A 52,052-nucleotide genomic window follows, 5' to 3' on the forward strand; every position below is an offset into this window, starting at 1 on the left:
GCACGGCTGGGACGGAAGTCGCTGTCGTTCTCAAAATCGGTGGAGCTGCATGACAAAGTCATCGGGCATTATCTGAACATAAAACACTATCAATAAGTTGGAGTCATTACCTGCTTTTTCGGTTGAAAAGAAATTGATTGAATTACTGGAAAAACAATCTGGTCTCCATACGTCTGTGGATTGCAGTACTCCCCTTACAGAGCAGAGTCTGTCGAGAAATGACGGTGAAGACCAGACCAGAAGAAACGCTGAAAATATGTTCGGAGATGACTGAACTAACCCAGCCTGGCCAGGGGAATATCTCGCCATTTAGTTGTATAACACTGACTCAACATTTCCCGTTTCATTTGCCATTCAGGGGCGGTTCCTCGCCCCGCAAACCACACTTTCCCTTTTCCCGACTGGTTCAGTTCATCGAGTGTTTTCATTAACTTTTCACTGTTTTTACGGGGCTGGATTTCATCAAATAATCCCGGCTGCGCTATACCCGATGGTGTGAAATCAGCCAGCATGACTCCTGCCTTCATATAGCGGTACCCTTCACGCCAGACATGGTTTAAGGCTCTGCATGCGGCGGCAATAATGTCCCGGCTGTCCTGTGTGGGCAATGAAAGCTTTTCCACAGCGGCATTGCTGTAACAGGGTTCAGGGGGATGTCCGTACAAATGTCGTCACCTGCCGGCAATACTGACGCTCCCCACGTAGTTTCTCTGCGGCCCGCTCTGCATACTGAACAACAGCCTGGTGCATGGCATCTTTGTCTGTGATTCGTTCACCAAAACTGCGACTATGTCAACGCCACGATGTTTGACCGTTATTTGCCATTTTCATGCCCGCTAAATACTTTCGTTACTGATGCTGTCCGCTTTGCACCATTTCATCATCACTGATTGGCGTTGTGTTTTTGGTCAGCACTCCAGCTTTACGTTTCTCTTTTAACCGGTAACTCTCTCCTTGTTCTTTTTGACGGACGCATTTTACGTTTGGGCTGGATGTAGTAACGCAGCATGGAACGTCCGCCCGTATAACCCATTGCCTTAATCTCCGCGAAGATAACCTCGCTATTCCAGACATTCTCTGCCAGGCGCATGTCGATGTAATCCATAAACGGTTTCAGCTTAACCATTTTGTGGCGGGTCTTTCTGGCTGGCGGTTCAGGGTATTTGAGGTAGCGTCTGACCGTCCGTTCAGAGCAACCAATCTGAGCCGCAATATCGACAATGTACGCGCCCTGCTGGCGCATTTGCTTTATCATGTAAAAGTCCTCTCTGCTCAGCATGTTGATGTCCTTTCTGGTGTGAGAACCTTAAGGAAACAACATGTTGGGTGGAGCGGACAATCCAAATGGTGAATTACCGTCTTATATCACTGGCGCTGACACCTGTAGTTTGTATACACAATCCCTGGCATTGAAACACACATATGAAGTGTACTTCGGATATGACCGTACGCTCAGGAAGTACGGCAGATTCCGTCAAAAATTACCTGTAAAGACAGACATCAGAAAAAACAGTGCTCGCCGCAGACCGGTGACCGGGCGAAGCCCGCGAACCGGCGAGGAAGCGCAATGTATCTGTAGTTACAGGGAGCAGGTACGCCCTGAAGCCCTTTCATAAAACGGTTGTGTGCGCTGTCCTTCTGGAATGATTTATCCACATATCCGGAGGCCCGATCCAGTAAACAGATCCATGAATGATCAACAAAGGATCCATTAAAGATCCCCATATCGCTGCAAACCTTGTCACTCATGGGCCGGGAGCACGATCACATAAGCTGTGGCATGTTACTGATAAACTGTAACATGCTAATGATAAGCTGTATTCAGTAATCCATATACTGAAGTAAGTTAATGACATAAACTATGGTCAGTATGCCAGACTCAGTTGTTAAATACAGGCTGCAGGTTTTTCTTCAGTCAGTTAGCGGAGTTCTGACACACGATTTTCTGTTTATTCTTTTACTGTCCACAGGCTGGAGGCTTTCTGGAAAACGAAAATTCAGACATCAAAAAACTGTTCGGCGAGGTGGATAAGTCCTCCGGTGAGCTGGTGACACTGACACCAAACAATAACAACACCGTACAACCTGTGGCGCTGATGCGTCTGGGCGTTTTTGTACCGACCCTTAAATCACTGAAGAACAGTAAAAAAAATACACTGTCACGTACTGATGCCACGGAAGAGCTGACACGTCTTTCCCTGGCCCGTGCTGAGGGATTCGATAAGGTTGAGATCACCGGCCCCCGCCTGGATATGGATAATGATTTCAAGACCTGGGTGGGGATCATTCATTCCTTTGCCCGCCATAACGTGATTGGTGACAAAGTTGAACTGCCTTTTGTTGAGTTTGCAAAACTGTGTGGTATACCTTCAAGCCAGTCATCCCGCAGGCTGCGTGAGCGCATCAGCCCTTCCCTGAAGCGCATTGCCGGTACCGTGATTTCGTTTTCCCGTACCGATGAGAAGCACACCCGGGAATATATCACCCATCTGGTACAGTCAGCTTACTACGATACTGAGCGGGATATTGTGCAGTTACAGGCCGATCCCCGCCTGTTTGAACTGTACCAGTTTGACAGAAAAGTCCTTCTCCAGCTTAAGGCGATTAATGCCCTGAAGCGACGGGAGTCCGCCCAGGCACTCTACACCTTTATAGAGAGCCTGCCCCGGGATCCGGCACCGATATCGCTGGCGCGGCTGCGTGCACGCCTCAATCTGAAGTCTCCTGTATTTTCCCAGAACCAGACGGTCAGACGGGCAATGGAGCAGTTGCGCGAGATTGGATATCTTGATTACACGGAGATCCAGCGGGGGCGGACAAAATTCTTCTGTATTCACTACCGGCGTCCCCGGTTAAAAGCGCCGAATGACGAGAGTAAGGAAAATCCGTTGCAACCTTCACCTGCGGAAAAAGTCAGTCCGGAGATGGCGGAGAAGCTTGCCCTGCTTGAGAAACTGGGCATCACGCTGGATGACCTGGAAAAACTCTTCAAATCCCGCTGAACATAAACTGTAGTCAGTGAAGAGCGCTCCTTTACTGACTACAGCTTATATTAACCGGCGCAGTGAGTGGTCTGCTCACTGCAGTTTATATTCTGTTTCCTGCAGTGCTGTCTGTAGCTGAGCTGCCATCTGCCTGTCCCTTACGTAAGTGATCCCGTAACCTGATCCTGAGGCATTGCTCCCTTCATAAAACATGACTTACTCACTACAGCTTATATACATGCTCCAGCTTATGTTATGTCTGTTCTGCTGACCACAGCTTATATAAGGAAGCGCGTATGCCGTCACCTCAGGGGAGGCAGTGTACGCAGGATCTCCGCAGCATCCCGCCCGTCACCTGTGAAAGGCACTGCCAGCGTGGCAGCCATATCCAGTGCAAACACTCTGGTATAAACCTCCATCGAACGTGGATCCCTGTGACCAACCAGTGCCTGGATGACTTTCCGGGGCTGGCGGTGATAGAGCATGTGCATGATATAGCTGTGCCGGAAGGTGTGTGGTGTGACCGGAATCGAAAAGTGTACTCCGTCAGCTTCGGCCCGTCTGACAGCCTGCTTCAGCCAGTTGCGCATGGTTTCGTCGGTCACGGCCCATAATGGTTCACGACGACGGGGCCGGGTGGTGATCATCCAGCTTTCCATCTGCCTGACATAGCTTATATCTGTCAGCGGAACCAGGCGCACTTCATCTTTTGGCGGGCGTCCGCGTCGCGCACGCACTTTTTCGGACAGGATCCGCACAAACGGTCTTACTCCATTCAGGTCAAATGATTCCGGCGTCAGCATCCGGGCTTCGCCAATACGCATTCCGGTATTCCAGAGGGTGGCGAACAGCATATGGTGACGCTGATCCGGCATATAGAAGAGAAGGGCACTCACTTCCGGGGCCAGCAGGTAGGCCGGTGTGGCCCCCGTGGAAGTGGCCATTCTTCTCAGGGAGAGCGCTGTTGCAAAATCCACCCCCGGCGCAATGGGTAACAGGGAGACGCGTTCAGGTGAATTCTGCAGGGGAATGACATTGTTCATGAGTTATTTTTCACGTAGCACACGCACTGTTTATGGATACAGGTATTCTGACCTGAACGCCCGGATCCTTCCACGACAATAAATCGCAGCGCGCGGATCCTTTTGTTTGATTATCACGCATTATTGCGGGTAAAACCAAATACATAAAGGCGCATTTTGCCGCTGGGATCCCGTCTTAAGCCAGTCATGGTGCGGGCTGAGGGCTGGTTTACCGTTTTTGGGAGAATTGGGGTAATGCCAGGACAGGCAGAAACGGAAAAAAAATCCTGCAGACGCCCTTAAAAGACAACTGAAAATTTCTGACTCCATATTCCTCTGGTTTCAGACTGCTTAATCACATCATCAACCTGATACATAATAAACAGATTCTGTTCACAGAATGAACAATTAAGTAAATAGTTAGATTATGCGAAAAAGTACAGATATTTCTCACCATCGTTATTGAATAATATGTCTTCACACAAACAATATTAATATTTTGAGTGTAAGCCCTGACTCAAAGAAAGAAATGTCTGTTTTCGGAATCAAAAATATATAGTTATCAAAATACATTAATTTCAAATTTGAAATTAATGTAAAACGATTTAGTAAATGTTATGACATTATAAATCTACTCCTCCATGTTTAGAGGAGTATTTGCAGACTGGACGCTCTTATATAGTTACTTACCTTTATACATATTCTAACATAAGCATTTACCAACCTTACAGGGAACAGACCATAGTAGTTTATATTTCCATTCAGGTCTGAATGCACCGATAGAATATATCATCTTTTTATTATTATCCTGACAATACCTTCGTGCTTTATCTATATTCAGCCACATAAGGACACTTCCCGGACTTAGTTTCATACAATTCTCATCATTCAGAACTGCACCATTTGGAACGTCATAATAAACATTACATGAGCTTTCAGATTTCAGTACTATATCAATAGCACACGGTTTATTATCCCAGAATAGCACATGGCCAAACATAAGTTCTCGTAAGTGAGAAATAAACATTAACAGATTATCATATTCGTAGCAAGGTAGGGTACCTCCAAACCGGGAATGAAAAAGTGATATATAAGAGCTGGATATTTCTTTATCGGATAACTGGCTTATACACTTAATCTCTCCGCCATTCCTGATAAATCTCTGGATTTCATTTCGGCGAGTTTTTTCAAATTTAGGTGAAAAAGATTCCTTTATAATACAATTTTGTTTTTTTCTGGCTATTTTCCATGTTGCATTGATAATATTTTGTTTATTTATAATTGATAATTTATTAGTTTTATCCGGAAAAAAACATCTTGCATGTGGGGAAAAAGGAATTAATACCTCATCAGATGAAAGAGGATAAGACCTTCTTGCCATTATCCCAATTTGTTTTCCATTGCACAGAAAATATGAGCCTTTGATATCACCATCTTTTTCATAGTGAAAAAAATCAAACTTCCAGTCATGATGTATCATAAAGTATGAAACAACATCCGGATGCATGTTTACACTACCACCGTATTTTTCAAAAGTTTTTTTGTACGTTTCGAATGTAGATGGTTTCCAGGCCGTAATAATGCGCTTTATATTTTTAATTGACAAAGTCATATCCTCGGCGTTTTTATATGTTATGAGTGCAACACCAACAATAATTCTGATTATGATAAATATTATTTAAAATCAACTTCCATTTGTTGTTGAATTGAAAGGTGTTTTGTCGTTTCTATACAGTATTTAATATAATCAGTAAACTTTGGCGGTTTAGGCATTCCGATACTCAGTAGCTTGTCGTTACTGAAACAAACATTGAGCATACTGAACGCTCCATATAAACGAATGGCTTTTAACATAAGGCGTTCGTTACAGGGACCAAAAATATTTTTAAAATCATGACGGCTCATTGCCAGTATGTCATAACTGACTTTAGTATATCTGTCTCCAACAGGATCACAGTTCAAAGCACGGGCTACAGCTTCGTCAATAGCAGAGAACGTCACACTACTTTCTTTACCTGCTGATATATGAACAATCTCACCATTAATTAACGAACTTTCAAGCAACATTAGCAATGCATCAGCACAATAATCTACAGGGATAACATCTATTTTATCATCCAGAGAGCACATAAATTTTTGCAACATTAACCCCATTCTGAATACCCAGAAAATACTGGTTGAAGGTAAGCACCCTAAACGACTGTGGCCAACAATAATTGATGGTCGGGCAACCAACAAAGGTAAATCAGGACACTGCTTACGCATCAGATATTCTATTGTTGCTTTTGAATGCGTATACTCCACTAAATGTTCACCTGTTTCTGATGAAGCAGACTCTTCCTTAACTAGCGACCCCGTATGAGGTGTACAAGACATAGCAGTACCAACATGAAGGAAGCGTTTCAGTCCTGCCACTTTTGCCATTCTTCTTGCAAAAGCAAGTGTACCTGTAACATTCACATTCCATATAAAAGGATTATTACCAAAAGAAGCTATAGCCGCACAGTTTATAACATGAGTGACTTCATCAAGACGAGGATCCATGAGAAAGGCTTCCGGATTATTTAGATCCCCAGGCAAGATGTTATCATTAGTTAATGCATGCAACCTTTCCTCACAAACATTAAATTTACGCATATTTTCTTTAATTCTTTCCAGTCCCACTTGTGGAGTAGGTGCTCGTACTAAAAGTAGCAAATTTATATTATTACAGTTATCCAGCAGCTTATCCAGGACCGCGCCACCAAGAAATCCTGTTGCACCTGTAAGTAATAACAATTTCATATCTAACCTCTTTTGTTTTCATGTAATCATTATAAAAATAAATTATCTTACATAAACTATGATTAAACAAAATCAAGAGAGATTAAATGTAAAAACAATGTTTATTTTTATACGACAGGATCCTTCAGGTTATTGCGAGTGTTTTTATTGGATGGTCTTCTTATTATTGACGAGTAATAGAATTATAATAAAATTCATATTATTAACATCGCTTATCAATTATTTTTATGTCGATAACACTGTGTCGTTATGCATGAAGAGTGGCAGAGCAGCATCTTTAAAAATACAAGAGTTAACAGAAACACTTTTATCGTTGAGCACATATACCCTCCACATATTATAAAAAATCAAAAGACCACCATCAGAAGTGCTGGCCTTTTGTTTATCATATTTAAAGTGTCATGAAAAAGTTAAAAACAGGCATGCTTCAGGTTAAAAATAATACTTCAGACCAGCTGTGGTCATAAAGTTATAGCTTTCAATGCCTGCACCATTTTTGGTGTGATCAGATATATTCAAATTTCTGGAGTACAGAGAAGTATCACCTTTCTTATTAGTAATACGGTTCCATGTTCCTTCGACATAAACTTTAGCTGCAGGTGTAATATAATAACCAGCATGTAGTGAGACAGAGTAATAGTTCTGATTATTTACATCGCTACGATAGGTGATCCTTTTCTCAGGGTTGTAATGCTCATCATTATCCGATGCCTTCACCCATCCGCTATATTTGAAACTCCCCCCGAACTCAAAGCTATCATACCGATAATTACCGGTTAACCCTATATAGGGCATTTTAAAGTGTTGTTTGTAGCCTATAGCTCTTTCACCATCTGGAAATGATCCCGTTTCATCCCGGAAGCCTCCCTCACTACTATAGATATAAGAGCCTCCTTTTGCTGTAAAGCTATAACGATTTTCCTGGTAACCAGCCATAAGACCTAACTGATAGTCTGGTTGATTCAGGAGCCATCCCTTAATATTCAGGTCGAATTCATTAGCAAAATTTAGACGGGTATTCGGATGTTTACTCTCATCAGTCCAGGTTCCGGGATTGCTCGTATCCAGCCAGTCCCTGTCCACCATATTGCCTCCACGACCAGCTAATGTTGTCCACCCTGAGGCACCGACAGATACTCTGGGTAACAGATCCCAGTTAAATGCCCCCTTGACAATTGGCGCATTACTGTATTTCCAGTCCAGCTGGCTGGCTTTGCGCCCTTTTTCTTCAGGCAGATAAACCCGTTCTTTGGCCTTGCCACTTAAAGTGCCAAAATCAATCTCCGTACTGATTTTCTCCGGTGTAAAAGAAAGCCCAGTATCAGAAGCCAGTGCAGCAAACGCTACAGGAGCTGAGAGTGCAGTAGCAAGAATCTTTAAGTACATAGACAAGTTAACTCCATTCCACTCGTTTGTTTTTGATAAATATTTTTTTATTTACTCGTAGTAGTCAACTGAAAAATGCTGTTTTGTTTAACGTTTGTTTACAATGTGGCCGCATGTCGCTTTATTTATTCCCTTTTATGTCAGAATATCAGGGGAGTCAGTCAAACCCGGTATGATTACTGCCCCGGTCATCCATGTTCCAGGAAATATCAGGGCATACAGGGTGCTGGTAACTGCGAATAAGGCCCTGGTCGGACACTTTATGCCGGGAACGTCTGTAACATGGAAACCGGTACCTTCTTCCTGGGTTTATTTTGTTAACTCTTATCTAAAGGGAGACAAAATGGCCAAATCCTGCGATTATGAAGCAATCAGGGTTTTTATTAGCGTTAATGTCGGCAAATATACCAATAACGCCATTACAGTTAATTATTCAGATAGCGTTTGTGCGACAAGGCATTACCATTCGACGAAAATAAACTCAGGTGGTTGATATCAGAAATCAACCGTGGCTCCACCTACAAAAAAAGTTGCTGGTTTATAAATCCCTCCTTTCTGATTAATAAGAAAACTAATAACATATGAGTATAATTACTTGTTCAGATAGGTTAATTATCTTCGTGATTGATATTTATTTGGTTTCAGTAAAAATGATGTTTTTATTATAAAGTTTATAAATACCAAGTCGGTGGTGTTTATTAGTGTAATGGAGGGGAGTGCGTAAATCGTTACATGTAACACTTCCTTCCAATAATACTTTATAAATCAATAAATGTATGATTACTTATTTCCTGAAATATCACATATATTGCTATATTTCTTAACGAGATATTCTTATTTTATTGATGATTGCATCTCTTTTATTTAATGTAAAGCTTTCTTATTAATCTTCTAATGTATTGCAAAATGGTAGATGCTGAGTAATCAACAGACTTGTATGTAAAGTCAAGATTAACGTTGCTAAAGCACGCATCAATTTTCTGATAAAAGGATGTGGTTGTTTTTTTCGATAAAAAAAATTCTTGTCTAACCGCTGGTGAAATAAGATTATTATTACCCCGGATTAATACTGAGCCTAACAATAGAATACAAAAAAAACAAAATGCTTTAAATAAGGGGAGCACTATAAGTTATCCTCTTTACTTTATGCTTACCAACTCATTTTGTTACTTTATAACATAACTCATCTTGCGTTGTAAACAGACTCGTTTTAGTTCCATGCACCTTTTGAGATCGTGACCAAATAATGGCGTTAGTGATGTTCTTCCAGTGTCATATGGTTAAGTGGTTGATATGGCGTTCACTGTTATATTCTGACAACCAGTTTGCCGCCAGTTCCCGCTTTTCATCCAGCGTTCTGAACAGACAAAAACCGAGTATTTTTGTTCGGTATGTCCGGTTAAAACTCTCGATAAAAGCGTTCTGCGCCAACTTACCTGATTGGGTAATCTCCAGTTTTACTACATGTTTTTCTGCGCATTACGTCCGTGTTGGATAAAAAAAATCCTGGCCATAATCTATGCGAATCATAGCTGGATAGACATGGTTTTCCGCAATCCTTGAACCGCCCCGGGAATCCTGGAGACTAAACTCCCTGAGAAAGAGGTAAACAGGATGACTAAAAATACTCGTTTTTCCCCCGAAGTCCGTCAGAGGGCGATTCGTATGGTTCTGGAAAGTCAGGGCGAATATGACTCACAGTGGGCGGCAATTTGTTCCATTGCCCCAAAGATTGGCTGTACACCGGAGACTCTGCGTGTCTGGGTACGCCAGCATGAGCGGGATACCGGAGGCGGTGATGGCGGGCTCACCACCGCTGAACGTCAGCGTCTGAAAGAGCTGGAACGTGAAAATCGTGAACTGCGCCGCAGTAACGATATCCTTCGCCAGGCTTCCGCTTATTTTGCGAAGGCGGAGTTCGACCGCCTCTGGAAAAAATGATGCCACTGCTGGATAAGCTGCGTGAGCAGTACGGGGTCGGACCGCTATGCAGCGAACTGCATATTGCCCCGTCAACGTATTACCACTGTCAGCAACAGCGACATCATCCGGATAAACGCAGTGCCCGTGCGCAGCGCGATGACTGGCTGAAGAGAGAGATACAGCGCGTATACGATGTACGGTGTGCGTAAAGTCTGGCGTCAGTTGTTACGGGAAGGAATCAGGGTGGCCAGATGTACAGTGGCGCGCCTCATGGCGGTTATGGGACTTTCCGGTGTTCTCCGGGGTAAAAAGGTCCGCACTACCGTCAGCCGGAAAGCCGTTGTCGCAGGCGACCGCGTAAACCGTCAGTTCGTGGCAGAACGTCCTGACCAGTTGTGGGTGGCTGATTCTACTTACGTCAGCACATGGCAGGGGGTCGTCTATGTGGCGTTCATCATTGATGTGTTTGCCGGATACATCGTGGGGTGGCGGGTCTCATCGTCTATGGAAACGACATTTGTGCTGGATGCTCTGGAGCAGGCGTTATGGGCCCGTCGACCGTCCGGCACAGTCCATCACAGTGATAAAGGTTCTCAGTATGTATCGCTGGCCTACACACAGCGGCTTAAGGAAGCCGGATTACTGGCATCAACAGGAAGTACAGGCGACTCGTATGACAACGCGATGGCGGAGAGCATCAATGGCCTTTACAAAGCGGAGGTAATACACCGTAAGAGCTGGAAAAACCGTGCAGAAGTGGAACTGGCCACACTCACGTGGGTGGACTGGTATAACAATCGACGATTGCTGGAAAGGCTGGGCCATACTCCTCCGGCAGAAGCAGAAAAAGCTTATTATGCTTCCATCGGAAACGATGATCTGGCAGCCTGAGTTCACAGATAAAACACTCTCCAGGAAACCCGGGGCGGTTCACCTACAGAGTACCGCTACCACTTGTGAAGCTGGCAGATTCAGATTGTTTTCAATCGACAACGCCTCATAGTTAAAGTCATCAACGACATTGAACGTGTGAAGTGGTCAACAAAAACTGGCCACCGAGTTAGAGTTTTTCCAGTATCGATTTTCCGATTCGTTTGGGGATAACCCACCGTTATATTCGTGCGGTCTTAGTGCGCTGTAATATCCAACGATATAGACCGTTATGGCGTGAGCGGCCTCGCAGAAGCTTCGTAACCCACCACCGGCATCCATTCGTTCTTCAGACTCCTGAAGAAGCGTTCCATTGGGCTGTTATCCCAGCAGTTTCCGCGCCGGCTCATACTCTGCCTGATCTGGTATCGCCACAATAACTGCCGGAACTGCCTGCTCGTATCGCTGTGGAACATCACCCCGCCGGGCTTACCCGTCCAGATATAGGTCACATCACCGCACCACACCTGTATAGCGGCGTAATCCCCAAAAACGATGCTGGTTGTCAGTAAACAAGCCATGAATGACAGTCGTTCCTGAAATCATAAGACCTGGAGGAGTGTATGCTCCGTCGCAGTAATTACCACGATACGCTTGCAGAATTTTTTCCAGTTACTGAAGCGTGAACGGATAAAGAAAAAGCTCTTCGGAACGCGGGAAGACGCCTCCAACGATATTTTTGAACATCGAAATGTTTTATAACAATAAGCGTCGGCATGGTTCCTGCGAACAGATGTCAACAATAGAATATAAAAACAATTATTATCAACAACTTGGAAGGAGTAAGACTACTCGTGGCGATTCAATATTAGATCATTGATGGAGATATAAATGGCTCACTTTTTATCGGTTGTTGACGATACGTTTATCAAGTATACATGAAAATTTCTTCATACCAGCTATATGAGACGTTAAGACTAATAATCTTACTCCCAAAATGACTATGTTGTTGCAGTTTGGTTTATTGACTCTTGTCTATAGTTCACCGAATGCCAAGATGAGGGAGCGAGGAACTTTACTGTCTACGCCTCTCTTCCTGGTTACAAAGACAAGCGTAAAACTCACCATCCATTAGAACTAAAGGCACTTTCCTGAGCAGAGTTTTCATCTGCAAGATAAAAGCTATTTTACAGCCGTAAAGTCCAGTGAAACGAAAGAGAGGTTAGTGAATTAATTACTTGATGTATTAAAGTATAATGGGCGTAGATAACACCTTAATACGAAATCTTGTCAGGCTTTCCCGGTAATTAGTAATACTGTTGAAACAAAGCGAGAGGGGGTTAGCCCAATTTACGCAAATAAATAATAATCTTGATTATGATTAATTCCAAATAAGTATATTTTTCCAGTAGATGCTGGGCATTAACTAAGAAAACCCAGAATACCACTTTCATTGTTATGGAAAACATGGACAATGTTAATGAAATATATTTCTCACCGCGCCATCATTTGTACCTTGACACTGTTGATCATTATTATCACCGTTTTGTTCACCTTTCTGAGAAGCTCTGATGTGCCAGAATATATTACTGCCCCGGTGCGCAAAGGCGATATAGAAAATTCTGTTCTGGCGACAGGCCGTATTGATGCAATTGAACGGGTAAACGTAGGGGCACAGGTATCAGGGCAATTAAAATCACTGAAAGTGAAACAGGGCGACCATGTGACTAAAGGGCAGTTGATTGCCGAAATTGACGACCTACCTCAGTGTAACGATTTGCGTAATGCCGAAGCTGCACTCAACGAAGTGAAAGCAGAACTTCAATCCAAGCAGGCGCTCCTGAAACAGGCTGAACTGCGTTTTAAACGCCAGCTCCGGATGCTAAGAGAAAATGCCAGCTCACACGAAGATTTTGAGTCTGCGGAGGCAATGCTTGCGACCACTCGCGCTGAATTACATTCTCTGAATGCCAAACTGGTCCAGGCACAGATAGAAGTAGATAAGAAAAAGCTTGCCCTTGAATATACGCGAGTCGTAGCGCCAATGGATGGAATTGTTATTGCCATTGTCACTCAGCAAGGGCAAACCGTTAACTCAAACCAGAGTGCCCCAACAATTATTAAACTCGCTCGTCTGGATGTCATGACCATTAAAGCACAGATCTCCGAGGCTGATATAACCCGTATTTCTGTGGGGCAAAAAGCCCGCTTCTCTATCTTCTCCGAACCGGACAAGCACTACAGCGCAACACTGCGTGCCGTTGAACTGGCACCAGAATCGGTAATGAAAGATGACTCTCTCGCCAGCAACACTTCAGCATCAGGCTCCGGAACTTCAAATGCGTCCGTTTATTACAATGCTCTATTCGATGTGCCTAACCCAGAAAATCGACTTCGTATTGCCATGACTGCTCAGGTTACCCTGATTACTGATGAAGCCCAAAATACACTGCTGGTACCCATTCAGGCAGTGCACAGAAATGAGGGGAAGAAGCAACAGGTCCTGGTGCTGGCAGCAGATGGCAGGCTGGAACCCCGGAATGTGAAAACTGGTATCACGAACAGCGTGGATATTCAGATCCTCGAAGGTTTAAATGTCGGAGAAAATGTCGTGCTGTCGCTGCCGGATAAGAAAGAGCCCGAAGAAAGGATTATGCTGTGAAAAAACTTATTGAGTTAAAAGGGGTTAGCCGAACTTATGGCAACGGAGATCAAACGCGGACCGTCCTGAAAAATGTCGATTTGACAATCGTTGCTGGAGAAATGGTGGCAATCATTGGAGCCTCTGGCTCAGGCAAATCAACCTTAATGAACATAATGGGTTGCCTTGACGTACCCAATAGAGGTGATTACTACATCGACGGACAAAATGCCGCCTGTCTTTCACCCGATGAGCTGGCTAGAGTGCGCCGGGAACACATTGGCTTTATATTCCAGCGCTACCATTTGATACCTGATCTTAGCGCACTTGGTAACGTGGAGATCCCGGCCATTTACGCCAACAGCGAACGCGACAGCCGTCGGCAACGTGCAACGGCGTTGCTGGGCAGACTGGGACTGGAAGGACGTGAGCATCATAAACCTTGCGAACTTTCAGGCGGTCAGCAGCAACGCGTCAGTATTGCCCGAGCACTGATCAACGGTGGAAAGATAATTTTGGCGGATGAGCCAACTGGTGCTCTGGATTCGCAATCCGGGCAAGAAGTGTTAGCCATTCTGAATGAACTTAATCGACGTGGTCATACTGTAGTAATGGTGACCCACGATATGAAGGTCGCCCGGCACGCAAAGCGAATCATTGAGCTGTGTGATGGCGAAATCATCGCTGATAGTGGAGGTTGCGTATCTGCGACGGAAACACTACCAAAAACCAACAGAATCCGGCAAAGCTATTGGAAAACACTGCTCGATCGAACGCGTGAATCGATGCAAATGGCGCTAAAAGCGATGAAGACGCATCGCTTACGCACCACGCTTACCATGATCGGGATTGTTTTTGGTATCGCCTCCGTTGTCACTGTTGTGGCATTGGGTGAAGGAGCCAGGCAAGAAACACTGGAAGAGATTAAAAGTCTGGGGACAAACGTGGTCAGCATTTATCCCGGGCAGGATTTGTTCGATGACAGCATTGAGAGTATTAGAACATTGGTACCTGCTGACGCAAATGCACTGGCGAAGCAAGGGTTTATCGATAGCGTCAGCCCGGAAGTTAGCGCTTCAGACAACATTCGTTTTCTGGGTAAATCTGCGATAGCGTCCATTAACGGCGTTGGGCGGGAACATTTCCGGGTAAAAGGTATTGAGTTGTTGCAAGGGACTACTTTTAGAGACGATCGCAACGCTCTACAGGAAGTTATTATCGATGAGAATACTCGTAAGGCCATTTTCGACAACACAGGGTTACAGGCTCTGGGGCAAATAGTCTTTCTTGGTTCTGTACCAGCACGAGTGGTTGGCATCGCTAAAAGTAACAACCGTAGTGATGCATCAAATCGCATTACTGTGTGGATGCCTTACAGCACGGTGATGTACCGTATTGTGGGTAAACCAGTTCTGACCGGTATTAGCGTCAGGCTAAAAGACAATGTGGATAACGAGGCTGCAATCAGCGCTATCTCCCAACTATTAACCCGGCGTCACGGCATAAAAGACTTCCAGCTTTATAACTTTGAACAAATAAGAAAGTCTATCGAACACACCTCAATGACCTTCAGTATTTTAATTCTTATGGTCGCATGTATCTCACTAATGATCGGCAGTATCGGGGTGATGAACATCATGTTGATTTCTGTAACGGAACGAACTCATGAAATTGGCGTACGAATGGCGGTTGGCGCGAGACGCAGCGACATTATGCAACAGTTTATTATTGAGGCCGTATTGGTTTGCCTGATTGGTGGCGCACTCGGTATTGCACTGTCGTATATCACAGGTGCGCTCTTTAACGCTCTGGCGGACGGGATATTCGCAGCTATATATTCGTGGCAGGCTGCTGTTGCTGCATTTTTTTGCTCAACCTTAATTGGCATAATCTTCGGGTATCTCCCAGCCCGCAAGGCAGCAAGGATGGACCCGGTTATTTCACTGGCCAGCGAATAATATATGAAAATTTTATCATCGTTGACTTTATGCCTTATCACCGCACTCTGTTCAGGTTGCACAAACGTGCTGAAAAGTGACTATCGCGCTCCCGAAGTGAACTATCCCATCAACTGGACCAAGGGCGATGTGGACGGAAATACATCCCCGTTTGACTGGGAAGAATTTAACGATCCTAATCTCGATAACTGGCTTCACCTGGTGATGACAAGTAATAACGACATAGCTATAGCTGCACTGCGGATACATCGGGCGCAGCTGGATGCGGAAAGAACAGGTATCACCAATACTCCTGCACTAAAGGCGGCACTGAGTATGGACGGAAAAAAACAGCTGAATAACTCGTCCGGCTGGGCAAAAAGCGGTTCTGCCAGCCTTGGCACCAGCTATGAGCTGGATCTCTGGGGAAAAATTGCCCGTCAGCGTGATGTTGCTGAGTGGGCAGTCCATGCCAGTGAAGAAGATTTTCGCTCCGCGCGCCTGATGCTGCTTTCAGAGGCCAGCAATAATTACTGGCGTATCGGTTTTGTAAATCAACAAATTACCACCCTCCAGCAGAGTATTGACTATGCAAAAGAGACGCTGCGTCTGGCCGAGGTTCGCTATCGTGCAGGAAATATCTCGTCGCTGGATGTGATTGACGCGCAGCAAAACCTGCTCACGCAAGAGAACCAGCTTACAGGGCTACAACGAGAACATTCACAGCTACTCAATCAGCAGGCCGTTTTGCTCGGCACCGTGCCCGGTTGCCAGATAGTCGAGCCCACAACGCTGCCAAAAGGAAGCCTGCCTAAGGTCAATGCGAATATTCCTGCCAGCATACTGATGCGCCGGCCTGACATAAGTGCTAAAGAGTGGCAGTTGCGTGAGGCGCTAGCTACGGTTGATATCAAGCGTAGCGAATATTACCCCACCTTCAACCTGACAGGCGCTTTGGGTACCAGCAGCGCTTCGCTACTGGCATTACTGCATAATCCGGTCGGTTCCGTAGGCGCTAACCTGACGCTACCGTTCCTGGAGTGGCGACAGCGGGACATAGAGGTAAAAATTGCCCGTAACGATTACGAACAGCGAGTGCTGGAGTTTAAACAGCTACTTTATAAGGCAATGAGCAGTATAGAGGACGCGCTTTCATTTCGTAACCAGTTGCTGCTTCAGGAGACAAGACTCAGGGAAGAACTGGAACTTGCACGTAAGTCAGAGTGGTTAAACGAAGTTCGTTACCGGCATGGTGCAGTACGTATTTCATTCTGGCTTGATGCTCAGGAAAAACGTCGTCAGGCGGAGCTGCGACTGGATGAAAACCGCTTCAATCAGTTGCAGAATCTAGCAAAAATTTATCTTGAGTTTGGCGGGGCATCAACCTTTCCTTAAGTCTAATTGGGGACAACCAGGAGCAATAAGGAGTGAAAAATAGCCACAGCTGAAAACACCATAGCCATTGACATTTGAGCTTTACCTGCTCTTGAAAACAAAAAATCACTGTTAAGCGCAATGCTATTCACTTCAGCAGAGCAGTATTGCGTGTCACGAGCATGTTTACCATTCTGTGTAAATATCTTTTCTTAAAAGTGATCATCAAAGCAGTCATCAAACTCGATAAATATCCACCGGCATAGCGTAATGCCGAGCAATTAAGGATCAATTGACCGCTCCTTAAACTGCGGCACTATAACGGCTTCTACAACAGGGAGCCGTTTTCTTGTGCATAGAAACCCCCCAGCTAGGCTGGGGGTTCCGGAAAGCTTTCAGCTTTGAGCCAGTTATTAAAACCCCTTTTGATTTATTAAAACACCTTGCGGTCTGGCAACTGCAAGTGTCAAACAAGAAATCAAAAGGGGGTCCCAATGGGGAACGAAAAGAGCTTAGCGCACACCCGATGGAACTGTAAATATCACATAGTATTTGCGCCAAAATACCGAAGACAGGTGTTCTACAGAGAGAAGCGTAGAGCAATAGGCTGTATTTTGAGAAAGCTGTGTGAGTGGAAAAGTGTACGGATTCTGGAAGCTGAATGCTGTGCAGATCATATCCATATGCTACAATGTTTGTCAAAGCTCAGTGAAAATGTCTAATCACTGGCTCATTATAAATGTCCATATATTGAAAAGGCCGCTGCGAAAATCCCTCCCGCAGCGGCCTCTTTAGCATAACGTCATTATGCGAACCATCACTTAATGTTCTTCTCGCATTTTAAGAGAAATAGTAAATTTGTAGCAGTAAGATGAAGCATATAGCTTACCAATTCTTCCGGAACCTCTTTAATATCAGCTCCTTGCCCATGACCTGCATTTTTGTTTCTGATGGTTGGAATTCCTGTTTCCAGCATTGTTTTCAGACTTGTGAACTGGCTTTGTAAATATGCCGGAATTAAATTTTGACTTAAACAGCTATTTATTAGTTTTGATGCTGTATCATTAGGACTATATTTCCAGTTATTCTTATCATGTATTGCTTTCATTATACTTTCAAATGATTTCAGACAATCATTTAGACATTCTTTATAACGCTTATGCCTGTAATGCTCATGCGCAGCAAGGAATTCATCATTGGCGCCTTCAAACAAGGGTTCTCCACTTAAAAGAATCAGGGTTGGCTTTACGACATCAGCATGAATCAATTGAGAGTCTATCCTTATTATCTCTTCAGATTCAAACTGATAACCAACCCCATGTTCTCTAAACCTTTCATTTAGTTCAATAACTGCATCTCCAGGACTTTGACTTGTTATGTCTTTGAATTCATAATGGTTTTTCGCAACGTGGCTCACTAGTATCTGGAAGCATATTTCTATGAAATCTAGGCATTTCTCTGTATTTCTCTCTTTAAGGAAAAAGTCGACAAGAGCGTCAAAGTCATTCTTTGCAAATTCCTTCAAAGAAAAAACACCATATTCCTTAGAAAGTATCTCATGGATATATGCATATACTTTGTCAGCTTCATTTCTATACGATGTGTAGCGTTCATTAGAAGAGGGGAAGCCGATAGAATCAGTTATTATTTTAATAATTTGCACCCTGAGTGCATGTGGAATATTGTTATATTGATATACGTCATTTACTTCGCCACGAATTTTTCTTTGTCTCTTAGAATAAATATTAATAATTGCCATGAAATAGCCTCAAGATTTTTTTACATGCTGTTCTGTGATACTTGCTGTTTGGCTCTTTGCACCGCGAAGCGGTTCGGGGTTCTGTGACACCCGAATTTTACCTCGGTTTCCTTTGTATATAATATCATTGAAGTTATTTGCATTTCTCAGAAATCTTCTCTGGCTTTGATTGCAATAGCCGAAAGATAGCGCACACATCGCCGTTGGTCAGTTAGTACGAGGTTTCCGCCAAGTTCACCTTTTACCAAAGATGGCCTCAGAGCTTCCCTGAAGCTTTATCATGGCTTCAAGTAGGTCATCTTCGTTCAGTGAGCGCTGAGATTTGTTGATGCTAGGGGCGTGCCGTCTGCGGGAAGGCTCATCACCAGAACAAGGTAACGATTGTGAGCGATTATTGTCCCGTTTTCTCTGGACCTGACGGGCAACATCCAACACATGGCCAAGTCTCTTGTTATCTACAATGGCGACGGGATCAACCTCAGAAAGCCGGTCATAGGTGGAGTAGGGCAGCAGCACGCCATTTAGTCGCAGCTCCTTATGTCCGTCAGGATAATGCCAGACATCAATATACTTGCCGATGGCTCTTCGACTGTACTCGTTGTCCTCAATCAGATAGAGCATTTTATCGTATTGTACAGTCAGATTTTTTGATACCCGGCGAGGCTCTCGCTAGGTAAATTCTGCATCAAGGTCATCGTCTAATGCCAGCGGCCGGTGCGCGTTAAAATCATGCAAGGGTTCTTTGGCAAAGCGCCGGTTATAATCCTTCTGCAAATGCATTGGCCGCTTCTATTGTACAGATCCCCTTAAGCCTGAGCTCCTTAACGAGTCGGTCCTGAAGTGTCAAATGAGCACGTTCAACGCGGCCTTTTGCCTGGCTGGTTTCAGCACACAAAGGAGTAATATTAAGGCAGCGCATGGCCCTGGCAAACTGGGTTTCGCCGGGGCCGGTGGTGGCGTGCTTATTATTGACTCTGAATACGCTGGCTTTATCGCTGTAGAGGATCATCGGTTTACCGTATTTCTCGATATAGCCACGTGTAGCTTCAAAATAGGTAAATGTGGACTCAGATTTCACAAACAGCAGGTGCATCAGGCGACTGGTGGCATCGTCAACATAGACCAGGGCAGAACAGGGTCGCCCCCGGTTTTCAAACCAGTGGTGGTCGCAGCCATCAATTTGTATCAGCTCGCCAGTACAAGGACGCCGGTAACGAGGCTGATGAATTTTCGGTGCGCGTTGTCTGCGGGGAATCCAGAGTCCGGCCTTTATCATGAGACGTCGGATGGTTTCCTTTCCAAGGACCAGACCGTGAACTTCCTCCAGCTTTTCCCGCGCTAGCGTGGGGCCAAAATCACGGTAGTGCTCCCGGATTATACTGAGTGCCTGATCTGTCAGTGACGCTGGCAACAGACGGTTACCAGTGCGGCCACGACTCTGGTTGTTCATGCCAAGCGGCCCATACTGGCGATAACGTTTGAGCAGACGGCTGCAATGACGTGGCGTGATGCCCAGCATTTCGGCAGCCTGTCCAGGACGGATATTGCGATCGATGACATCCTGAAGGATTTTGAGGCGATTGATTTCTTTCACGGTGAACATTCCGGCGTCATTTATAGCCATAGAAAACTCCTCATCAGGAAAAAGTGAGTCGTTGTCTAGACATAGGGATCTGAGAAACTATAGCCTGGACATTCCTAATGAGCCACAAATAGACATTAGCATTGAGCCTCTACAATGTTTGTGCGCACAATCTATCTTATGTTAAATAACATTGAATATTAACTTACTTCATGAAGCTTACTGCTTCTATTTCCACTTCTTTTTCTTATTAATCGCTCCCCTAATCCACGCATTCATCTGCTCTACAGGCTCTAAAATATTTTTTCTGAGTACTGAGCACAAACTGCTCCATAAAAAACAGACCACAAGTTTGGGCATGATACTGATGTAGTCACGTTTTATTGTTTTCATGAAGCTCTCTGCTATTCCATTACTCACCGGACTCCGCACCGCCGTGTTCTTCGATTTAAGTCCCAACATCCGAGCGAACTGGCGTGTTTCATTAACCCGGTAGTCAGAGTCAGCGGTCGAAAGACCTCCCAGGTAGCTACTCTGCATACCCACTATAATGCAACTATTCTCGTGACGTGTGTTTCAGCTCTCCCCCGGCTATGATACGAGATGGTATGGAGAGCCCTTCTGGGGCCACTGCCTGCACCAGATGCAACAGGACGCCTGATATGAATGCAATTTCTGTCAGGACAGGCGGGTAACTTTCTGTGGCCATGGATCAGGGAATACTCCACCCGACATCCACCACTGAATTTCTTCTTCAGTCAACAAGCAAAGGGATAAGGCATGTGTAAAATCATTAACTTCAGTGGCATTGCCAATGATAGTCAACTGACAGCAGCGATCGCCAAATCGCCCAGAGGCTGTGTCGATGTGTCGCTGTAGCGCTGAACGTTCTTCACGAGTTAAATTATTGTCAGTATGTTCCAGTACTCCAGCTTTCCAGTAGCCAATGAGCGCCAGACTGATGCTTCCTGCTGACTGATTCCAGAGCAGGGCAAGATCATCTCTCCCGGGGAGCCAAAAAAAACCTTTACTGCGATAAACGCCCATGCCCATAAAGCGGTGACAGGTATCCCATAATCTTTGCGGATGGAATGGCCTGTCGTCCCTGATGACGCGCCATATAAGTTCCTCATTGTTGCACGGAGTATCCATGTTTCCTACAAGTGCTTCCAGTTCACTGATGAGTAACTCAACACGGTCAAAATTGTAGTCCGGGATCGCCAGTAATGTGCTCAGTTCAATATTTCCCCATGATACCGCGAGCACATCCACGGAGGGGTTAAGTGGGTGTATGGCTTTTGCCACAGCGGAGATAATGTCAAAGGGCAGGCGGTCATTTCTGGTCAGCAGCAGCCTGTTGCAGAACATGATTTGCTCGGCCAGCAAATTCTCCAGGCCGCGTTTGTTATGCCGGAGATTTTCCTGAAGAGTGGGGATCAGTTTTTTCCCATCATTGTAATCTTCATGGAGCATGACAGTATCAACGAGTGTTAAAAACGCCTTCAGGCGTACACGTGAATGGCGACGCAGGTATTTGACCAGAGGAAGCGGATGACTGCTTCCGGAGGTTTCAATCAGCATCACATCCGGCTTGTTGTGATCAAGCAGGTGGTTAATTGCGAGATCCATCTTTTTGAGGCCTGCGGGGCTGCTGATGCTGTCTGCGGTGATACTTACGAAATTATTGTCTTTTGCATCTACAATATCTGTGTTGGCGATCAGCACGCCGTCCACATCCAGTTCGCTCATGTCATTGACTATGACAGAGACTGAAAGCTGTTTTTCGTGTGCCTGTATGAGCAGGTTTTTCAGCAGAGTGGTTTTCCCTGCGCCGAGGAAGCCATTGAGAATGATGACAGATGTTGTTTCCATATCAGCAGTACACCAGTTAGTTAGCGAGGAAGGCGCTTGGTGGTACAAAGAGCATCCGGATTGAATCGCATAACGTCGACGGGAGTTGTTGTCGTTTTTCCTGTGAGGTCTCAACCTGCCACAGAACGCACCGGACTTATTGGTATTTAGTCTCCATCAGCATAATTATCACCATTTTTATCTCCGGGGGAAGATTTGTTCTGAACAGGAGTGGGAGGTGTGACCTCCTGAAAGTAATTACAGATTGCTAGTTGTTGTATTTTTATTCGAATATGTCTCTTCGTATCAGTGATAGCACCTAGATAAAGTATATTCCGGGAGCGTTATCTGTTCTAGATATCAGAGAGTCAGTCATTTGTAAAAAAGAGAGCTGCATCATTCTATTTTTCCTGTCTATTCACCCTGTTGTCGTATCTAAAAGACATCCGTTCCGAGGATGTCGGGCACCCGTTCTGTACTAAGATACATAGCTTTTGGGTCTGCACTATTTGGAACCGACAGAAGTCTGTCTGTGATATCCGCATTTTTCTGTGTGCGATATATTCCGAAAAACTTCAAACCACTTAAAAGAGGTGTTTCCGGAGGATAAGTTCGACCAGGGAATAGTGTTTCCTGGTAAGTGTGGCGGAGCCAGTTCACCAGGAGTATCTTTCTTATCCAGTTATACTGGATTTTATTAGATGATCACCCTACCCTGCAGCAGTACGCTGACGGTGTTTTTTTGGAGAACCATTATGAATAACGTCATCTTTGATTGGTATTTATCTAGGCAAAAATTCATTCAACGTCCACTGCCAAGATGCAACAGGCAGAGTCCTTAACTGTCAGAATCCAAGTGCTCGAAATTATTCGAATTCCTTACTAATTCCTCCTACACAACTATTGTTATGGAAGCTTGCGAAGATGCTCACTATATGGCACGGAAATTTTCGGAAATGCGTCATAAAACAAAGCTAATACCTCCTCATTTTGTCCAACCCTTCGTTAAAATTAATAAAAATGATTTCTTTGAGGCTGAAACCATATGTGAAGTTACATCAAGCCATCAATGAGATTTGTAGCATTAGGAGCTGAATCCCAGCAGAGGATTCCACTTTTCATCCGTCGTTGACAATGGCCTTGAAAAACGCCGTTACTCACCGTTCTCCTTCACGGTAATACGCAGTTATAGTTGCAGAGCAATGTAATGGATCTTTTATATTAAGAAATTGTGGATTTGCCCCTATATTTCCAGACATCTGTTATCACTTAACCCATTACAAGCCCGCTGCCGCAGATATTCCCGTGGCGAGCGATAACCCAGCGCACTATGCGGATGCCATTCGTTATAATGCTCGAACGCCTCTGCAAGGTTCTTTGCTGCCGTTAACCCGTCTGGTTTGGGCATGATACTGATGTAGTCACGCTTTATCGTTTTCACGAAGCTCTCTGCTATGCCGTTACTCTCCGGACTCCGCATCGCCGTGTTCTTCGGTTCAAGCCCCAACATCCGGGCAAACTGCCGTGTTTCATTAGCCCGGTAGCATGAACCATTATCCGTCAGCCACTCTACTGGAGACGCCGGAAGCTCGTTGCCGAAGCGGCGTTCCACCGCTCCCAGCATGACGTCCTGTACTGTTTCACTGTTGAAGCCGCCCGTAGTAACCGCCCAGTGCAGTGCCTCACGGTCACAGCAGTCCAGCGCGAACGTGACTCGCAGTTTTTCTCCGTTATCACAGCGGAACTCGAACCCGTCAGAGCACCATCGCTGATTACTTTCTTTCACAGCCACTCTGCCTGTATGTGCCCGTTTCGATGGCGGTACAGCAGGTTTTCGCTCAAGCAACAGCGCATTCTGGCGCATGATCCGGTAAACACGTTTGGCATTGATCGCAGGCATACCATCAAGTTCTGCCTGTCTGCGAAGCAGCGCCCATACCCGACGATAACCATACGTGGGCAGCTCTCCGATAACATGGTGTATACGGAGAAGCACATCCGTATCATCAGTGTGACGACTGCGGCGGCCATCCATCCAGTCATCGGTTCGTCTGAGAATGACGTGCAACTGCGCACGCGACACCCGGAGACAACGGCTGACTAAGCTTACTCCCCATCCCCGGGCAATAAGGGCGCGTGCGCTATCCACTTTTTTGCCCGTCCATATTCAACGGCTTCTTTGATTCTTTGAGGAGTTCATTTTCCATCGTTTTCTTGCCGAGCAGGCGCTGGAGTTCTTTAATCTGCTTCATGGCGGCAGCAAGTTCAGAGGCAGGAACAACCTGTTCTCCGGCGGCGACAGCAGTAAGACTTCCTTCCTGGTATTGCTTACACCAGAGAAATAACTGGCTGGCTGCTACACCATGTTGCCGGGCAACGAGGGAGACCGTCATCCCCGGTTCAAAGCTCTGCTGAACAATTGCGATCTTTTCCTGTGTGGTACGCCGTCTGCGTTTCTCCGGCCCTAAGACATCAATCATCTGTTCTCCAATGACTAGTCTAAAAACTAGTATTAAGACTATCACTTATTTAAGTGATACTGGTTGTCTGGAGATTCAGGGGGCCAGTCTAAGGTGCACGAATCCTAGAGGCAGAATGTTTCTCCACATGCTTGTGGAGAAACCGCCGCATTTTGCCCGTTCTGTACGATACACCGTAGCCAGAGATAAGATATTCTGTTGCTGTATGCTACATACATTACACTATACGAAATCAGGTCTGTTCAATCAGTAAGGAAATAAACGGACAAACGTTATGTAACCCAGACAGAGATATATTGTCTGGGAAAATAGTGGCTTTTGTGGCGAAAACTAGTAAAACAGCAACCCGAACCACTTGATGTGCATCGTTTTTGATTATTCCCGTATACTCTTGCAGAAGGAGTTCTCCGTCGGGCTACTGTCATGGTTAATGCGGGGAATATGGCGACAATACAACATACCTAAAAGAGTAATGGACAGATGAAGCGGTTTATTCATTTCCCATGATTCTGAGTACCTACCAAGTCTGAGTAACCACTTTTATACTTTTAATTTTCGTTCATTTAGCTATCGTTTAATTATTATCACATAGGATTCTGCCGTTTTTAACAATGCAGGATAATAAGATGAAAAAAATGTTATTTTCTGCCGCTCTGGCAATGCTTATTACAGGATGTGCTCAACAAACGTTTACTGTTGGAAACAAACCGACAGCAGTAACACCAAAGGAAACCATCACTCATCATTTCTTCGTTTCGGGAATTGGACAAGAGAAAACTGTTGATGCAGCCAAAATTTGTGGCGGTGCAGAAAATGTTGTTAAAACAGAAACTCAGCAAACATTCGTAAATGGATTGCTCGGTTTTATCACTTTTGGCATCTATACTCCGCTGGAAGCCCGGGTATATTGCTCACAATAGTTGCCCATCGATATGGGGAGCTCATCTGCACTGTTCATTAATATACTTCTGGGCTCCCTACAGTTGTTTTTGCATAGTGATAAGCCTCTCTCTGAGGGAGGAAATAATCCTGTTCAGCGATGTCTGCCAGTCGGGGGGGCTGCATTATCCACGCCCGAGGCGGTGGTGGCTTCACGCGGGGATGGGCAGATTGATCTGATATGCAACCGACGACGACCAGCGGCAACATCATCACGCAGAGCTTCATTTTCAGATTTGGGCCACCTTTTGATTTCTCGTTTAACTTTTGCAGTCACCAGACTGTGATTTATTTTAACAAATCAATAGCTTTCATAAAATTCTCGAAGCTGAAAGCTTAACTGAACCAACCAGCCTGGCTGGTGTTTTCTAAAGACAAAAAGGCCATCAGCAAAACACTGATAGTCTGAATCACCTTTATCAATCATGTATGAAGAAAATATGCGCAATTAGTTGACAGTGATTATCATTTTCATTAAAAAGAGCGCGTAGCATTCTTATTTCATGAGGAAATTTACCCGCCAACAACCTGAGTAGCGAAAGCTGTTCATCCCCAATATTTTTGCTGGCGGGTTCTTTTTTCTACTGTCCTCCTCCCCAGAGGAAGCATTCCCATTAATCATTACTGGCGAGGAGGCAAGAGAAAAAGTCGGTTCTTTGTCCCTAAATAACAGCATCATTTCAGTCCATGCAAAATCTGATTTACCAGCTCACATAATAACCTGATGATACACAGTGTAAGTTCACAGAGATATTGCAATTGCCTCCGGATAAGTAAGGGGAGATTGCACTATGCAAATGCAGCACCTGAGGTTGGCTATCCTAAGCAGCCGATTATGCGTTGAGGCTTTCAGTGATGGCTGATATAGCAACAATGAGAATGAAGGCTCTGCACTTCTGGGATAAACACGGTATTTCTGCAGCTTCTGAAGCCTTTGGCGTATCCTGCCGCACGCTTTACTGGTGGCGTCAGTTACTGATCAAGGGAGGACCTGAGGGGCTAATCCCGCACAGTAAGGCACCTCTGGTGCGACGAAAAAAGCACTGGCATCCCGATGTGCTGAAAGAGATTCGACGCCTCAGGACAGAGCTGCCGAACCTCGGTAAAGAGCAGATTTTTGTTCGCCTGAAGCCCTGGTGCGCATAACGCCATCAGACCTGCCCGAGTGTTTCCACCATCGGCAGAATGATCGCCACCGCACACGATAAAATGCGGATGATACCAGTACGTCTGAGCTCGCGGGGTAAGGCTCTGCTTGTCAAAAAGCGAACCACCCCCCCCCCCGCAGGCCAAAGCACTACCGTCCGGTAAAGACAGGAGAGCTCATTGGGATGGACGCCATTGAGCTCAGAATGGGTGAAATGCGTCGCTATATCATTACCATGATCGACGAACACAGCGATTATGTACTGGCGCTGGCTGTGCCGTCGCTCAACAGTGATATCGTCAATCACTTTTTCAGCCGTGCAGCCCGGCTGTTCCCTGTCGGTATCAGCCAGATCATCACAGATAACGGGAAAGAGTTCCTGGGAAGCTTTGACAAAACGCTGCAGGAAGCCGCCATCAAACACCTCTGGACCTATCCCTACACGCCAAAAATGAACGCTATCTGTGAACGTTTTAACCGGGCATTAAGAGAGCAATTCATTGAATTTAATGAAATTTTACTCTTTGAGGATCTGGCGTTGTTTAACCTGAAACTGGCGGAATATCTGGCGCTGTATAACAGCAAAAGACTCCACAAGGCGCTCGCACTAACGACGCCCGTGGAATATATTTTAAAAGAGAACAAAAATTGCAATATGTGGTGGACCCATACACAGCAAACGCACAGGCCGCCCCGGTTGGGTAGATATGTGGGATGGCTGGTTCAGACTTCAGGATATGGTTGAGGCTGGTGATGAAGTCTCTTTATCAGGAGATCTGATCAAGAGACAGCCGCGCAGGGGGATTCACTATGCTGGATTCTTTTAACAAATTCTCCGCTAACCAAAAAATAGACTTTTTGCATTCGTAAATGCGTTAAGAGATAATTTTTAAAGTTCCATCAATCTCCCGGCCAGTTCGTCTCGCGGCATTACTCACTATCCGCACAACTTCAGTAAGATCATGACTTTTTCAATCGTTATCTGTTGACCAAGCTTTGAAACCACTAGCGTCCCGTCAACCTGACCTGGAATCGTCGAGAACCGCCCATAGTTGTGAATTGGCTAGAGTGTGATGGAAAGCAACGCTAAACGACCTAGTCACACATTCTCTTTTCCCTAACAATGACCATTTAGTGAAATAACGTATCCAAAATGATGACGTGAAAGCCTGATACTGGCAGCGAAAAGCCGAAAAAACTCACCTGGTCAGGAGCAAAAATCGGATTATTCGCCAACAGCGTAATATCAGCAGTAGTTCTCGACACGCTTGCGCTATAGACAGAGGATGAAACGCTGCTGGTCGGAGTTCTCTATACATTTTTGGCGACGGCAGAACCGCTCACCAATGCCTTAACGTCTATCAGCCTTCCGGTGAGTTGGAACAGCATGCTCAGCGTTTGCAAGATATTCTCCACGGTCTGTAGCAGCGTAGGTTTCAATTTAAATATCCCCAGATAGCCCTCTGGGAGCTTCCCTTTTTATTAAGTTTTAATTACCGTTGCAATAGTTAAATGATATTGGTAATTATTATCATTAGCATTTGTGTCTGTGTTGTTTCTGGTAAGGCTGAAAGGGAACAAACATCGCCTGTACAACGGCGTTTTTACTTACAGACCAGCGAAGGCGAGACTATCAGGATGATGCATCGTGTGTCTAAGAAATCACGGTTCTTTCCAGATTCGTTGTTCGGTCTAACACTGCACAAATGCGTCAGAACATCCCGGCGTAGCTGTCCGACGCCATTTGGGCTGTTCAACAGGACAATGGCGCGTAAGCGTTAATGGAAGTGGGGATACGGAGTTCCCTGTTCACCTGTGTATGTCACGGAAAAGTCTCTGACTGAGCTGTCCATAACGCTGGTGAAGCACAAATGGCGCAGCATCTGGTAAAGCAGGTTTAACGAAAAGTCGTGTCCTGCTGCTGGCATATGAGTGCGTCGACTGCCTGATTTAGATCGTCAAGCGGAGAGGGATTTTCTCATGCGTATTTTGTTTGTAGGCCCGCCTCTCTATGGGCTGTTGTATCCTGTGCTGTCTCTGGCGCAGGCATTTCGCGTTAACGGTCATGAAGTGCTGATCGCCAGTGGAGGACAATTCGCACAAAAAGCGGCAGAGGCCGGGTTGGTGGTGTTTGACGCCGCACCCGGTCTGGATTCCGAAGCTGGTTACCGCCACCATGAGGCACAGCGGAAAAAAAGTAATATCGGAACCCAAATGGGCAACTTCTCATTCTTCAGCGAAGAAATGGCCGACCATCTGGTGGAGTTTGCCGGACACTGGCGGCCTGACCTCATCATCTACCCTCCGCTCGGAGTCATCGGGCCGCTGATTGCCGCCAAATATGATATACCGGTCGTGATGCAAACCGTAGGCTTCGGCCATACCCCCTGGCATATCAAGGGTGTAACGCGTTCGCTCACGGACGCCTATCGTCGCCACAATGTGGGGGCCACACCACGTGATATGGCCTGGATCGACGTAACACCGCCGAGTATGAGCATTCTGGAAAACGACGGTGAACCCATTATTCCGATGCAGTACGTCCCGTATAACGGTGGCGCGGTGTGGGAACCATGGTGGGAGAGAAGGCCCGAGCGTAAACGTCTGCTGGTGAGTCTCGGCACTGTCAAACCGATGGTTGACGGCCTTGATCTAATCGCCTGGGTTATGGATTCTGCCAGTGAGGTCGATGCCGAGATCATCCTGCATATTTCAGCCAATGCGCGGTCCGATTTGCGCTCGCTGCCGTCAAATGTTCGCCTGGTTGACTGGATACCCATGGGTGTCTTCCTCAACGGCGCAGATGGTTTCATTCATCATGGCGGAGCAGGCAATACCCTGACAGCGCTACACGCTGGTATTCCACAAATCGTCTTCGGCCAGGGAGCCGATCGCCCGGTAAATGCCCGCGTTGTTGCCGAACGCGGCTGCGGGATTATCCCTGGCGACGTCGGCCTGTCGAGTAACATGATCAATGCTTTCCTCAACAATCGCTCACTTCGCAAAGCCTCTGAAGAGGTAGCAGCGGAAATGGCGGCGCAACCCTGCCCAGGTGAAGTGGCGAAAAGCCTGATCACAATGGTACAGAAAGGGTAACCACTACACCTTCATGATAATCATATGCCAGCACCCATCCAGGAGTCATGCATCCATAACAATGCGGGACCGGAGCGTGCTGGCTTTTTTGCGGAACGATCCGGCCAGTGGATCGTATTTTACAGACGGAGGAGGCTTAATGCCTGCGAATCACACTCCCACACCGGCTCAGTCATGGATAGTTCGCCTAGCGCGCGTGTGCTGGGAACGTAAGAAACTTAGTGTCATCGTGGTGGTAGCGTCAGTATCGACTATTTTGCTGGCTGCGCTGACGCCACTGCTGACAAGACAGGCTGTGAATGACGCACTGGCGGGCAATCCGGCCCGCCTGCCGTGGCTGGCCTGCGGGTTACTGTTGATCGCTTTTTTTGATTTCATCGGTAACTATGTGCGCCGTGGTTATGCCGGGATGCTCTCACTCTGGGTGCAGCATACCCTCAGAGGACGGGTATTCGACAGTATTCAGAAACTTGACGGCGCAGGCCAGGATGCGCTGCGCACCGGGCAGGTGATTTCACGGACCAACAGCGATCTGCAGCAGGTGCATACCCTGCTGCAGATGTGCCCGGTGCCGCTGGCAGTGTTCACTTATTACATTGCCGGCATTGCCGTGATGCTGTGGATGTCCCCTGCCATGACGCTTATCGTCGTGTGCGTACTGGTATGCCTGGCGATCACCGCGCTTCGTGCGCGTCGTAGGGTCTTCGCGCAAACCGGGCTGGCCTCGGACCAACTGGCGAATCTCACCGAACATATACGCGAGGTGCTGGCACAGATCTCAGTGGTAAAATCCTGTGTGGCAGAGATGCGTGAAACGCACTGGCTCGATAGGCAGTCGCGGCAGATTGTGCGTGTACGCATCGGTGCGGTTATCTCGCAGGCGATGCCTGGGGCCACCATGCTGGCGCTACCGGTGCTCGGGCAAATCGTCCTGCTGTGCTACGGCGGGTGGTCGGTCATGCACGGGCGGATCGATCTCGGTACCTTCGTTGCATTCGCCAGCTTCCTCGCGATGCTGACCGGGCCAACCCGCGTACTGGCATCGTTTCTGGTTATCGCACAGCGCACTCAGGCGTCCGTGGAGCGGGTGTTTGCACTGATCGACACCCGTTCACAGATGGAGGACGGGACGGAGTCGATTAACAGTCAGGTTGTCGGACTGGAACTGGAGAATATGAGCTTTGACTACCACCATGGCGACAGACATATCCTCAGCAATATCTCCTTTTCCCTGCGCGCCGGTGAAACCGTGGCGGTGGTGGGCGCATCGGGTTCAGGAAAATCGACCCTGTTGATGCTGCTGGCGCGTTTTTATGATCCCTGCTCCGGAAAGATATGGCTCAACACCAGCGAAGGCCGACAAAATCTTCGCGATATCAGACTGGAGGCGCTTCGTCGCCGGGTAGGCATCGTATTTGAAGATGCTTTTCTGTTTGCCGGTACGGTGGCGGAAAATATCGCCTATGGCCACCCTCAGGCAACGGCGGACGACATTCGCCGTGCGGCAGCTGCTGCAGGAGCCAGCGATTTTATCAACGCCCTGCCGAAAGGCTTCGATAGCCTGTTAACCGAACGGGGTACGAATCTTTCCGGCGGGCAGAGGCAGCGAATAGCGCTGGCGCGGGCGCTCATTACTGCACCGGACGTGTTAATCCTGGATGATACCACCTCAGCGGTTGATGCTGTTACGGAAGCGGAGATTAATACCGCGCTGGGTCGCTATGCTGACGAAGGGCATATGCTGCTGGTGATTGCCCGACGGCGTTCAACACTTCAGCTAGCCAGCCGGGTTGTGGTGCTGGATAAGGGCCGTATGGTGGATACCGGAACCCCGGCAGAACTTGAAGCGCGCTGTCCGGCGTTCCGCGCACTGATGACCGGCGACAGCGATTTTCTGGCCACGTCCCACAATAGCCACAACGAATTGTGGCCGGCTGAACCAGCGACACAAGACGATGTAACGGATACGGGGGATAAAGGTTTTGTCGCCCGTATGACCCGCGTACCGGAAAATGCAGTACAGCAGGCGCTGGCCGGTAAAGGTCGCAAAGTCACGTCACTACTGAAGCCTGTGGCGTGGATGTTCGTCATCGCCGCTCTGCTGATCGCACTCGATTCTGCGGCAGGCGTAGGGGTACTGATACTGTTGCAGCACGGCATTGACTCCGGTGTCGCCACAGGCGATATGTCGATCATCGGCCTCTGTGCCCTGCTCGCCCTGTGCCTAGTCATTGTGGGCTGGTGCAGTTATTCTCTGCAGACGGTCTTCGCCGCCAGAGCGGCGGAATCAGTTCAGCATTCGGTGCGCTTGCGCAGCTTCGGCCATATGCTGCGTCTTGGACTCCCCTGGCATGAAAAGCATGCCGATTCGCGTCTTACCCGCATGACCGTTGATGTGGACTCTCTCGCCCGCTTTCTGCAAAACGGCCTTGCCGGTGCGGCCACCAGTCTGGTGACGATGTTCGCAATCGCCGCCACCATGTTCTGGCTCGACCCGTTCCTGGCGCTGACGGCATTAAGCGCAGTGCCAGTGGCCGCACTGGCAACCATGATTTATCGCCGCCTCAGTACCCCTGCTTATGCACAGGCACGGCTGGAAATAGGCAAAGTCAACAGCACCCTGCAGGAAAAAGTCTCTGGCCTGCGTGTCGTGCAATCGCATGGTCAGCAGGAACTGGAGGGCGCCCGGCTGCGCGCGTTATCGGAGCGTTTCCGCGCAACCCGTGTGCGAGCACAAAAATACCTTGCAGTCTATTTTCCGTTCCTGACATTCTGCACCGAGGCCTCCTATGCCGCTGTTCTGTTAGTGGGAGCTTCGCAGGTCGCCGCTGGAGAAATGACTGCCGGGGTACTGGCGGCTTTCTTCCTGTTGCTGGGGCAATTCTATGGGCCAGTGCAGCAGTTATCAGGGATTGTCGACGCCTGGCAGCAGGCGACAGCCAGCGGCAAACATATTGATGAACTACTGGCGACAGAAGGCACTGAGCACCTCGGGTCCTCTTCGGTCCTCCCTGTCACCGGTACACTGCATCTTGATGAGGTCACGTTCAGTTATCCCGACAGTCACGAGCCAGCTCTGAACAAACTTACCCTGACGATCCCAGAGGGAATGGTTGTCGCGGTCGTCGGTCGCAGCGGTGCGGGTAAGTCGACGCTGATTAAGCTGATTGCCGGGTTGTATTTCCCCACGCACGGCAACATCAGAATCGGTGTGCAAATGCTCGATGATGCCTCGCTCACTGAGTATCGTCGCCAGATTGGGCTTGTCGATCAGGATGTAGCACTGTTTAGTAGTGATATTGCAGAAAACATTCGTTATTCACGGCCATCCGCCACCAATGAAGACGTTGAAATTGCCTCACAGCGGGCAGGGCTGTATGAGATGGTGTGCAATCTGCCGCAGGGATTCCGGACACCGGTGAATAACGGCGGAGCCGATCTGCCCGCAGGTCAGCGCCAGTTGATTGCGCTGGCCCGCGCGCAACTGGCGAATGCCCACATCCTGCTGCTCGACGAAGCCACGTCATGTCTGGATCGCACATCCGAAGAACGACTGATGTCATCGTTAACAGATGTCGTGCATGCCGGGAAGCACTCGGCGCTGATTGTTGCACATCGTCTGACCACCGCGCAACGCTGCGATCTGATTGCCGTTATTGATAAGGGGTTACTTGCGGAATACGGAACCCACGAACAGCTGTTATCTGCGGGCGGCCTCTATACCCGCTTATGGCATGACAGCGTCAGCAGTACTGCGCTCCATCGCCAGCACAACATGAAGGAGGAAACCCCGGGATAGTTACTGGACACGTAATGTATTAAAAACACAGTCAGAAGCGGCGGTACCGTGAATAGCCGCTTTAATTATTTATACTGACATCCTTAATTTTTAAAGAGTATGAATGCTGAACATGCAACAACATCCCTCTGCTATCGCCAGCCTGCGCAACCAACTGGCAGCGGGCCACATTGCTAACCTTACTGACTTCTGGCGCGAAGCTGAGTCGCTGAATGTTCCTCTTGTGACGCCAGTCGAAGGAGCGGAAGATGAGCGAGAAGTGACCTTTCTGTGGCGCGCCCGACATCCTCTGCAGGGCGTTTATCTGCGTCTGAACCGGGTGACGGATAAAGAGCACGTAGAAAAAGGAATGATGAGCGCCCTTCCCGAAACGGATATCTGGACACTGACACTGCGTTTACCCGCAAGTTACTGCGGCTCCTATTCGCTGCTGGAAATCCCCCCCGGCACTACGGCTGAGACGATTGCACTGTCCGGAGGCCGTTTTGCCACCCTTGCCGGAAAGGCCGATCCGCTAAACAAAATGCCGGAGATCAACGTTCGGGGAAACGCAAAGGAATCAGTGCTGACACTTGATAAAGCTCCCGCCCTGTCGGAATGGAACGGCGGCTTCCACACCGGACAACTGCTTACCTCCATGCGCATTATCGCCGGGAAATCTCGCCAGGTTCGGCTCTATATTCCGGATGTTGATATTTCTCAGCCCCTCGGGCTGGTCGTGCTGCCCGATGGTGAAACCTGGTTTGATCACCTTGGCGTATGCGCGGCAATTGACGCCGCCATAAATAATGGGCGCATCGTGCCCGTGGCTGTACTGGGCATTGACAACATTAATGAACATGAACGCACTGAGATACTCGGCGGGCGCAGCAAACTGATAAAGGATATCGCCGGACATCTGCTGCCGATGATTCGCGCTGAACAACCGCAGCGTCAGTGGGCAGACCGTTCGCGCACAGTGCTGGCCGGGCAGAGCCTCGGCGGGATCAGTGCGCTAATGGGGGCTCGTTACGCACCGGAAACGTTCGGTCTGGTGCTCAGCCACTCTCCTTCAATGTGGTGGACGCCAGAAAGAACCAGTCGACCAGGCTTGTTCAGCGAAACCGATACCTCATGGGTGAGTGAGCATCTGCTTTCTGCCCCACCGCAGGGCGTACGTATCAGCCTGTGCGTGGGATCGCTGGAAGGTTCGACAGTGCCTCACGTTCAGCAGCTTCACCAGCGGCTGATTACCGCTGGCGTCGAAAGCCATTGCGCAATCTACACCGGTGGTCACGATTACGCATGGTGGCGCGGTGCACTGATTGACGGGATTGGTTTACTACAGGGTTGAGTTGACCCACAAACACTTTCAGGAAACGGTACAGACTTCCTGAATAAATCAAATAGTCACCTGCGGAAAAGGAATAATCATCAGATGTATGCCCGCGAGTATCGCTCAACACGCCCGCATAAAGCGATTTTCTTTCATCTTTCTTGCCTCACCCTTATCTGTAGTGCGCAAGTTTATGCGAAGCCGGATATGCGGCCACTGGGGCCGAATATAGCCGATAAAGGCTCCGTGTTTTACCATTTCAGCGTCACCTCTTTCGACTCTGTCGATGGCACACGCCATTATCGGGTATGGACGGCCGTGCCGAATACAACCGCACCGGCATCGGGTTACCCGATTTTATATATGCTTGACGGTAACGCAGTTATGGATCGCCTGGATGACGAACTGCTCAAACAATTGTCAGAAAAAACACCGCCAGTGATCGTGGCTGTCGGGTATCAGACCAACCTCCCTTTCGATCTCAACAGCAGGGCTTACGACTATACGCCAGCAGCAAAAAGCAGAAAAACAGATCTCCACTCAGGGCATTTTAGCCGTAAGAGTGGTGGCAGCAACAACTTCCGCCAGTTACTGGAAACGCGTATTGCCCCAAAAGTGGAACAGGGACTGAATATCGATCGGCAACGCCGCGGCTTATGGGGGCACTCCTACGGCGGCCTCTTCGTGCTGGATTCCTGGCTGTCCTCCTCTTACTTCCGGTCGTACTACAGCGCCAGCCCGTCGTTGGGCAGAGGTTATGATGCTTTGCTAAGCCGCGTTACGGCGGTTGAGCCTCTGCAATTCTGCGCCAAACACCTGGCGATAATGGAAGGCTCGGCGACACAGGGTGATAACCGGGAAACGCATGCTGTCGGGGTGCTGTCGAAAATTCATACCACCCTCACTATACTGAAAGATAAAGGCGTCAATGCCGTATTTTGGGATTTCCCCAACCTAGGACACGGGCCGATGTTCAATGCCTCCTTTCGCCAGGCACTGTTAGATATCAGTGGTGAAAACGCAAATTACACAGCAGGTTGTCATGAGTTAAGCCACTAAACACTGCCCGCTTTTACGCGGGCAGTACGCCTGAAACACTACGATCAGAATGATGCGGTAACTCCGGCATAGTAAGCCCGGCCTGGCTCGTTATAGGTATTCGCCCCTTCAGAAGATCGGAAGATCTGTTTATTGAGGATATTACTGACGCCGACATTAAGACGCAGATTTTTATTAATATCGTAATTGAAGTTCGTCCCCACCAGTGAATAAGCGCCCAGCTCTTTACCTGACAGACCGCCAGTATCTTCACTGCGGGTTTCCGCATGAGTACGCGGTTTTTGTCTGCCATATAACGTCCAGTTGACGCTGGCAGAAAACGCCTGGGTGATGGTCCAGTTAAGCGAGTTATTGATAGTATATTTCGGGATGACCGACAGAGGATTACCGGTGTCTTTTTGCTCCGAAGTGATCATCCATGTGGCATTGGTATTCCAGTTCAGACGATCTTTCACCAGTGGGAAAGACATACTGGCTTCGATACCGTCCACCAGAGCTTTCCCGCCATTCTGCCACTTGAGGATATATGCGCCTGAAGCGGTTTGCCCGATAACGTTATCCCCGGCCACGATCTTATTCTGGTAATCATTGCGGAAGTAGGTCACACTTGCGTGGTAATCTTCCCAGGTGAACTCCAGCCCAATTTCTTTATTGACGCTGATTTCCGGATCGAGATCTTTATTACCGATCAGGTAGCACCCGCCTGATGTAATATCTTTTGGACAGCCATTGCCTTTCGAGTAGAGCAGATAGCCTTCACTGGATTGATACAGGTTTGGGGCTTTAAAGGTTCGGGCAACCCCTGCTTTGACTTTGAAATAATCGCCCAATTCCTGCGAAAGATTCAGACTGGGGCTGAAGTTCCCGCCGGAGTCGCTGAGATAATCAAAGCGCAGGCCGGGAATGATATTCGTGCCAGGAACCGGCTCAATGTTATCTTCAATATACAGCGCACTGATTTGAGAATGATTTTTACTGCTGCGATCCGCAGCAGAGCCAGAAATACCGCTGATATCACTGTCATTCACCGTCAGGCTGGTAGAGGAAGGATCATCGAGCTTATCGCGGTTCCACTCTGCACCAACGGTCAGCGTTTGATCAACCATCACATTCAAAGGAATATTAAGCTCGCCGCTGGTTCGCCAGGAACTCAGGCGATTGGTCGTAAACTTTTCACCCGCTAAAATACGCCCTTCACCACCGCCGGATAATCCTTCATTCATGCGGGTATTATTGGTTTTCTCGTAATAAACACCAAAGCGACTTTGTCCCCAGTCCCAGATACCATTATGCGTAATGCCATAATTCTGTCGGTACAGGCGGTTCGTCTCTTTGCCGGATTTTGCCAGGCTTTCGGTAACTGCACTGGAAGAACTGTTTTGCGTATCGCCCGCATAGATATTCCCCTGGCGGCTATATCCGGCTTCGAAATCGAGAATCTGCTGCGGATTTAATTTCCACGAGACAACGCCGTTAATATCTTTGTTACGTACCCCTTCATGCCCGGCTGCGTTTTTCGTACCGACCGGAGAATTAATATCCCAACTGTCAGCATCCGTTTTATTCAGGTTACCATACAAACGCGTGGTAAGAGCATTACCAGCCAGAGGCCCACTAAGGCTGAAATTGGCGCGACGCGTAGCGCCCTCATCGCTACTTTCCGGCTGATTGGTGTATAACGACAGCGAACCGTGCCAGTCGTTGGTGGGACGTTTGGTAATGATGTTCACCACCCCCCCGGCTGCCCCCGAACCGTAGCGCGCCGCCGCAGGGCCGCGGATCACTTCAATACGCTCAACCTGTTCCGGTGGCACCCAGTTGGTGTCACCGCGGGTATCACGCTCTCCACGCCAGCTATAACGCACGGAGTTACGTGACGTCACCGGTACACCATCAATTAAAATTAAGGTGTTTTCCGGCCCCATACCACGAATATCGATCTGGCGGTTGTTACCGCGTGTGCCCGAGGCGCTATTGCCGGTAAGATTGACGCCAGGCATTTTACGAATAATATCTGAAAGGTCGTTTACCGGAGGGGTCTTTTTAATATCCTCGCTGGTAATAACCGACACGCCCGGCTGCTGTTTTAATACCTGCTCAGCGGTGGCTTCCACCACCAGAGTCTCGTCATTATCATCGTCGGAGGATTTGGCTACTGATACCTGGCTATTCAACCCAACCAGGAGCACAGTTAGCGACCAGAGGATTTTGTTAATTCTCATACCTATTCCCTAATAAATGCCTAACTTAAAATGTTTGATCGTTAAGCTCACATCCTTGCCAGATATTTTTTACTGCCATTATTGTTTTTATATAAGAATGATAATTAATATCATTTAGCAAAAAAAAAGCAATCCCTCACAAGATAAATATATTGATTTTTCATAAATATCAAATTGATGGTGATGCTGCCAACTTACTGATTTAGTGTATGATGGTGTTTTTGAGGTGCTCCAGTGGCTTCTGTTTCTATCAGCTGTCCCTCCTGTTCAGCTACTGACGGAGTGGTGCGTAACGGCAAAAGCACCGCCGGACATCAGCGCTATCTCTGCTCTCATTGCCGTAAAACATGGCAACTGCAGTTCACTTACACCGCTTCTCAACCCGGTACGCACCAGAAAATCATTGATATGGCCATGAATGGCGTTGGATGCCGGGCAACCGCCCGCATTATGGGCGTTGGCCTCAACACGATTTTCCGCCATTTAAAAAACTCAGGCCGCAGTCGGTAACCTCGCGCATACAGCCGGGCAGTGACGTCATCGTCTGCGCGGAAATGGACGAACAGTGGGGATACGTCGGGGCTAAATCGCGCCAGCGCTGGCTGTTTTACGCGTATGACAGGCTCCGGAAGACGGTTGTTGCGCACGTATTCGGTGAACGCACTATGGCGACGCTGGGGCGTCTTATGAGCCTGCTGTCACCCTTTGACGTGGTGATATGGATGACGGATGGCTGGCCGCTGTATGAATCCCGCCTGAAGGGAAAGCTGCACGTAATCAGCAAGCGATATACGCAGCGAATTGAGCGGCATAACCTGAATCTGAGGCAGCACCTGGCACGGCTGGGACGGAAGTCGCTGTCGTTTTCAAAATCGGTGGAGCTGCATGACAAAGTCATCGGGCATTATCTGAACATAAAACACTATCAATAAGTTGGAGTCATTACCAACCGGATGGAGACATTGCAGGATTAGGTTTGTGAGTGGATGCATAGTCATATATTGCACCTCCAGCCACACCCCCAGCAGCTGCTCCAATTCCTCCTGCAACAAATTGTCCGGATAGTGTTCCTATAGCCATCGCAATATCACGCCCTGAAGCACCACCAGAAACAGAATCTAATTCATTTAGAGTCAGAGTTCTCATATGATCTCCTTTTTATCTTATCGGATATTGAATAATAATTATCACCAACAAAGTAACATATTGCAGACATTAATATAGAGAAGCAAAATGTATGCATGGATAAAAAGTCCTTTCCTCTAAAAACACAATCATATATAGCTAATGCAATATATATTGCGGTGGCATTTATTATAAATGCAAATAACAACTCTAATTTTGTTCTTTTTCTATCCATTACTTTTTATCCCATTACTTTCTATCCCATTACCATACAAACACTAACGATAATGATTATCGTTCACATAGTCAAGAGTGAAGGGGAGGGGGCCCTCACCCCCTATAAGGGGTCCGCTTGGAAAACGGATTTCCCCACGTCAAGAGAATTGAGTTGAACGAGTGGTTACATCCAAGCCAGCTAACTCACTGAACGTAAAGGATGTACGAAATGCTCCTACCGTCCGATAACCATTTGGCTTACTTCCGTACATTCCCTTGCGTAGATGTTCAGAATTGTACGATTTCGGACACCAAAACCGCTGTTGTCCCGCCATTCTGGCGATTCCTGAAAGTCATTTGACTAAAAAATAGTCTTAACGTGGTTTATTTTCCGAATTCCAAGCGGCCCGCCCTACATTTATACAATGTCCGGCAGGGCATAAAAGGGGCGAAAGAAAATACCTGGGCGAAGTCGCTGAACATCATTCTGGCGATTTCAATAAAGGTACTTGCTCACGCTCTGTCATTTTCTGAAACTCTTCATGCTGCATTTCGATTTTCCTTCTAAGATCATAACTCGCATACCTGTTCTTTTTATGTATATCTATATCTATTTTTGTGACGAGTTCAAACCACAATGTTCGCACTCCCCATGCAGCGTTATGAAACATTTCCGCAACGGCTATAGAGTCTGTATTAACTGCTTCAGTCATGTAGTCGCTAATACGTTCAGCGGTAATTTTCGTTATTTCATCGTAATTCATTTTATCTCCTACAAGATTATTTAATGGAATGCAAAATATCTGGCCTGATAATAATGTTCCAGAATTAATATCTGCAGGCTATGTTAAGTTGTCCCCACACACAATCTACCTGTTTTCTCGTGTGTGCCACAGGAGCAATACATAAATAGTCTGGCCATTAAGTTCGTAACCAGCTGCTGTAGATCTTAGTTTGTTTTCTTTGACATTAGGCTCGGCCCTTATAGCCTTTGGTCTTCCGGCCACAGTTGTTGGTTTTGTTGGCGTAGTTATTGCAGGTGCTATTGGTGCATTTATCGATGATAAATTTGTTGATGAGTTGAATCACAAGATCATAAAATAATTAAAAGGAAGGCAGTGTTACTGCCTCCCTTTAAAATATTTAATGACAAGCAATGGCATCAGTAAAATCGCATATGTCATGGTTAAAACAGTAAAGTAAATGGAGCAGTATAAAATAAAAAGAGTGATGACATTATGAGATAATAATTTAAAAAAACCACCTGCTGTTGTTAGTTCCAGATTATAGAACAGTGTGATATAAATCAGAATGGCATAAAAAACGGCCCCCCAGAAACAGGATTGCACAACAAGTTTTCTTGTTACTGGCTTTATGATTTCTCTTGTCTTATATGTGCAAAGAAAAACGAGAATACCCATAACTGGTGCTGTCTTGTTGTAGTTTGACATAAGTGCTGTCATGACGGGATCATGCAATGATGTAATAGAAGGGAGAAATGCAACCTTATTATATAAGTAGTACAGCACTTGAGAATATGGATTATTTATCCGAAGTATTAATATAGCCATTAATGGAATAATACCGATTATGGAAAATGCATATAATATTTCGTTTGCTTTCTTGTTCTTATCTTTATTGCTGGTCATATATATACCTTTTTGTATTTTTATATATAGATTATATATCAGAGTTCTCAATATATTTCCAGTATTTAATGGAGTGTACAGATATATATCTTATATATGGTAGTTCAGGTGCTTCCCTACCATTTTTAACGGCATATCCGGCAAACAATGTTATGGGGAGCCTCTCTCATGGGGTTCGTTCGCCGGTGTAAGCGTTAGCCAGCCGCGAACTCTATTATCTTATTAACTTATAAGGAGTTATGTATGGAAACCTTAACTGTTCATGCACCATCACCATCAACTAACTTACCAAGTTATGGCAATGGTGCATTTTCTCTTTCAGCACCGCATGTTCCTGGTGCTGGACCTCTTTTAGTCCAGGTTGTTTATAGTTTTTTCCAGAGTCCAAACATGTGTCTTCAGGCTTTAACTCAACTTGAGGATTACATCAAAAAACATGGGGCTAGCAACCCTCTCACATTGCAGATCATATCGACAAATATTGGTTACTTCTGTAACGCCGACCGAAATCTGGTTCTTCACCCTGGAATAAGCGTTTATGACGCTTACCACTTCTCAAAACCAGCGCCAAGTCAATATGACTATCGCTCAATGAATATGAAACAAATGAGCGGTAATGTCACTACACCAATTGTGGCGCTTGCTCACTATTTATGGGGTAATGGCGCTGAAAGGAGCGTTAATATCGCCAACATTGGTCTTAAAATTTCCCCTATGAAAATTAATCAGATAAAAGACATTATAAAATCTGGTGTAGTAGGTACATTCCCTGTTTCTACAAAGTTCACACATGCCACTGGTGATTATAATGTTATTACCGGTGCATATCTTGGTAATATCACACTGAAAAAAGAAGGTACTTTAACTATCTCTGCCAATGGCTCCTGGACTTACAATGGCGTTGTTCGTTCATATGATGATAAATACGATTTTAACGCCAGCACTCACCGTGGCGTCATCGGAGAGTCGCTCACAAGGCTCGGGGCGATGTTTTCTGGTAAAGAGTACCAGATACTGCTTCCTGGTGAAATTCACATTAAAGAAAGTGGTAAGCGATAATATAAGGGCCGGGATTCCGGCCTTTTTATGCAGCCTTTATAACAGTGTATTAGTCATTCGCATATTCAACATATCCCTCTTCACAATGGTACATGCCATAATACATTCTCTTACCCTCCGGACCTTCAGCTTTAAATGGGACAAGAAGTGTTTTTTCATCTTCAACATCTGTTAAACTTCTCTCAATCTTTTCCCATGTAATTTTCGGGATTTCTGTACCAAGAAGTTGTACATCGTTGTCCCAGCGTTTCATTCTTTGCAGGTAATCATTTTTTACAAACGTTCTGGCCTGTTCATCGCTGACCTGATAGCATGCCGGACCTTTATCTTCAGACCAGAAAAAAACAGCAGCAAGAGCAATAATCGTTAAAATAAAAATAAATTTCATGCTAATTACTTTCATAAAATCTCCACAACTTCTGTCGTTCATTCGATATAAAAAAACATTACGAATATATCCGTACAATGTGAGCATACTGTGAAGTGGCTTTAACAATTATGAAATAATACAAGAGATCACATATTGCAGTGGTCTCTTCTTTTATAGAATAAATCACAATTCATAATTATGATTTGTGACTTATGCGTGTCTGTTTTTCAGCATTGTGACAGCATCGGACTCAGGAATCGAAAACTGCACCCGGTGCCGTGCAGCCACATCCAGCGCAAACACCTTCGTGTACACCTCTGTCGAACTAATCGACTTGTGCCCCATCAGGCTCTGCAGCACCTTCAGCGGAATACCAGCATACAGCATATGCATCGCGTAGGAATGGCGGAAAGTATGTGGGGTAACCGGAACAGAGAACGTCACGCCGTCGGCCGCAGCGGCCTCTACAGCTTCATTCAGCCAGGTGCGAACTGTGCGGTCGGTGATTCCCCAGATGCGCGCCTTCTCCATTCTTCCGGTTCGTTTGTTTCTGCGCTCCAGTGGGATTTTCAGCGTGGCCACCATCATCTGCAGTTGGCTGACGTATTGTGTATCGGACAGGGGAACCAGGCGATGCACCTGACTGCCAGCAGGGACACGGCCTGCCGTTCTGGTCGCTTTTTCAGTCCGTTGTTTGAGCGTGGCCAGCTGTACGAACGGATATGGCGGCGCCAGAGAAAAATCTCCCCGCGTCAGCGCCAGCGCTTCGTTTATACGTGCGCCCGTGTTCCACAGGGTGGCCAGCAACATTTTGCGGTGCAGATCCGGTACATAGTGGAGCAGGGCGCTGATCTCCGGCGCCAACAGATATTTTGGTAATTCGTCCTGCACAAGTGCCATCTGACGTAGTGCCAGCGCAGCCGGGTAATCAATGGCAACAGGTAATGTTGCCGGAGGCGTTAAAAAAGAACCAGGCAGGGAAAGCAATTGTGGGCCACTCATGATGTCCCCTTTATGAAATCCTCAATCTCTTGCTCGGTCTTTTTAGACTTCTTTACCATTTCGTACTCCTTTTGGAGTGTTTTACCTCTGGCTTTCAACAATACCAACCTCGTTGGCGATAGTGTATCGGAAAGGCCGTGCAGAGGGAGGCCACATAACATTCTCAGTTCTCGTGATAACCGCAGTGCTTTTACTCCCAACATAGCTGCGTTTTTATGCAAACTATATTCACCCGCTCCACCATAAGGAGTATCTTCAACAAACACATTATCTACACACACGACAGCTTCGTAGCTGAGAACAGAGAGTTCGCTGAGCCTATACATCAGGCCAGAAGGAAGGGAGCGCCAGTTACCAGATACCGGGGAATAATCGATTTCCGGTAATAAGAACTCAGCTTCTCCTCTGCCATCCTGATCGTGCTCCACAGTTGCTGTTGCTGCTGGAGCGCAACGCTGCGCAAATCGCTCAAGTAAAAAAACCAGCTCTGTACTAATGTAAAGACGCTCGCTGGCCAGCTTCGCTGCTGCAGTTCTCTCCTCACGTCTGAGTGTGAAGTGGTGAGTAAGGAACACCGCTCCGACAGCAGATGCGATGGTCGATACAGCTGTAATTATCTGCGGCCCCAGACTGGCGCTGTCCTTCACCACCTTCACGCCTTCGGTCGCAATAAACCAGTCAGCCATGTTTATTCCTTTATTGTTGAGAAATCCCGCCTTCTGTATGTATTCAGCGGTCGGCAGCCAGTTCTTCAGCCAGCTTCACAAAGCCTTTGTGCTCAGTCTGCAGGTAATGGCTGTAAATCCGGGCATCACGTTCTGTGAGCCCGGATGGATTGCCGGTGAAGTAACGTTGCAGCACCGCAATACAGTGATTGTAGGTATCGAGATCATATTCCCAGTTTCCCAGCTCACCGGCCGCATCCAGCTCCCGGCGAAACTGCTCGTATTTACGGAGCAGAATGCCAAGACCTAATTCTGTTGCAGCATAAACATTATTTTCTCCTGGCGCGGAAATCGCATTACGGATTTTTTCAAAAGCATAACTGAAATCATTTCTCTCATTGAATGCAGTAAACATGTCCTTTCCTCAGTTGAATAGTTAGCCGTGCAATTTTACCACACCTCAATCATCGCCAGATGAGTGCCACTCTGTTGAGAACAGTGACTTTCACAAAAAATGAATTTCACATACTGAAATAATAAGTAGCCATATAGAAACGCAGTTAAATTACCGGAGAGCCGTTTCCGTCAGATCCGACTTTCCGGAATATCACAACTTTCCGGAAGTGTACCACGCTGAGAAAATAATCATATCGCTGTTTTCCGCCCCTGCGCGGCGCATCACAGGTCAGGGAGATGACACAACATATAGTGTCATGAGCAGCTGAATGAGATACCACATGTTGTGCTGACAGGAGGTGGCGTTGTGTGGGGGGAGAGGAAGATCCGTAACTAGGAGTTTTCGGATCTTCCTGAAGAAAAAGAAAGATTAATGTAAAATTAACAATAATTAACAGCCATTGATAACTAAAACAGATTAATGCACATTAAGCATTAATCTGTTTTTATTTTTGTATTTAAGGCAATTAAAACACCGTATCAATGATGCTCAGTCATAAAACTCAACATCACGGACATAGCGTACGGGAGTAATAACAATTTTGTGTTCATCACGCCCTGACCCCATTTTTGGCGGCTGAATAAATCCAAGATTGCTGATTAATTCGGCCACTTCCCACAAATCCACGGAGTGAGGGATTTTCCTGAACCTGTCATGTGGTAACAGTCCATGATAGCTCTCATCAGCAAAACTGTTCAGCACCACGCAAAGCGCGTCTTTGCCAGCATCCCCGGCAACCAGACAACGTTTAAGCAGTGTCAGGCGCAGATCATCGTCACCCATCCAGGGACTCAGTTCTGCCAGAATATCTAATGACAGCAGGTAGCTCTTATCAAGAATTCCCGGTTTGTTATCACGCAACCAGCGTAAAGCGGCAACTTTTATATTCATACCGATTAGCTTGTGACGAAAAAGTTCGCTTGCCAGTTCTTCATCAAAGTCACCCTCGATATAAAAAATATCTTCTGGCTCCTGGGTAATAATCTCAGGACGCTGGGCAATAAGGTTACCAAGCAGAGTATTCATCCTGTTAATATCATCAACATTTCCACAGAGAGCATTAAACAACACCGTAAAGACATTAACTGTCGGTGCCAGTTTTTTCTCTGAACATAACAGTTCAGCATTTCGCAATGGAATGTTTTCAGGCACATCGATAATAACAACGTTTAAATTACTCAGTACTTTCAGTAAAGCTTCTTCTGAAATGACTGGCGAGCAAATTAATTCAGAAATAAAATTATTAAATATTCCTGTATCATTTATGACTATATCAGATGGTTCAAATTCAAAGTGTTTCTCATTTACCCACTGAACAAGTTCACCGGAAGTATTAATTGATGTATCATGCAATAAATGAATAATATTATCAAAGGATGGAAAAATCCTGTCATGCTGCAACAGCATGCTATAGATATTTCTCCCTGAAGCATTATTGTCCGCACACTCTGAACGATTAATAATATCATCCAGATTATTTATACAAAAATCCATTTTGGCTATAATCTGTTCAACAACAGTCATTGAGACTTCAGAAGAATTCAGCAATTCAGGAATACGATCAATCTCTTCCGATTCAATAAATACCGATAAAATAAAATCTTCTATGTTAGTCCACAGAACTTCTGTTAATTCAGAAATAGCCAGGGACTCGAGACAATGAAACGGATAAAGAGAGAATGACATTCTTTCTTCATTCTTGTCTTGCGTCAGGCAAAGATAAACATTTTTAAGATTACTGACGGAATATTTGAATAATCCTGCACCCGCAATTTTCCTGATAACAGAACACTTCTCGTCTCCCACATCACCTGGAATATATGAAACTGAAAGTGTATTATCTTTCAACACTTCAAAAAACGCATCACCATATCCTTTTGGCACAGCAGTAATAAGAATTGGGGAGGAATCTATAAGTTCACCGATACGTTTATTAATCTCAACCGATTGCCAGATATTTGATTTTTCAGTCAGGCATAACAGGTGTGCCGCTATTTCCTGAACAAAAAACTTTTGCTCGGGTGTGCGTTCTTCTGACGCACATAAATGTGCCAGCAATCTGTTCAGTATATGTTCATCTGACATAAAAATCTCCAGGTAACGCAGGCGAACATACGTTGTGAAATCGTTCTGCATCAACATCAGCAAACTAACCACACGCTGGCTACCCGTCTGACTCAGTAATGCCATTATATTGTTTTTCAGGGTATCAGGGTCATTATCAATCAGCCATCTGATAACAGCAGGATGTTGAGCATTGTCACGCTGCAGAACCCCCAGCTTTTTGAGTCGTTCAACAATATTATTAACGTTATCAAGATGGAATGAGAATGTTTTTTCCGGACCTTTACCAGACATAACATCCTTAAGAAATAAATTATCTGTCTCACTCAGCCCTCCGGGAATGAAGATTGAGCGATAGGACATGTAATCTGTTGATAAATAACCACTTGATAACAGAAAAAATATAAAGTCAATCTGTTCATGTTCCGACTGAATCGTCAGGACACCTGTATCCTCTTTCTTCTTTATCCAGGCAACAAAGCCTTCATTTGTCATCTTTTCTGCTATATCAGCTACAGTTCCGGAAAGAATTTCGGTCCTCAATGACTCCAGACTGGAAATATTATTTTTCACTCTGGTTATATTATCAACAGATTTAGTTTCAATTAAATGGCATCGTTTTTCATACTGCTGCTTCAGTTTTTCTGTATCCCGCTGATTTATCATGAGAAAAATTTGTCTGTTATAGGGGGTAACGACCTGAATATTTTCCTTATCTAAAAGCATGAGAAATTCATCTTCATCTTGTATCAAATCATCAAGACTTATTTGCCTTCCTTCTGTATAAAAAACAAGCGCGCCGCTATAATTTTTACTAAGGTAAGGCATGAGCAGTTCTTCGCGCAGATTTTCCCGGTTTGCGAGTTTTTCATTTGTTATCGCTACAAGTGACTGTGCCATATCCTCAAGTTCGTTATTTGCAGAATGTAATAATTCATTCTGAATTTCATGGTCTAAGTAGCTTTGAATAAAATGATAAAGAACACCTTTTTTACTATCTATACCATGATAATCTTCCGCACAGAGATTTTTATATGCTATCATGGCAAGTAGTTTGGCCAGATTTTCCCGACTATTGACTAAATTCTGATAGAGTCGAAACTCATTTGTAATATTATGCATTACACGCATATTGGGAATAAATGTCGCAATACGAGAAATACATTCGCTTAAGTTATTATTTATCTCTTCTTCTTTGAATTTTTTAACAAAATGCTCATAAGCATTCTGGTTATCCATCACTGGAATAACAGGCATAACAAAATCAAAGAATTTCGTTCTTGACTCTGCTGAGTTGAAAATACCATCTCTGACAGCATAAATAAATTTTACAGGTTTTCTGTCAGAAAGGCAGTTATTAATAATTTGATTGATTTCCCGCAATTTCACGAAAATCCGGCCATTGTTAAAACGGTCAAGATCTTCGAATATCACTACATCATATTTAGTCGAATCAAAAAAATAGACAATTTCATCAATATAGACATTAAGTAAAGAAGGTGATGATGCCCGGGTTGTAACAGCGCCTTTCAGAAGGTCCACTTTATCAAGACTTACTTTCCTGTCAAATATACCGATACGATGTAACTGGTTCAAAAGCAGGCATAACGATCCCATCACAGATGCCACTGCACCGGACACACGCACCCCAAACGGGCATTCAAGAAGGTAACGGGCGAATGCTCCCGGCAAAGATAGCTTTGTTGTAACGTAATCCGGCGCAAGGAAAAATAAAGCAGCTCCACTCAGTAAAATGGTTCCTGTCAGAAAAGACGCAGACCGCAATATTTGTCCCGCAGTCACATCTGATATACGGTCAATGCGGGAACAGGGAAGCTCATGCTTTTTATTTTTGTAGAGTATTTGTTGCAGAATACTGTATTCAATAGATTTTTCAACACTACCAGTATTTTTCGTCCCTTCGTCACTACTGCTGTCCCCATTACTTTCATCCACATGTCTCTGCATATCAAAATCAGCAAGAGAAACGGTTAACACCCGCAGTGTCCCATTGTGAGCTTTGCACCATGTTTTTAATACTGAGCTTTTCCCTGCCCCATACGGCCCGGTAACAGCAATATTCCGGATATCCGGATGTTCATAAGCATAATTAAGCGCGCTGATATAACAGCCTGCTTTATCTGAGTCGAGTTCTGTCGGAGTCAGTGCTTCATAGCTCACTGCATTTGCCTCAGCATGATCACTATCGGCAACGATCGGTGTCAGCCACGGTGTGGACATTATCATTGATACAATTCCGTTGTTGTTTTAGTTACATTTTACTGGTTTTATTCCGCTTTTATCTCAAGCATGGATCTCTGAATTTCTTAACTTAACCAGACGAGAAGAAAGCAGGCAAAGGCAACCGTACTTACCTGAAGAGACGACTGTGATAGCATAAATCGATTTTTAAGACGATAATTTTCCTCTTACCGTACGTTTTCGTACGGTTGGCCCTCAAACCCCTATCAGGCCTGCCGTGGAGATTTTGTGGTGCGTCTCGACGGCAGCACCTGTCTGCAGTTATGGAATAAAGAAGGCAGAGTGGTACGCCGGGAGGGCGATCCGCTGGAAGTGGCGCAGTGGCTGCAGGCCTGTCATGATGCCGGAATAGAAGTTCGTGTACAGGTTAATGAAAGCGTCACTCCGTAAAAACATGCCAGCACGGTTTACACATCATCCCATGATGGCAGCCGCTTAACTTTCCTGCGCCACCAGTGGAAAGAGGCCATGAGCAGTCCGAACAAAAAACCCCCCGTGATACTTATAATAATGGCCTCACCTGCCACCATTCCTGACGGCCCCCAGTAGATAAACCACATTGCACATCCCCAGGAAATGCCCCATAAGCCCCCCGTCAGCACCGTGACCTGCCAGAACGGCATAAAGGGTAATGGCGGAAGCCGGATACCCAGCCGCCAGAGAATACGCAGAAGAGGAGGGGCATAATTGCTCCGCCACATCTTTTTGCTGTCCATCAGGGCAATGGCCCGGGCTTTTTTCTGCTCAAAGGTCACAGGAGCACCTCCGTTCCATGATGTAAACGTGACACAGCTTATTGTTATTGATTATTATTATCATGCTGTGATTATGTTGTCATGCACCGGTACACTGACAAAAGAAAGGGAGAACAGGAGGCCGGCTGATGAACAGGAAATATTATCTTAATCCGCGTAAGCGGGCCGTGAGGGCCGCTTACAAGCGTGTATGAGATCAGTTTGGATATTCGAAATTATTGTACGTTTAACGCACCATACATTAATGCTAATGTATGCATACATTAGCATTAATGATGAAGGAAAAGAATAACAATGGCAGTCAACCCACTTCTTTTTTGGATTTCTTAATTTTCGTCTGATAAAGCCGCTTTACCCGTTCAATTTCTGCCAGCGTTGCGGACCAGTGTAGTTCGGCGGCATGACGATATCTGGCAGCCATTTTTTCCACCATCTCCGGATTGCTGTCCGCGCTGCGGTGCTGACGCCCCTTCTCCCCAAAAACTTCAACAACCAGCCACTGGCTTCCGGTTCTGCCGAACAATGCCTTGCACAAACGTCTCACAGTCAGCGGGGTTAAATCTGGATCGGGATCATAGGCAATGGTAGCAAAAATAAAGCGCAGCATTTCTGATGTCTTGTAACGCTTTACGCTGGCAGCCAGGCGTGCGGCACGTTGCGGTGCTTCCCAGCGGTCGTTACTGTAATTAGCCACTTCAGCCAGATAATCCTTTTCAAGTTTTTCAGCCGTGTAGCACCTGCCGCCTAAAAAAAGCCGCATGGCCTCCCTGGTTTTATTTCTCACATATCATCCCTCATTAATGCTAATGTACGCATACATTAGCATTAACATACTGACAGTAACAAGCGGCGGATTTACGTCTGGATAACGTAAATGATTGCGGTATACAGGCCAGTCGGTCAGATTTTCAGCCGGGCCTGTTCCTGCAGCAGTTCCAGATGATATGCAGCAATAGCGTTTACCACCCCTGCCGCCATCCGTGCGTCGGCGATCGCTGAGTGTGCCTGCCCTTCCCAGGTCAGTCCGGCCTGGCTGGCAGCACAGGCCAGTGAAATCGTGCCATAGCGGTTGGTGGCCCCATAATATCCTGCAGCCAGCTCCATCGCACAATATACCGTCATTTCTTCCAGCCAGTCAGCCGGATCGCTATGTGCGGCCGCAGTCTGTTTCAGAATGCGGATGTCGAACCGGGAATTAAAGATAATTACTGGTCGATCTCCGATTGCATGCCGCAGTTGCCGCGCCACATCTGTCCATGATGGTGCGCCGCAGAGAGCCTGCTCACTGATACCATGCACAGCGGCGGCCTGCGCCCCGATGGCGACCGTGGGCTTCAGTCTGGTTTCAAATACCACCTGACCGGCCGCATCGGTCAGGCCGATTTCCAGGGCTTCCGCGGTATTATCCAGTCCTGTCGTTTCAGTATCCAGAAAGAGTGGTGCCAGACTCAGCCAGTCATATGCCTGCCGTGCCATCCGGCCACTGGTGCTGTTTAGTCGGGATAAAACGGAAAGCCGCTGGCCAGCCAGCTGTTGTTTACTCGTCAGAGGGCGTTTCTCACGCATCGGAACACAGTCTGCAATTCGGTATACAGCGAACCTGCCACCATAACTATTTTTATACCACTTAACCGGCTCAGCACCGGGGGCTGGCTTCATTCTGAATTCATCGCGCAGACGTCCTTTCGAGAAACACCTGTCTTCGGCAATCGCCTGCGCACGTCTGGTGACCAGCTCATCATTATTCATGGTTCTTGCATCTCCGTCAGACGTTTTTATATCCGGACAGCCCCTCTATGGCCACTTCTGTACAGTATGCAATACTCGCAGGATATACACTTTTCCCCACTGGCTGTCGACCTCATAAACCAGAACAAAATGCGGGTGAATAACCAGTTCCCGGGTACCTTCCACACGACCGTTGCGGCCTTTATACGGCTGCCCGGCCAGGTTGCTGGCTGAATAACCAATCCGTTCGTCCAGTTCAATGGCGGCTATCAGGTTCTGCTCCGCAATGTACTCACGAATGCGCTTCCTGTCCTGGCTGGCCAGCATGGTCCAGAATATCTCCATCATTTACCGGCGACTTTCCTGCTCATTTCATCCCGCCATGCAGCAGCGGAAGATTCGACCATGTCATGGGGAAGTAGGGGAGCCCGCAGAATTCGGAAAAAATCGTACGCTAAGGTTTTCCGGGCATCCGTAAGGGCCGAAACTTCCCGTCTTCCAGTCTGCGGCTCTGCCGCCAGACGTAATCG

Annotated in this window: 30 protein-coding genes, 19 pseudogenes and 1 other annotated feature; of the genes and pseudogenes, 18 read left to right on the plus strand and 31 right to left on the minus strand. The window is 46.5% G+C overall.

Translation table 11 applies throughout. The annotated features are described in order from the left end of the window. Nucleotides 1–96 (plus strand): IS1 family transposase (locus ACJHYO_RS22840; protein WP_000851394.1); only part of this gene is annotated, 96 nt, incomplete at its 5' end. 179 nt (nucleotides 97–275) lie between these two features. Here ACJHYO_RS22840 and ACJHYO_RS22845 read toward each other — a convergent pair. The 3 pseudogenes from ACJHYO_RS22845 to ACJHYO_RS22855 form a co-directional block, all read right to left on the minus strand. Beyond that, a pseudogene (locus ACJHYO_RS22845) lies at nucleotides 276–789 on the minus strand (DUF4113 domain-containing protein); the annotation flags it as partial. Nucleotides 790–849: 60 nt separating this feature from the next. Continuing rightward, a pseudogene (locus ACJHYO_RS22850) lies at nucleotides 850–957 on the minus strand (AAA family ATPase); the annotation flags it as partial. After that, nucleotides 950–1,279: pseudogene (locus tag ACJHYO_RS22855) on the minus strand (IS21 family transposase); the annotation flags it as partial. The pseudogenes ACJHYO_RS22855 and ACJHYO_RS22850, both read right to left, overlap by 8 nt. A gap of 745 nt (nucleotides 1,280–2,024) precedes the next feature. On the opposite strand from ACJHYO_RS22855, the gene ACJHYO_RS22860 reads away from it, so the two are divergent. Further along, entirely contained in the window at nucleotides 2,025–3,002 is a 978-nt protein-coding gene (locus ACJHYO_RS22860; protein ID WP_000361611.1) for a RepB family plasmid replication initiator protein, read from the plus strand. Between the two features lie 284 nt (nucleotides 3,003–3,286). Here the strand turns inward: ACJHYO_RS22860 and ACJHYO_RS22865 are convergent, their stop codons facing one another. From ACJHYO_RS22865 to ACJHYO_RS22885, 5 genes and pseudogenes are all read right to left on the minus strand, one after another. Then, nucleotides 3,287–4,027 carry a tyrosine-type recombinase/integrase gene (locus ACJHYO_RS22865; protein ID WP_001066954.1) on the minus strand — a complete coding sequence of 247 codons (741 nt, stop codon included), beginning with the start codon at nucleotides 4,025–4,027 and terminating at the stop codon, nucleotides 3,287–3,289. Between the two features lie 682 nt (nucleotides 4,028–4,709). Continuing rightward, a complete protein-coding gene (locus tag ACJHYO_RS22870; RefSeq protein ID WP_001312822.1) occupies nucleotides 4,710–5,612 on the minus strand; it encodes an antimicrobial resistance protein Mig-14 in 903 nt (300 codons plus the stop codon). 68 nt (nucleotides 5,613–5,680) lie between these two features. Beyond that, entirely contained in the window at nucleotides 5,681–6,790 is a 1,110-nt protein-coding gene (locus ACJHYO_RS22875; protein WP_410232578.1) for an SDR family oxidoreductase, read from the minus strand. A 432-nt stretch (nucleotides 6,791–7,222) separates the two neighbouring features. Then, a complete protein-coding gene (locus ACJHYO_RS22880) occupies nucleotides 7,223–8,176 on the minus strand; it encodes an omptin family outer membrane protease (protein WP_000280980.1) in 954 nt (317 codons plus the stop codon). A gap of 1,252 nt (nucleotides 8,177–9,428) precedes the next feature. Beyond that, a pseudogene (locus ACJHYO_RS22885) lies at nucleotides 9,429–9,652 on the minus strand (integrase core domain-containing protein); the annotation flags it as partial. 138 nt (nucleotides 9,653–9,790) lie between these two features. Between ACJHYO_RS22885 and ACJHYO_RS22890 the strand changes: the two are divergent. Next, nucleotides 9,791–10,990: pseudogene (locus ACJHYO_RS22890) on the plus strand (IS3 family transposase). Beyond that, nucleotides 10,072–10,188 (plus strand) — a sequence feature (AL1L pseudoknot). Its footprint overlaps the pseudogene before it by 117 nt. A gap of 147 nt (nucleotides 10,991–11,137) precedes the next feature. Here ACJHYO_RS22890 and ACJHYO_RS22895 read toward each other — a convergent pair. After that, nucleotides 11,138–11,499, minus strand: a pseudogene (locus ACJHYO_RS22895) (integrase core domain-containing protein); the annotation flags it as partial. Nucleotides 11,500–11,580: 81 nt separating this feature from the next. Between ACJHYO_RS22895 and ACJHYO_RS22900 the strand changes: the two are divergent. From ACJHYO_RS22900 to tnpA, 5 genes and pseudogenes are all read left to right on the plus strand, one after another. Continuing rightward, nucleotides 11,581–11,849: pseudogene (locus ACJHYO_RS22900) on the plus strand (IS3 family transposase); the annotation flags it as partial. Between the two features lie 594 nt (nucleotides 11,850–12,443). Then, a complete protein-coding gene (locus ACJHYO_RS22905) occupies nucleotides 12,444–13,631 on the plus strand; it encodes an efflux RND transporter periplasmic adaptor subunit (RefSeq protein ID WP_000928804.1) in 1,188 nt (395 codons plus the stop codon). Next, nucleotides 13,628–15,568: a MacB family efflux pump subunit gene (locus ACJHYO_RS22910; RefSeq protein ID WP_000733250.1), complete on the plus strand. Its 1,941-nt coding sequence runs from the start codon at nucleotides 13,628–13,630 to the stop codon at nucleotides 15,566–15,568. The genes ACJHYO_RS22905 and ACJHYO_RS22910 overlap by 4 nt, the downstream gene beginning before the upstream one ends. A 3-nt stretch (nucleotides 15,569–15,571) precedes the next feature. Beyond that, nucleotides 15,572–16,942, plus strand: a complete 1,371-nt coding sequence (locus ACJHYO_RS22915) for a TolC family protein (protein WP_001312828.1) — start codon at nucleotides 15,572–15,574, stop codon at nucleotides 16,940–16,942. A gap of 473 nt (nucleotides 16,943–17,415) precedes the next feature. After that, nucleotides 17,416–17,610 (plus strand): annotated as a pseudogene (gene tnpA, locus ACJHYO_RS22920) (IS200/IS605-like element IS200C family transposase); the annotation flags it as partial. Between the two features lie 128 nt (nucleotides 17,611–17,738). On the opposite strand, the gene ACJHYO_RS22925 reads toward tnpA, so the two are convergent. The 5 genes and pseudogenes from ACJHYO_RS22925 to ACJHYO_RS22945 all read right to left on the minus strand — a co-directional run bounded on the left by ACJHYO_RS22925 (nucleotide 17,739) and on the right by ACJHYO_RS22945 (nucleotide 24,593). Continuing rightward, on the minus strand, nucleotides 17,739–18,680 hold the full coding sequence (locus ACJHYO_RS22925; protein ID WP_000974762.1) for an STM4504/CBY_0614 family protein: 942 nt from the start codon (nucleotides 18,678–18,680) through the stop codon (nucleotides 17,739–17,741). A gap of 234 nt (nucleotides 18,681–18,914) precedes the next feature. Next, a pseudogene (locus ACJHYO_RS22930) lies at nucleotides 18,915–20,304 on the minus strand (ISNCY family transposase). A gap of 186 nt (nucleotides 20,305–20,490) precedes the next feature. Further along, nucleotides 20,491–20,778 (minus strand): annotated as a pseudogene (locus tag ACJHYO_RS22935) (hypothetical protein); the annotation flags it as partial. Between the two features lie 162 nt (nucleotides 20,779–20,940). Further along, nucleotides 20,941–22,134 carry a CobW family GTP-binding protein gene (locus ACJHYO_RS22940; protein WP_000450494.1) on the minus strand — a complete coding sequence of 398 codons (1,194 nt, stop codon included), beginning with the start codon at nucleotides 22,132–22,134 and terminating at the stop codon, nucleotides 20,941–20,943. A 1,222-nt stretch (nucleotides 22,135–23,356) separates the two neighbouring features. Next, nucleotides 23,357–24,593: pseudogene (locus ACJHYO_RS22945) on the minus strand (IS3 family transposase). A gap of 626 nt (nucleotides 24,594–25,219) precedes the next feature. Here ACJHYO_RS22945 and iss point away from each other — a divergent pair. Further along, nucleotides 25,220–25,513 carry an increased serum survival lipoprotein Iss gene (gene iss / locus ACJHYO_RS22950; RefSeq protein WP_000738422.1) on the plus strand — a complete coding sequence of 98 codons (294 nt, stop codon included), beginning with the start codon at nucleotides 25,220–25,222 and terminating at the stop codon, nucleotides 25,511–25,513. 83 nt (nucleotides 25,514–25,596) lie between these two features. Here iss and ACJHYO_RS22955 read toward each other — a convergent pair. Both ACJHYO_RS22955 and ACJHYO_RS22960 read right to left on the minus strand, forming a co-directional pair. Next, nucleotides 25,597–25,745 (minus strand): annotated as a pseudogene (locus tag ACJHYO_RS22955) (Rz1 family lipoprotein); the annotation flags it as partial. Further along, nucleotides 25,705–25,809, minus strand: a pseudogene (locus ACJHYO_RS22960) (lysis system i-spanin subunit Rz); the annotation flags it as partial. The pseudogenes ACJHYO_RS22955 and ACJHYO_RS22960, both read right to left, overlap by 41 nt. A 520-nt stretch (nucleotides 25,810–26,329) precedes the next feature. Here ACJHYO_RS22960 and ACJHYO_RS22965 point away from each other — a divergent pair. The 5 genes and pseudogenes from ACJHYO_RS22965 to iroE all read left to right on the plus strand — a co-directional run. Further along, nucleotides 26,330–27,349, plus strand: a pseudogene (locus ACJHYO_RS22965) (integrase core domain-containing protein); the annotation flags it as partial. Nucleotides 27,350–28,659: 1,310 nt separating this feature from the next. Continuing rightward, nucleotides 28,660–29,775, plus strand: a complete 1,116-nt coding sequence (gene iroB, locus ACJHYO_RS22970; RefSeq protein WP_001318220.1) for a salmochelin biosynthesis C-glycosyltransferase IroB — start codon at nucleotides 28,660–28,662, stop codon at nucleotides 29,773–29,775. Between the two features lie 139 nt (nucleotides 29,776–29,914). After that, nucleotides 29,915–33,574 carry a salmochelin/enterobactin export ABC transporter IroC gene (gene iroC / locus ACJHYO_RS22975; RefSeq protein WP_247791117.1) on the plus strand — a complete coding sequence of 1,220 codons (3,660 nt, stop codon included), beginning with the start codon at nucleotides 29,915–29,917 and terminating at the stop codon, nucleotides 33,572–33,574. A gap of 103 nt (nucleotides 33,575–33,677) precedes the next feature. Next, nucleotides 33,678–34,907, plus strand: coding sequence for a catecholate siderophore esterase IroD (iroD, locus tag ACJHYO_RS22980; protein WP_000933675.1), 1,230 nt, complete (start codon nucleotides 33,678–33,680; stop codon nucleotides 34,905–34,907). 84 nt (nucleotides 34,908–34,991) lie between these two features. After that, nucleotides 34,992–35,948, plus strand: a complete 957-nt coding sequence (gene iroE, locus ACJHYO_RS22985; protein WP_064055648.1) for a catecholate siderophore esterase IroE — start codon at nucleotides 34,992–34,994, stop codon at nucleotides 35,946–35,948. 44 nt (nucleotides 35,949–35,992) lie between these two features. Here the strand turns inward: iroE and iroN are convergent, their stop codons facing one another. Continuing rightward, nucleotides 35,993–38,170: a siderophore salmochelin receptor IroN gene (gene iroN / locus ACJHYO_RS22990; protein WP_001222186.1), complete on the minus strand. Its 2,178-nt coding sequence runs from the start codon at nucleotides 38,168–38,170 to the stop codon at nucleotides 35,993–35,995. A gap of 234 nt (nucleotides 38,171–38,404) precedes the next feature. Here iroN and ACJHYO_RS22995 point away from each other — a divergent pair. Beyond that, nucleotides 38,405–39,102 (plus strand): IS1-like element IS1B family transposase gene (locus ACJHYO_RS22995; protein ID WP_095033700.1). Its coding sequence is split into 2 segments (ribosomal slippage): nucleotides 38,405–38,654 and nucleotides 38,654–39,102, totalling 699 coding nucleotides; the frame shifts between segments, so codons are not numbered across the junction. Between the two features lie 16 nt (nucleotides 39,103–39,118). Here ACJHYO_RS22995 and cvaC read toward each other — a convergent pair. The 3 genes and pseudogenes from cvaC to ACJHYO_RS23010 all read right to left on the minus strand — a co-directional run. Then, nucleotides 39,119–39,316: pseudogene (cvaC, locus tag ACJHYO_RS23000) on the minus strand (colicin V); the annotation flags it as partial. After that, nucleotides 39,294–39,530 carry a colicin V immunity protein gene (gene cvi / locus ACJHYO_RS23005; protein ID WP_014640552.1) on the minus strand — a complete coding sequence of 79 codons (237 nt, stop codon included), beginning with the start codon at nucleotides 39,528–39,530 and terminating at the stop codon, nucleotides 39,294–39,296. The pseudogene cvaC and the gene cvi, both read right to left, overlap by 23 nt. Before the next feature lie 541 nt (nucleotides 39,531–40,071). After that, nucleotides 40,072–40,275 (minus strand): annotated as a pseudogene (locus ACJHYO_RS23010) (hypothetical protein); the annotation flags it as partial. A gap of 172 nt (nucleotides 40,276–40,447) precedes the next feature. Here ACJHYO_RS23010 and ACJHYO_RS23015 point away from each other — a divergent pair. After that, nucleotides 40,448–40,615, plus strand: a pseudogene (locus ACJHYO_RS23015) (colicin-B); the annotation flags it as partial. A gap of 17 nt (nucleotides 40,616–40,632) precedes the next feature. On the opposite strand, the gene cbi reads toward ACJHYO_RS23015, so the two are convergent. Then, nucleotides 40,633–41,160 carry a colicin B immunity protein gene (gene cbi / locus ACJHYO_RS23020; RefSeq protein ID WP_000203272.1) on the minus strand — a complete coding sequence of 176 codons (528 nt, stop codon included), beginning with the start codon at nucleotides 41,158–41,160 and terminating at the stop codon, nucleotides 40,633–40,635. Between the two features lie 243 nt (nucleotides 41,161–41,403). On the opposite strand from cbi, the gene cma reads away from it, so the two are divergent. Then, nucleotides 41,404–42,219: a lipid II-degrading bacteriocin colicin M gene (gene cma / locus ACJHYO_RS23025; protein ID WP_410232579.1), complete on the plus strand. Its 816-nt coding sequence runs from the start codon at nucleotides 41,404–41,406 to the stop codon at nucleotides 42,217–42,219. A 49-nt stretch (nucleotides 42,220–42,268) separates the two neighbouring features. On the opposite strand, the gene cmi is transcribed toward cma, so the two are convergent. The 5 genes from cmi to ACJHYO_RS23050 all read right to left on the minus strand — a co-directional run bounded on the left by cmi (nucleotide 42,269) and on the right by ACJHYO_RS23050 (nucleotide 49,024). Further along, nucleotides 42,269–42,622: a colicin M immunity protein gene (gene cmi, locus ACJHYO_RS23030; RefSeq protein WP_000864812.1), complete on the minus strand. Its 354-nt coding sequence runs from the start codon at nucleotides 42,620–42,622 to the stop codon at nucleotides 42,269–42,271. Nucleotides 42,623–42,799: 177 nt separating this feature from the next. After that, nucleotides 42,800–43,591: a site-specific integrase gene (locus ACJHYO_RS23035; protein WP_000016493.1), complete on the minus strand. Its 792-nt coding sequence runs from the start codon at nucleotides 43,589–43,591 to the stop codon at nucleotides 42,800–42,802. Next, on the minus strand, nucleotides 43,588–44,277 hold the full coding sequence (locus tag ACJHYO_RS23040) for a hypothetical protein (protein WP_000796228.1): 690 nt from the start codon (nucleotides 44,275–44,277) through the stop codon (nucleotides 43,588–43,590). The genes ACJHYO_RS23035 and ACJHYO_RS23040 overlap by 4 nt, the downstream gene beginning before the upstream one ends. A 43-nt stretch (nucleotides 44,278–44,320) precedes the next feature. Beyond that, nucleotides 44,321–44,671 carry a hypothetical protein gene (locus ACJHYO_RS23045; RefSeq protein ID WP_000493379.1) on the minus strand — a complete coding sequence of 117 codons (351 nt, stop codon included), beginning with the start codon at nucleotides 44,669–44,671 and terminating at the stop codon, nucleotides 44,321–44,323. A gap of 531 nt (nucleotides 44,672–45,202) precedes the next feature. Beyond that, nucleotides 45,203–49,024, minus strand: coding sequence for an anti-phage transmembrane ATPase (locus ACJHYO_RS23050; RefSeq protein ID WP_064055658.1), 3,822 nt, complete (start codon nucleotides 49,022–49,024; stop codon nucleotides 45,203–45,205). A gap of 219 nt (nucleotides 49,025–49,243) precedes the next feature. Between ACJHYO_RS23050 and ACJHYO_RS23055 the strand changes: the two are divergent. After that, nucleotides 49,244–49,429: pseudogene (locus ACJHYO_RS23055) on the plus strand (hypothetical protein); the annotation flags it as partial. A 17-nt stretch (nucleotides 49,430–49,446) separates the two neighbouring features. Here the strand turns inward: ACJHYO_RS23055 and ACJHYO_RS23060 are convergent. The 5 genes and pseudogenes from ACJHYO_RS23060 to ACJHYO_RS23080 form a co-directional block, all read right to left on the minus strand. Next, a complete protein-coding gene (locus tag ACJHYO_RS23060) occupies nucleotides 49,447–49,794 on the minus strand; it encodes a DUF6404 family protein (protein WP_000142450.1) in 348 nt (115 codons plus the stop codon). 301 nt (nucleotides 49,795–50,095) lie between these two features. Then, entirely contained in the window at nucleotides 50,096–50,578 is a 483-nt protein-coding gene (locus ACJHYO_RS23065) for a hypothetical protein (protein WP_001311056.1), read from the minus strand. A gap of 116 nt (nucleotides 50,579–50,694) precedes the next feature. Next, nucleotides 50,695–51,543, minus strand: coding sequence for a 3'-5' exonuclease (locus ACJHYO_RS23070; RefSeq protein WP_023154360.1), 849 nt, complete (start codon nucleotides 51,541–51,543; stop codon nucleotides 50,695–50,697). Between the two features lie 45 nt (nucleotides 51,544–51,588). Then, complete coding sequence (gene yacB, locus ACJHYO_RS23075; protein WP_097309154.1) at nucleotides 51,589–51,867, minus strand: type II toxin-antitoxin system toxin YacB; 279 nt, start codon at nucleotides 51,865–51,867, stop codon at nucleotides 51,589–51,591. After that, a pseudogene (locus ACJHYO_RS23080) lies at nucleotides 51,867–52,052 on the minus strand (hypothetical protein); the annotation flags it as partial. The gene yacB and the pseudogene ACJHYO_RS23080, both read right to left, overlap by 1 nt.

It is taken from the genome of Escherichia sp. WS1118, assembly GCF_046487695.1.
GTDB lineage: Bacteria > Pseudomonadota > Gammaproteobacteria > Enterobacterales > Enterobacteriaceae > Escherichia > Escherichia coli.

Excerpts from the sequence above, each read along its gene's own strand:
- cvi (WP_014640552.1), bottom strand. The coding sequence starts at position 39,530 with ATGGATAGAAAAAGAACAAAATTAGAGTTGTTATTTGCATTTATAATA.
- ACJHYO_RS22940 (WP_000450494.1), bottom strand. The coding sequence starts at position 22,134 with ATGGAAACAACATCTGTCATCATTCTCAATGGCTTCCTCGGCGCAGGG.
- yacB (WP_097309154.1), bottom strand. The coding sequence starts at position 51,867 with ATGGAGATATTCTGGACCATGCTGGCCAGCCAGGACAGGAAGCGCATT.
- cma (WP_410232579.1), top strand. The coding sequence starts at position 41,404 with ATGGAAACCTTAACTGTTCATGCACCATCACCATCAACTAACTTACCA.
- ACJHYO_RS22905 (WP_000928804.1), top strand. The coding sequence starts at position 12,444 with ATGTTAATGAAATATATTTCTCACCGCGCCATCATTTGTACCTTGACA.
- iroN (WP_001222186.1), bottom strand. The coding sequence starts at position 38,170 with ATGAGAATTAACAAAATCCTCTGGTCGCTAACTGTGCTCCTGGTTGGG.
- ACJHYO_RS22915 (WP_001312828.1), top strand. The coding sequence starts at position 15,572 with ATGAAAATTTTATCATCGTTGACTTTATGCCTTATCACCGCACTCTGT.
- cmi (WP_000864812.1), bottom strand. The coding sequence starts at position 42,622 with ATGAAAGTAATTAGCATGAAATTTATTTTTATTTTAACGATTATTGCT.
- ACJHYO_RS23040 (WP_000796228.1), bottom strand. The coding sequence starts at position 44,277 with ATGGCTGACTGGTTTATTGCGACCGAAGGCGTGAAGGTGGTGAAGGAC.
- ACJHYO_RS23070 (WP_023154360.1), bottom strand. The coding sequence starts at position 51,543 with ATGAATAATGATGAGCTGGTCACCAGACGTGCGCAGGCGATTGCCGAA.
- iroD (WP_000933675.1), top strand. The coding sequence starts at position 33,678 with ATGCTGAACATGCAACAACATCCCTCTGCTATCGCCAGCCTGCGCAAC.
- iroE (WP_064055648.1), top strand. The coding sequence starts at position 34,992 with ATGTATGCCCGCGAGTATCGCTCAACACGCCCGCATAAAGCGATTTTC.
- ACJHYO_RS22880 (WP_000280980.1), bottom strand. The coding sequence starts at position 8,176 with ATGTACTTAAAGATTCTTGCTACTGCACTCTCAGCTCCTGTAGCGTTT.
- ACJHYO_RS22925 (WP_000974762.1), bottom strand. The coding sequence starts at position 18,680 with ATGGCAATTATTAATATTTATTCTAAGAGACAAAGAAAAATTCGTGGC.
- ACJHYO_RS22865 (WP_001066954.1), bottom strand. The coding sequence starts at position 4,027 with ATGAACAATGTCATTCCCCTGCAGAATTCACCTGAACGCGTCTCCCTG.
- iss (WP_000738422.1), top strand. The coding sequence starts at position 25,220 with ATGAAAAAAATGTTATTTTCTGCCGCTCTGGCAATGCTTATTACAGGA.
- ACJHYO_RS22875 (WP_410232578.1), bottom strand. The coding sequence starts at position 6,790 with ATGAAATTGTTATTACTTACAGGTGCAACAGGATTTCTTGGTGGCGCG.
- ACJHYO_RS23045 (WP_000493379.1), bottom strand. The coding sequence starts at position 44,671 with ATGTTTACTGCATTCAATGAGAGAAATGATTTCAGTTATGCTTTTGAA.
- iroB (WP_001318220.1), top strand. The coding sequence starts at position 28,660 with ATGCGTATTTTGTTTGTAGGCCCGCCTCTCTATGGGCTGTTGTATCCT.
- cbi (WP_000203272.1), bottom strand. The coding sequence starts at position 41,160 with ATGACCAGCAATAAAGATAAGAACAAGAAAGCAAACGAAATATTATAT.
- iroC (WP_247791117.1), top strand. The coding sequence starts at position 29,915 with ATGCCTGCGAATCACACTCCCACACCGGCTCAGTCATGGATAGTTCGC.
- ACJHYO_RS23035 (WP_000016493.1), bottom strand. The coding sequence starts at position 43,591 with ATGAGTGGCCCACAATTGCTTTCCCTGCCTGGTTCTTTTTTAACGCCT.
- ACJHYO_RS23050 (WP_064055658.1), bottom strand. The coding sequence starts at position 49,024 with ATGATAATGTCCACACCGTGGCTGACACCGATCGTTGCCGATAGTGAT.